The organism is Mesorhizobium humile, from assembly GCF_033977215.1.
GTDB classification, from domain to species: Bacteria; Pseudomonadota; Alphaproteobacteria; order Rhizobiales; family Rhizobiaceae; genus Mesorhizobium; species Mesorhizobium humile.
This window is the reverse complement of record NZ_JAVIIV010000013.1, coordinates 112350-169637: the sequence shown is the minus strand read 5'-3', so window position 1 is coordinate 169637 and position 57288 is coordinate 112350. Positions and strand designations below refer to the sequence as shown.

Genomic DNA, 57288 nt, shown 5'->3' with positions numbered 1-57288 from the left:
AGCTGATCATCTCGGGCGAGCAGTATTCGACGGTGTTCAAGGACACCCGCGAGCTGGCCAAGTCGACCGTGGAGTTGGTCGACAAGGTGCTCTCCGGCGGCAAGCCTGAGGGCCTCGACACCAAGACCTACAACAACGACGTCAAGGTCGTTCCCTCGATCCTCCTGACGCCGGTTGAGGTCGACAAGTCGAACTATCAGAAGCTGGTCGTCGACTCCGGCTACATCAAGGCCGACGAGCTGAAGTAATCCAGCCCACAGGAAGGGGTCCTGCGCGACCGCAGGACCCCTTTTCGTTCACAAGCGAGCCCGGTATTGTTTTTGCCGGCTTCTGCAGCGATGCGCCGTCGCGGCGCGAACCAGACTGCAGTATGTTGATTTCGCGCATGGGCCTTTCCACGATCGATGCCGATTTGGGAGCCGTGCGCCAGGGAGCAGATCCTGATGGCCTCGACGATTTTGGAGATGCGCGACATCACCAAGACGTTCCCCGGCGTGAAGGCGTTGTCGAACGTCAATCTCAGCGTCGAGGAAGGTGAGATTCACGCCGTCGTCGGCGAGAACGGCGCCGGCAAGTCGACGCTGATGAAGGTGCTGTCGGGCGTCTATCCATCCGGCACCTATGACGGCCAGATCGTTTTTCGCGGCCAGGAATGCAATTTCAAAGGCATCCACGACAGCGAGCATATCGGCATCGTCATCATCCACCAGGAGCTTGCGCTGGTGCCGATGCTGTCGATCGCGGAAAACATCTTCCTCGGCAATGAGCACGCCACCTACGGCGTCATCGACTGGGACGCCAACGAGACGCGAACGGCTGCCCTGCTCAAGAAGGTCGGGCTCAACGAAGACCCCAAGACGCTGATCACCAATATCGGCGTCGGCAAGCAGCAGCTGGTCGAGATCGCCAAGGCGCTGAGCAAGGAAGTGAAACTCCTGATCCTCGACGAGCCGACGGCTTCACTTAGCGAAAAGGACAGCCAGGCGCTGCTCGACCTCCTGCTCGAGTTCAAGCGCCAGGGCATGACCTCGATCCTGATCTCGCACAAGCTCAACGAGGTGAACCGCGTCGCCGACAAGGTGACGGTGATCCGCGACGGGCGCACCATCGAGACCTTGCCGCGAAAAGACATCTCGGAAGACCGCATCATCACCTCGATGGTCGGCCGTTCGCTCGACGACCGCTACCCGCCGCGCGAGCCGAAGATCGGCGAGGTCGTCTTCGAAGTGAAGAACTGGTCGGTCTACCACCCGATCCATGCCGGGCGGCAGGTGATCAAGAACATCAATCTCAATGTGCGCAAGGGCGAGGTGGTCGGCATTGCCGGACTGATGGGCGCCGGCCGTACCGAATTCGCGATGAGCCTGTTCGGCCGCACCTACGGCCGGCACATCACCGGCGAGGTCTTGCTTGAAGGCAAGCCGATCGACCTCTCATCGGTGAGCAAGGCGGTGGAAAACCGCATCGCCTATGTCACCGAGGACCGCAAGACCTATGGCCTCAACCTGATCGACCACATCAAGCACAATGTGACCCTGGCCAACCTGTCCGGTGTTTCCAGCCGCGGCGTCATCGACGACATGCGCGAGATGAGCGTGGCCAACGACTATCGCAAGAAGACCAACATCCGCGCCTCCAGCGTCTACCAGCTGACCGGCAATCTCTCGGGCGGCAACCAGCAGAAGGTGGTGCTGTCGAAATGGCTGTTCGCCGATCCCGAAGTTCTGATCCTCGACGAGCCGACCCGCGGCATTGACGTCGGCGCCAAATACGAAATCTATACGATCATCGCCCGCCTTGCCGCCGAAGGCAAAGCGGTCATCGTCATCTCGTCGGAAATGCCGGAATTGCTCGGCATCACCGACCGCATCTACGTCATGACCGAAGGGCGCATCGTCGGCGAAATGGCGGCGAGCGACGCCAGCCAGGAGAAGATCATGCGCGCCATCGTTCGGGGAGAAGGAAAAGCATCATGAGCACAGAAACCTCTCCCGCGCCGCAGAGCGGCATCGCCGAAGACGTCAAGCAGCAGGGTCCGCGCGTCGCGGTCTCGGCGCTGACGACGAATTTGCGCGAGTACGGCCTGATCATCGCGCTGATCGTTATCATGCTGTTCTTCCAGTACACGACGTCGGGAACGCTGTTCAAACCGGTCAACCTCTCGAACCTGGTGCAGCAGAACTCGTTCATCATCGTGATGGCGCTCGGCATGCTCCTGGTGATCGTCTCCGGCTATATCGACCTCAGCGTGGGATCGGTCGCCGGCTTCATCGGCGCGCTCGCGGCTATGATGATGGTCATCTGGCCGCTCGGCATATTCTCGAATCCGCTGGTGGTCTCGATCGTCTGCCTGGTCGTCGGCGCGCTTATCGGCGCGGCGCAAGGCTACTGGATCGCCTATCACAAGATACCGAGCTTCATCGTGACGCTGGCCGGCATGCTGATCTTCCGCGGCATCTGCCAGGCATTGCTTGGCGGCGGCTCGTCGGTCGGCCCGCTGCCGGACAGCTTCAAGGCGCTGAGCTCCGGCTTCATCCCGGACGTCATCGGCCCGCTGACGTTGATCCCGCCGACGGTGAACGCGGCCGGCAAGACCATCCTCGGCAGCGGCCTCACCCTGCATATGACGACGGTCGTGCTCGGCCTGGTCGGGGTGCTCGCCTACGCCTATTTCGGCTTCAGGACGCGGCGCAAGCGCGAGCGCCACGGCTATGAGGCGGAGCCCTTCCCGCTGTTCGTCATCAAGACGCTGGTGGGCGGCGCGCTGGCGCTGTTCCTGGTCTTCCAGTTCGCCAGCTACAGGGGCTTCCCGGTGGTGCTGCTGGTGATGGGCGTGCTTATCTCGCTGTTCGTCTTCGTCACCAAGCGCATGACCATCGGCCGCCGCATCTACGCCATGGGCGGCAACGCCAAGGCCGCACAGCTCTCAGGCATCAACACCGAGCGGTTGACGCTGATGGTGTTCATCAACATGGGCGTGCTGTCGGCGCTCGGCGGCCTGATCATCGCGGCGCGCCTCGGCCAGGCCGTGCCGGCGGCGGGTCTCGGCTCAGAGCTCGACGTCATCGCGGCCGTCTTCATCGGCGGCGCCTCGGCAATGGGCGGCGTCGGCCAGGTGATCGGCGCGGTGGTCGGCGGCTTCATCATGGGCGTGATGAACAACGGCATGTCGATCATGGGCGTCAATGTCGACTGGCAGCAGGTGGTCAAGGGCCTGGTGCTGCTCGGCGCCGTGATCTTCGACGTCTACAACAAGAACAAGGCTTAGTGCATGTCGCCCAAAAGCGCTTAGCGGTTTTGGGGAAACGACATGCATCAAAACAGGGCTTAAGGGCCGGAACAAAGTTCAGGAGGCATACGGGTTCCAGATCGCGGGGCTGCCGGCAAACCCGCCGGCGCCGGGAAGTCCAGGCAAGGACCGTGCTCGCGAGCGCAATCCGGACGAAGAATTTCAACCGTGGCGGGGATTTCTCCATGCCGCGCAGGGTAAGGCTTGCCCACAGGCGGCCGACAAAATGAGAGAGGATTCAAACATGCTGATCTCCCAGATCCTCGACGACGCCGAGACGATCCGCGTCGTCGCCCGCAACGGCGGCGGCAAAACCAGGGTCATCAACGGCGCGCGCAGCGTCTATTCGCTGGCGATGGAGGCCGCCCGCACCGGCACAGGCCTCGAGGCGCTGATCGAACGCAAGGGCTATGGCGAGACGGTTGATCTCGATGCCGCCTACAAGAGGGGCAGGCTGGTCTCGCCGATCAACCATCCAGATCCCGCGCATCTGCATCTCACCGGCACGGGGCTGACGCATCTCGGCTCGGCGGCGACGCGGGATTCCATGCACAAGAAGCTCAATGACGGCGAGGAGCACCTCACCGATTCCATGAAGATGTTCCGCATGGGGCTCGAAGGCGGCAAGCCGGCCAAGGGCCAGGTCGGCGTGCAGCCGGAATGGTTCTACAAGGGCAACGGCACGATGGCGGTGGCCCCCGGCGCGCCTTTGGTGTCGCCCGCCTTCGCGCAGGATGGCGGCGAGGAGCCGGAGATCGCCGGCATCTATGTGATCGGCGACGACGGCGCGCCGTTCCGCGTCGGCTTCACGCTGTCGAACGAGTTCTCCGACCATGTGACGGAGCGGGTGAACTATCTGTTCCTCGCCCATTCCAAGCTCCGCAACGCCTCGTTCGGCCCCGAAATCCTGATCGGCGACCTGCCGGCCGACATCCGCGGCGCATCGCGCATCTGGCGTGACGGCAAGCTTCTGTGGGAAAAGCCGTTCCTGTCGGGCGAAGCGAACATGTCGCACACCATCGCCAATCTCGAGCACCACCATTTCAAATATTCGGCCTTCCGCCAGCCGGGCGACGTGCATGTGCACATGTTCGGCACCGCGACGCTCTCCTTCGCCGACGGCGTCCAGACGGAGGCCGGCGATACGTTCGAGATCGAGGCGCCGGATTTCGGCCTGCCGCTGCGCAATCCACTGGAGATCGAAAAGCCGGTGAAGGTGGCGGTGAAGGCGTTATGATTGGGTGATCTCCCCCCTTGTGGGGGAGATCGGCAGCTTCAGCGGGCTGCTTTGAAATGCTTGGAGAGCTTCAGGCCCTGCGCCTGATAGTTCGAGCCGAGATCGGTGCCGTAAAGCGCCTGCGGCCGCTTCAGCATATGCTCGTAGACGAGACGGCCGACGATCTGGCCGTGGTCGAGGATGAAAGGCACCTCGTGGCTGCGCACTTCGAGCACGGCGCGGCTGCCGCTGCCGCCGGCGGCGGAGTGGCCAAAGCCCGGATCGAAGAAGCCGGCATAGTGGACGCGGAACTCGCCGACCAGCGGATCGAAAGGCGTCATCTCGGCGGCGTAGAGCGGCGGCACATGCACGGCTTCGCGCGAGACCAGGATGTAGAATTCGTCCGGATCGAGCACCAGTTCGCCAGCGCCGCTCTTGTAGATCGGCTCCCAGAAATCGACGACATCCTGCGCGGCGCGCTTGTCGACATCGACAAGCCCGGTGTGATGCTTGCCGCGGTAGCCGACGAGGCCGTCCTTGTCGCCGTCGAGGTCGATGGAAAGCGCAATGCCGCCGCCCGAAATATTGGGCGGCTCGGTGGCGACCAGCATCTCTGCGCGATGAAGGTCGCGCAACTCGTTCTCCGAGAGCACCGCGTTGCCGGTGCGGAAGCGGATCTGCGACAGCCGCGAGCCGGCCCGCACGACGATCGGGAAGGTGCGCGGACTGACTTCGAGATAGAGCGGGCCGTGATAGCCGGCGGCAATCTTGTCGAACTCGTGGCCGCGATCGGTCATCACCCGGGTGAAGATGTCGAGGCGCCCGGTCGAGCTCTTCGGATTGGCGGAAGCAGACACATTCGAGGGCAACGCCAGGCCTTCGATCAGCGGCACGATGTAGACGCAGCCCGTCTCCAGCACCGCGCCCCCGGTGAGGTCGATCTCGTGCAGCTTCAGCCGTTCGAGCTTGTCGGCGACCAGATGATCAGGCCCCGGCAGGAAGGAGGCGCGCACGCGATAGGCCTTGTCGCCGAGCCTGAGATCGAGGCTGGCCGGCTGGATCTGATCGGCATCCAGCGCGCGCGGCGACTTCAGCGCCTTGGCGTCGAACAGCGCCGCGATGTCCTGATCCGGAAGAATGCCTGTCTGCCGCAAAGGCTGGCTCCGTTCACAAGGCCGGGCGAGGACCTGAGCAGGCTCTTGCCGCCCGGCTGGTACAAACCTCTTAATGAAGCCGGCAATTGACGCAAGCGCGGCGCGGGTCTAAAGGGTCGTTATCCCGTGGTGATTTGGCCGGTCGGCTTGCAGCCACGTTAAACAAGTCGCTAAAGGACCGTCGAGCCGCAAGGCTATATGGACCGGTTGCGACTTCGCGGCCGGTTTTTTTGTGTCTGGAAGCAGGGCTATGAGCACCAAGAAGCGTAACTGGAAACCTCAGACGGCACTCGTGCATGGCGGGACATTGCGTTCCCAATTCGGCGAGACCGCCGAGGCGATGTATCTCACGCAGGGCTATGTCTACGAGACGGCCCAGGCCGCGGAGGCCCGCTTCAAGGGCGAGGAGCCGGGCTTCATCTATTCACGCTACGCCAACCCGACCGTCGACATGTTCGAAAAGCGCATGTGCGCGTTGGAAGGCGCCGAGGATGCCCGCGCCACGGCCTCCGGCATGGCGGCGGTAACGGCGGCGTTGCTTTGCAGCGCCAAGGCTGGCGACCATATCGTCGCGGCGCGCGCGCTGTTCGGTTCCTGTCGCTGGGTGGTCGAGACGCTGGCGCCGCGCTACGGCATCCAGGCAACGCTGGTCGACGGCACCGACATCGCCAATTGGGAAAAGGCGGTAAGGCCGAACACCAAGCTGTTCTTCCTCGAGAGCCCGACCAATCCGACGCTGGAAGTGGTCGACATCGCCGCGGTCGCCAAGCTCGCCAATTCGATCGGCGCCAGGCTGATCGTCGACAATGTCTTTGCCACGCCGCTGCAGCAGAAGCCGCTGCAGCTCGGCGCTCATATCGTCGTCTATTCGGCGACCAAGCACATAGACGGCCAGGGCCGCTGCCTCGGCGGCGTCATCCTGTCGGACAAGAAATGGATCGACGAGAACCTGCACGACTATTTCCGCCACACCGGCCCGAGCCTGTCGCCCTTCAACGCCTGGACGCTGCTGAAAGGGCTGGAGACGCTGCCGCTGCGCGTGCGCCAGCAGACCGAGAGCGCCGGCAAGATCGCGGATTGCCTCGCAAGCCGATCGGAGATCGCCCGCGTCATCTATCCGGGCCGCGCCGATCATCCGCAGGCCGACATCGTCAAGAAGCAGATGTCGGGCGGCTCGACGCTGATCTGCCTTGACGTCAAGGGCGGCAAGCAGGCGGCCTTCGCCTTCCAGAACGCGCTCGATATCGTGCTGATCTCGAACAATCTCGGCGACGCCAAGAGCCTGATCACCCACCCGGCGACGACCACGCACAAGAACCTGAGCGACGAGGCGCGGGCAGAGCTAGGCATCGGGCCAGGCACGCTCAGGCTTTCGGTTGGCCTGGAGGACGCCGACGATCTGCTGGAGGACATCGCGCAGGCACTGAAGGCGGCGAAGTAACAGCCCACCTGGCGCCAGATTAAGCGCGCCTAAGCCGCAATCGGCTCAGGCGAGCTCTTCCAGTTCGGTCGCCGCCTTGGTGCGGATGGTCATGGCGTTGCCGCGCCATTCGACGGCGCCGCCGAACCAGGCGCGCGCCCAGATGGCGGGCAGCACCGCGTCGCGCACGATCATCGCGGTGACAGTGCGCGGCGACAGGTACCAGCCCTTGGCCGAAGCCAGCAGGCATTCCGGCAGGTAGGCGATCGCCAGCACGCACAAGGCTGTTGAAGGCAGGCTGACGCCGGCGCTTGCAGCGGCAATCAGCGCCAGCAGCAGCGCCATCGCGGCGCCGGTGAGAATCTCGGGCGCGAAGAACAGCGGGAACGTGACCCGGCGCAGCCGCGCCCAGCGCGTCTGGCGCGACCAGATCTCCGCGAACCGGCGCTGGCCGAGCGGCTGCTCGAAAGGCGAAGTGACGAGATTGACGTTGAGCCCCAGGCTGTTGACCAGCTTGGTGGCTGCCGCATCCTCGGCGATCTCGGCGGCCAAAGCCTGGATGCCGCCATTGGCGTCCAGCATCGGCTTGTTCCACAGCATGCTCTTGCCCTGGGCGAAGCCGAGGCCGAGCGCCTCGCCGGCATACTGCCAGCGCGCTTGCAGCGTGTTGAGGAAGGCGCATTCGACCTCGGCCCAAAACCCGTCCGGCCGCGAGCCGATCGGCGTCGAGCAGACGAGGCCGGTGTCCGCGCGCCATGCCGCCATCAGCTGCTGGACGTAGTCCCTCGGCATCAGCACGTTGGAATCGGCAAGGATGACCCAATCGTGCCTGGCCGCCCGCCAGCCCTTGACGCAGTTGTTGAGCTTGGGATTGGCGCTGATGCGGTCGTCGCCGATCAGCAGCCGCGCCGGAACCTCCGGGTAGCGCGCCATCGCCGCATCGATCAGCCTGACCACCGGGTCTTCGGCATGCGCGACGCAGAAGATCAGCTCATAGCGCGGCCAGTCGAGCGAGAAGGCGCGCTGCAAGGTCTCCTGCGTGAACGGCTCGACGCCGCGCGCCGGCACGATGATCGAGACCGGCTGCGCGCCAGCGGGCGGCGCTATGACACGCCGCCGTTCGAGCCGCGAGGAGGCGAGCACGATGCTGGCGAGATTGGAAAGGAGAAGGGCTGACGAAGCCAGGCCGGCTGCGATAGTCAGTTCCATCGAGATCTGGTCACTCCCGAAAGGCCGCATGCGGCCGTTTCATCAGTCGACAGAGCGCCCGAGTCGCCCGGCGCGGTTTGTGCACACCAACATTGTCGTATGTCACTTAAATGACATTGTTTTTCGGCACCTGCGCTTACAAGGCTGGCAGGATGGTCGGCGCTACGTCTACTAAGAGCGGAGCGTGACATATATTCCGCGGCGGCAACCGGAGTGGCCCATGTATCGCGCAGTGACGCGCAACATCGAAGTGCTGGTCAGGCCCTTCTACCTGGAGGACCGATCCGATCCGTCCGAGAACCGCTATGTCTGGGGCTACCAGGTGACGATCGACAACCGCTCCGACGATTTCGTGCAGCTTCTGTCGCGCTACTGGCATATCACCGACGGTCGGGGCCGGGTCGAGGAGGTGCGCGGCGCCGGCGTCGTCGGCGACCAGCCGGAGCTCAATCCCGGCGACAGCTATCAGTATACCTCGGGCTGCCCGCTCTCGACGCCGTCGGGCATCATGGTCGGCCATTACACGATGCGCAACGGCCGCGGCGAGACGTTCGATATCGCCATTCCGGCGTTCTCGCTCGATATGCCGGGGACAAGGCGGACGGTGAATTAGCCTCTTTCTCCCCGTTTACGAGGAGAAATGCCCGGCAGGGCAATGAGGAACAGCGCCGGGCTTTGAGATTTCTTTCAGGCAGATGACAGCGACGCCACGGCGGGTGGCCTCTTTACCGACGTCAGCGCCACCCCTCATCCGCCCTTCGGGCACCTTCTCCCCGTGAAACGGGGAGAAGGAAGAGCTTACTTCGCGAACTCGGCCGGGTCGAAGTCGTATTGCGTCGAGCAGAACTCGCAGGCGACGTGGATGCCGCCGTCCTCGGTCGAGTCCTTGATCTCCTGCGCCGAAAAGCCTTCAAGGATGCCGTGGATCTTCTCGCGCGAGCAGGAGCACTGGTCGGCGACCGGCACGCCGCGGAAGACGCGCACGCCATGTTCGTGGAACAGCCGGTAGAGCAGCCGCTCGGCGCCCACCGTCGGGTCGATCAGCTCGGTCGGCTCGATGGTGCCGAGCAGCGCCAGCAATTCCTGCCAGGAATTGTCGGCCGGGTGGTCCGCGACGTCGCGCGGATCACCGTCGCCGCCGGAAATATCGGGAACGCGCATGCGCTCCGGCGATTGCGGCAGGAACTGCGCCAGGATGCCGCCGGCGCGCCACTGCTCGCGCGCGCCGCCCGGGCCGGGCGTGACCAGCTTGGCGACCGACATCTTGATCTCGGTCGGGATCTGCTCCGATTGCCGGAAGTAGGTGCGCGCGGCATCCTCGAGCGAGGTGCCGTCGAGCTGGACGATGCCCTGGTAGCGCTGCGTATGCGCGCCCTGGTCGATGGTCAGCGCCAGGACGCCGTTGCCGAGCAGCGTCTGCTGCGAGGTCTCGCCGGCGGCGATCAGCGCCTGCAGCCGGTCGGCGTCGAAGCGCGCATAGGCGCGCAGCGCATGCGGGGTCGAGAAATCAGCCACCAGCATGTCCACCGGACCGTCGGTACGGGTCTGCAGGATAAACTTGCCTTCGAACTTCAGCGAGGTGCCGAGCAGCACGGTGAGCACACAGGCTTCCGCTAAAAGGCGGGCGACCGGCTCGGGATAATCGTGGCGGCTCAAGATAGCGTCGAGCATCGGCCCGAGCTGCACGGTGCGGCCGCGCACATCGAGCGGCGCGACCTCGTAAGGTACGACGTGATCGTCGCCGGCGAAGCCGAATTCACCGAGTTGGGGTCTATGCTCAGCCAAGGTATGGGTTTCCAACATGACAAAACTCCGGGGCGCAGCCATGCAACCCGATGAGCCGCATGCGTCGAAGCGCGTTCAATTTACGTGATGGCCCGCAAATAGGCATCACATATCCCCAGATCAAGTTGACCCCGATCAGGCCAGAAGCGGTCAGGTCGGCCCTTCTCAAACGCCCAGGCACCAGGCCAGCACCGCCTTCTGGGCGTGCAGCCGGTTCTCGGCCTCGTCGAAGACCACCGAATGCGGCCCGTCGATCACCTCGTCGGTGACCTCCTCGCCGCGATGCGCCGGCAGGCAATGCATGAACAACGCATCGGGCTTGGCCTTCGCCATCAGCGCAGCATTCACCTGATAGGGCAGGAAGACGTTGTGGCCGCGGGCGCGATGCTCCTGGCCCATCGAGACCCAGCTGTCGGTGACGACGCAGTCGGCATGGTCGACGGCCTCCTCGGCGGACCGGGAAAACCGGACCTTGCCGCCATTGGCTTTCGACCAGTCGACATATTTCTCGAAAGGCTCGCTGCCCTCCGGCACCGCGACATTGAGATTGAAGCGGAACCGTGCCGAGGCTTCGAGCAGCGAATGCAGCACATTGTTGCCGTCGCCGGTCCAGGCGAAGGTCTTGCCGGCCACCGGACCGCGATGCTCCTCATAGGTCATGATGTCGGCCATGAGCTGGCAGGGATGCGTGTCGTCGGTCAGCCCGTTGATGACCGGAACGGTGGCATTCTCGGTGAGCTCCAGCAGCCGGTCATGCGAGGTGGTGCGGATCATGATGGCGTCGACGTAGCGCGACAGCACCTTTGCCGTGTCGGCGATGGTCTCCGAACGGCCGAGCTGCATCTCGGTGCCGGTCAGCATGATCGTCTCGCCGCCGAGCTGGCGCATGCCGACATCGAACGACACGCGCGTGCGCGTCGACGGCTTGTCGAAGATCATGGCCAGCACCTTGCCATCAAGCGGTTTTGAACGCTCGCCAGCCTTGAGCCTGGTCTTTCGCGCCACCGCGTCGTCGAGCATGACGCGCAGGTCGCCCGCGGAAACGGCGGATAGATCGGTGAAGTGGCGAACACTCATCGGCAGGTTCCAGAAGTTATTTCGCGGCTTCGGCCGCAATCGCATCGGTCAGGCCCTTGGCGCCGCCGCGAATGCGCTTCAGCGCCTCGCCGATCTCCTCGTCGGTGACGGTGAGCGGCGGCAGGAGGCGAATGACGTTGTCGCCCGCCGGCACGGCAAGCAGGTGCTGATCGCGCAGCGCCATGTTCACCTTGGTGTTGGGCATGGCGCATTTCAGGCCGAGCATCAGGCCGATTCCCCTGATGCCCTCGACGACATCGGGAAATTCGTCCGCGACCGCGGCCAGACCCTGTTTCAAAAGCAACGCCTTGCGCTGCACGTCCTCGAGGAAGCCGTCGGCCAGCACGACGTCGAGCACGGCGTTGCCGACCGCCATCGCCAGCGGATTGCCGCCGAAGGTGGTGCCGTGCACGCCGGCCGTCATGCCGGTCGCCGCCTCGTCCGTGGCAAGGCAGGCGCCCATCGGAAAGCCGCCGCCTATGCCCTTGGCGATCGCCATCAAATCGGGCGTGACGCCCGTCCACTCATGCGCGAACAGCTTGCCGGTGCGGCCGATGCCGCACTGGACCTCATCGAAGATCAACAGCAGGCCATGCTTGTCGCAGAGTTGCCGCAGCCGCTTCAGCGATTGCGTCGGCACCGGACGGATACCGCCCTCGCCCTGGACCGGCTCAATCAGGATCGCCGCCGTCTCCGGCGTTATCGCCTTTTCAGCGGCGTCGATGTCGTCGAAAGCCACCTGGTCGAAGCCTTCGACCTTCGGGCCGAAGCCTTCGAGATATTTGTACTGGCCGCCGGCGGCGATCGTCGCCAGCGTGCGGCCGTGGAAGGCGCCCTCGAAGGTGATGATGCGGAAACGCTCAGGCTGGCCCTTGACGAAATGATAGCGCCTGGCCGTCTTGATGGCGCATTCCAGCGCCTCGGCACCGGAATTGGTGAAGAACACCTTGTCGGCAAAGGTCGCTTCGGTCAGCCGCTCGCCCAGCCGGCGCTGTTCCGGGATCTCATAGAGGTTGGAGACGTGCCACAGCTTGGCGGCCTGCTCGGTGAGCGCCGCGACCAGATGCGGATGGCTGTGGCCCAACGAATTCACGGCGATGCCGCCCGCGAAGTCGAGATATCGCTCGCCCTTGTCGGTGACCAGCCAGGTCCCCTCCCCGCGGTCGAAAGCCAGGGGTGCGCGAGCAAAGGTCTCGTAAAGCGCCGAACCGCTCATTATATGCGTCTCCGGAACCGGAAATCAAAAAAGCCGCCAATGCGGCGGCCTTTGCGGCTTATCATGTTTTTCGGCCATGAAGTCAACGAAAACGTCACGCACAAGCGCGTGGCAACTCCTGGCGACATGCCGGCCCATCAGTGGTCAGGCAAGTTGGGGAAAACCGTAAAAACCGAATCGGTGTTGCCCTGGGGACTCTTGTCACCGAGTCAGCGCATAAGGTAATTGTAGTCGAGAAATAACTATATTTCGTGCGGCGGACCTAAATCACCCGGTACATGTGGTGTCGTTTGCCCGGCGAGAGCCGGCTCGGGAAAGGATTCTGGCTGCCGCACGCTTCAGCAGGAGCGCGGTCTCATGAACTGGACTGACGAGCGGGTAGAACTTCTCAGGAAATTGTGGTCGGAGGGTCTGAGCGCCAGCCAGATTGCCGCACAGCTTGGCGGAGTGAGCCGCAATGCCGTCATCGGCAAGGTGCATCGCCTGAAGCTGTCGGGCCGCGGCCGCGCGACGGCCGCCCCGGCGCGCCAGAAAAAGGCGACGCAAGGCGCCTCGATGCAGAAATCGGTGACCCGCGCCGCAAGCGCCACGCGTCATGTGACGGCCACCATCGGCGCCACCGCGCTGCAGGTGCAGTTCGACGCCGAGCCGGTCGCGCGCCACTATATCCGCCCGGTCGAGAACGTGGTCGTGCCGATCTCGCGGCATCTGCAGCTCGTCGAGCTGACCGAACGCACCTGCAAATGGCCGAACGGCGATCCGCTCTCGGAAGACTTCAACTTCTGCGGCAACGACGCCGCCGAAACGGGACCGTACTGCAAGTACCACTCCCGTGTTGCGTTCCAGCCGGCGGGGGAGCGCCGTAGGGCGCGCTGAGCGAATAGCGAATAGCGAATAGCGAATAGCGAATAGCGAATAGAACGGCTTGGCTTCTGTGACTGGGAGCAAGCCGTTTTTTCGTTGTTCCCTATTCGCTACTCCCTATTCGCTGCCGCTCACAGCCACCCGTTCTTCTTGAACCGCCAGTACAGGAATGAGCAGATCGAGGCCATCACCAGCAGGATGATGGGATAGCCATATTCCATCTTCAATTCCGGCATGTCGGAGAAGTTCATGCCGTAGATGCCGGCGAAAGCCGTGGGAACCGCCAGGATGGCGGCCCATGAGGCGAGCTTCTTGGAGATAGCGGTTTCCTGGCTCTGCCCGACGAGCAGGCTGGCTTCGAAAGCGAAGGCCAGGACCTCGCGCAGGCTATCGATCTTTTCCTGCACGGTGCGGATGTGGTCGGTCACGTCGCGAAACAACGGATGCATGGCGGCATGGATCTGCGGCAGCTCGGCGCTGGTCAGCCGACGGCAGACCTCGACCAGCGGCAGCGCCGCATTGCGCAGGCGCAAGAGATCGCGGCGCAGCATGTAGAGCCGCTCGATATCGGTGCCGGTCATCGGCTTCAAAAGCACCTTGTCCTCGATCGCCTCGACCTCGTCCTCGATCTGCTCCAACACCGGCATATAATTGTCGACGATGAAATCGAGGATGGCGTAGAGGACGAAATCCTCGCCTTTGGCGAGCGAATGCGGGCAGCTCTCCCAGTGCTGGCGCACGGCGGCGTAAGAGGTCGACGGGCCGTGCCGGACGCTGACAATGTAGCCGGTGCCGACGAACAGATGCGTCTCGCCGAACGTGACGCGGCCGTCGATCAATTGCGCGGTGCGGGCGACGATGAAGAGGGCGTCGCCATATTGCTCGATCTTCGGGCGCGCATGCGGATGCTCGGCGTCCTCGATCGCCAGGTCATGCAGGTGGAACTGCGCCTGCACCCTGAGCAGCAGGTTGCGGTCGGGCTCGAGCAGGCCGATCCAGACGACATGGCCGGGTCTTGCCGCCCATTCCCCGGCCTGCTCGACGGCGATATCGGCGACGCGCTTGCCGCCCGAATAGACGCTGGATGCAATGATGCCCGACGTTGGGGCCGGGGTCAGGTTCCGAACTTGTTCCATCGCAAACCTCCCGAGACTGCGACTGACAAATCGCTGTGCCCGGAGAAGCTTAGCCTAAATCAGGAAGCCGTTCGAGAGGCACCCGTTCACTTAGCCGGCACCGCGCCGGGAAGTACGACCTTGTCGGTCTTGTCGCCTTTCGGCCGGTCGGCCGGCATCTGGTCGCCGGTGACGATGTAATAGATCGTCTCGGCGATGTTGGTGGCATGGTCGCCGATACGCTCGATGTTCTTGGCGCAGAACAGAAGATGCGTGCAGGGCGTGATGTTGCGCGGATCTTCCATCATGTAGGTCAAAAGCTCGCGGAACAGCGAGGTGTACATGGCGTCGATCTGGTCGTCGCGGTCGCGCACCAAGCCGATCCTCTCGACCGAGCGCGAGGCATAGACGTCGAGCACTTCCTTGAGCTGCGTCAGCGCAAGGTTGGCAAGCGCCTCCAGGCCGCGAAAAAGGCTGTTCGGCTGGCGGCCGTCGACCGAAGCGACGCGCTTGGCGACGTTCTTACCCAAGTCGCCGACGCGCTCGATGTCGGCCGAGATGCGGATCGCGCCGACGATCTCGCGAAGGTCGGTCGCCATCGGCTGGCGCCTGGCGATGATGATGATGGCCTTGTCGTCGATCTCGCGCTGGCCCTCGTCGAGGACGAAATCGTCCTGGATGACCTTCTGGGCGAGGCCATGGTCGACATTCACCAACGCCGCGACCGCCTGTTCGACCATGCGCTCGGCATGCCCGCCCATCGCGGCGATGCGCTTCGACAGGAACTTCAGCTCTTCATCATAGGCACTGACGATATGGACGGACTGCATGGATATGCCTTCCCGGTTTTTACCGGCTGGTGCGTTCCCTCAATCCGTCGCTGATACGCGAACCGCATGACAGAAAGAAGAAAATCCCGGTTGGCAACCTGTACACGATCAGCGAGCCGGCAAATGAACCGTGAACGCCGCGCCCTTGCCGACTTCCGACTTGATGGACAATCTTGCGTTATGACGGGTCAATATATGCTTGACGATCGAAAGGCCAAGCCCGGTGCCTTTCTGGGTGCGGCTGTTTTCGACATCGACGCGGTAGAAGCGCTCGGTGATGCGCGGGATGTGTTCTTCGGCAATGCCTGGACCATAGTCCCTTATCGTGACGTCGAAGCCCGGCTGCTCCTCGTCCTCAGCGCCGGCAATCGATACGGTGACGTGCCCGCCTGACTGGCCGTATTTGCAGGCGTTCTCGAGGAGATTCTCGAAAACCTGGAACAGTTCGTCGCGGTCGCCGGGAACGACGAGCGGCCCATCGGCGAACTCCCGCTCGATGACGATGCCGTTCTCGCGGGCCAGCGGCGCGAGGGAATCGATGACGCTGTCGATCGTCTGGCGAAGATCGACCTCCGTGCCCGGCCTCAGATAGGGTTTCATCTCCAACCGCGACAGCGAAAGCAGATCGTCGATCAGGCGGGCCATGCGGCCGGTCTGGTTCTGCATGATCTGCAGGAACTGGTCGCGCGCCGCCGGATCGTTGCGGGCCGGCCCGCGCAGCGTCTCGATGAAGCCGGCGATCGAGGCGAGCGGCGTGCGCAGCTCATGGCTGGCATTGGCGATGAAATCGGCCCGCATGCGATCGATGCGCCGCGTCTCGCTCTGGTCCTTGAACACCAGCACGTAAAGGCCGGTGGCATGGCCGACCGTGGACGCGCTGACCCGATATGTCCGTTCCACAGGCAGCTTCTCGGTATAGTCGACCGCATCGGCGGCGACCTGCCCTGACAGGATGCCGTCGAGCAGCGCCTGCATTTCCGGCGCGCGAAACTTCAAAGCCAGCGACATCCCGGGCGCCAGCCCGCCGAAGGCGGCGAAGGCGGCGGCATTGGCGTGAACCATGGCCGCTGAATGATCGAAGATGATGAGCGGATCGGCGACCGCGGCCGCCAGATACTCGCCGGAGAGCCGCTGCAGCCCGCTTGCCTCGATCGCTGCTCCCGTATCGGCCGGCTGGCGTTCGGCATCCGCGGGCAACATCGCCGCGGTCGCCAGCGCGGCCAGGGCCAGCACCAGCACATAGAAGGAGGCGCCGGCGAAGAAATAAACGGCAAGGACCGCGAGAACACCCGCGCCAAGCAGCCAGCGGTTGCGTGACAGCCGCGCCGCCAAGGCTTGCCTCTTGTTGTCTTGTCCCGCGCCCGTCTCTGCCATAGGCCCGCGCCACCCCGCATCCCGTTCGAACGGCCAGCAACTCGCTGGACCGGCCTGACGCATGGGACCCTGAAAATCAGGATCGATTTTCGCGAAGGTTCATGCGCAAAATCAAAATGCTACAGCGTTTTTGCGTCCGAATGCGCGTTGCGCTGCACAGGCTCCATAGCATGAGTCCGCAAACTGGGAAGGTTCGTCTGGATGAAAAAGGCCAAGGAAACGGCTGAAGCGGTGCCGGCCACGGCACCGATCAAGATCAAGATCGGCGGCAAGGAGCGCGAGTTCGACATCGACGATCCGGTGCTGCCGGACTGGATCGAGGACAACAAGCTCACCGCCGGCGGCTATCCTTACGACAAGAAGATGAAAGGCGAGGAGTACGAAAAGGAGCTCGAGGGGCTGCAGATCGAACTGGTCAAGGCGCAGGCCTGGCTGCAGGCCACAGGCAAGCGGGTGATGGCGCTTTTCGAGGGCAGAGACGCGGCCGGCAAGGGCGGTACGATCTTCGTGCTGCGGCAATATATGAACCCGCGCACGGCGCGCAACGTCGCCCTGACCAAGCCGACGCCGACCGAGGCGGGGCAATGGTATTACCAGCGCTATGTCGACCATTTCCCGACTTCGGGCGAGTTCGTCACCTTCGACCGCTCCTGGTACAACCGTGCCGGCGTCGAGCCGGTCATGGGGTTCTGCACCCCGGAGCAGCACGAGAAATTCCTCGACGAGACACCGCATTTCGAACGGATGATCTGTAACGAGAACATCCATTTCTTCAAATTCTGGCTGAACATCGGCCGCGAGACGCAGCTCGAACGGTTCCACGACCGCCGCTGGTCACCGTTGAAGAATTGGAAGTTCTCGCCGATCGACATCGCCGGCGTCGGCAAGTGGGACGACTACACCAAGGCACGCGACCAGATGATCGAGCGCACGCACAAGGAGTTCTCGCCCTGGATCGTCGTGCGGGCCAACGACAAGCGCCGCGCCCGGCTCGCGGTGATCCAGCGTATCCTGCTCTCCCTGCCCTATGACGGCCGCGACCTCGACGCTGTCGGCAAGCCCGACAAGAAGATCATCGGCGAGGGACCGGAATTCCTGAAGGACTAGTGCGTTTCACCGTTTCACGGGACCGGTGAAACGCCCTATCTCTTTGTTTTTACGCAATTCCGGACGGAAAACCGCTCACACTTTTCCTGGAATTGCTCTTGTGTTGCCCTGCACCAGGAAGCGCTGGCCTGCGCAACCTGTGCCGTAATGCAGTTCCGGATCAATTACAGCGCCGCGCGCCTTTCGGCTTGCGCGGCGCTGAGGTTTAAGCCAGGCGCTCAGGCGGCCAGGCGAGCGATGCGCTGCAGCCGCTTCAGCGTGGTGTCATCCTGAAGCGCCTGCTGGAACAGCGTGATCTCGTGGTCGATGCGGTCGCACAAGACGTCCGTATCGCCCTTGAGCAGGCTGCGCGTCTGCAGCAGTGCCGCCACAGGCTTCTTGGCCAGCTGTTTCGCCCTGGCCAGCGTTGCCTCCTCGGCGCTGCCTTGCGTCACGATCTCGCCGACAAGGCCGAGCGCCTTGGCGTCCTCGACGCCCAGCGTATCGCCCAGGCAGAAGAAGCGGAAGGCGCCGGCGTAGCCGAGCTTCTGGGGCGCCAGAATGCTGGTCGCCGCGTCCGGCACCAGGCCGAAATCCACAAACGGCACCCTGAAGGTGCTGCCCCGTGACGCGATCACCATGTCGCAGTGGAACAGGATGGTGCAGCCGACACCGACGGCATCGCCGTCGACACAGGCAAGGACCGGCTTCGGGAAGGTCGCCAACATGCGGAACATGTCAGTGACGGCGTCGATCAGCTCTCGGTGCTTGGTGGCGTCGAGGAACTCCGAGAAGTCGCCGCCAAGGCAGAAGCATCCGGCAAGACCGCGCAGCATGACGACGCGGACCTCGTCATCGACCGCCGCCTCGTGCAAGGTCCTGGCAAGGCTCGCATAGGCATGCCTGTCGAGCACCGGCCGGCCGTCATGCGAGGACACGGTGACGACCAGCGTATGGCCGCGCAGTTCCGGTTCGGGATGGAAACTCATGACCGCCTCCATCACGAAGCCTGCTTGAGGCCCAGCAGACCAGGATAGCCCCGGTTCAGCACCGGCAGGTGGTGGTTGCGGCGCGCCCGCACGACATCGAGCGTATGCTCGGTGAAGGTAAGCAGCGTCGCCACGACCTGCTGGTTGCCATAGGTGCGCTGATAGCCGAGCGGCTTGGCCAGGAAGTGCAGCTGCAGCGCTCTGAGCACCCACATCGGCTCGAACTCGATGATGACCTGGTTGACGTTGCGCTTGAGGCCCCATTCGACGAAGCCGGCGATCAATTCGGTACCGACCGTCGAGACGCCGCGTTTGCCGTCGCGAAAGCCCGGAGCCACCGCGTAGCGGGTCAGTTCCCAGACATTCGGTCCCGAGGGGGACGCCCCCTCGCAGAGGTCCGACAGCACGTCGGTCAGAAGATGCGGCCGTGTGGTCGGCAGCATTCGCTGGTAGCCAGCCAGTTCGCCATTGCGGATGACGAGGTGGTGCTCGGCCTCGTCATGATCGAACTGGTCGATCTCGAGGTGGTCCGGGCGATCAAGATCGGTCCATCCCATCTCCTCGACGAAGATCTTGTAGCGCAAGCGATGGACCGCCTCCCACAGGTCGGGACGTTCCATCAGTTCCTGAGTGGTAAGGGCAAAAAGCATTAGCCGTCTCCTGGGCTTAGAGGAAGATACGGCCGTGATGTCCCTTAAAATATTGCGCGATCGCGCAGGCAAGAATTTCCAGGTCGGCACGGCCGACCTAGCTAATATAGCCGCGCCTAATCGCCTCCGCGACTGCCTGCACCCGGTTGGCTGCGCCCAGTTTGCTCTTGGCGTTAAGAAGATGTTTCTCGGAAGTGTGTTCCGAGATGCCTAAAATTTGAGATATCTCCCATTCGGACTTGCCGACAGCGGCCCATTGCAGGCACTCCCGCTCACGCGGCGTCAATTCTATGTGATCGATGATGCTTTCGGCCTTGGTGTGCAGCTGCATGGCGCGGCCGATCGCATAGGTCGACGCGAGCGAGACCATTCCGAATTCCGCATCCGACAGTTCGACGGATTCGCCGCCCAGCGAGACCATGACGATCTGGCCGTCGAGAGTGACCAGCGGAAACGCCAGGCCATCGCGCAGCTTGAACTCGCGGGCATCGCCCATGACTTCGTCGCTGCTCTTGTCGATCACGGCGTTCTTGGAAGCGTCGCGCCATTGGAACGGCGCCTGAAGCTGCTTCATGTGACTGACGACCGGATCGTGGTCGACATAGTTGCGCGCCACATAGCGCTCCAGCCAATCGCCGGGCCAATCGCAAAGCATCACATGCTGTTTCTGCTGGCCGCGCGGCGTGCCAGGCTGCGGCACGGTTCCCGCCATCAATGCGGTCAGGCCGAAGTTCGAGGTGACGCCGAGCAGCCTCTCGCAAACCGCGGCCGCGGTGCCAGCTTGCTGCAACTGGTCTATGTATTCCAGAGTTCTGTCGAACAGGCCCATCGCAACATCTACCCCATGTTGCTTCCGCTTTTTCTTTACCGACGATAGATGGACGAACACCCCTTCGCCATCAACCCCCCACTTTGCAATCTCCTCAGCTATGCCGGCAGCTTCCCCCCTTCCGGCGCGCAGGTCATTTGCAAACGCTCTAAACCATACGCTTAATTTGGCCGCTTGAAATCAAAAACCGTTGTGCCTGCCGCATTTTCATACGAAAAGCCAAGGAACGCGGACAGGCGCGGAGCCATATCGTGATCTTGCGGTGGATATTTCTGGCCCTGATGGCGGTGGTGGGCGGCGCGCTGCCGCCTGCCAGCGCGACTCAAGCGGCGGAGCCGCAGGTGCCGGTGCTGTGGGATGCCAAGGAGCGGCTACCGAAGCCCGACCTCTCGGCGCTGCCGCGACTCAGATTCCTCACCACCACCGATTTTCCGCCCTTCAACTTCCTTGACGGCGCGGGCCGCCTGTCGGGTTTCCACATCGATCTGGCGCGGGCGATCTGCGCGGAACTGGGCGTCGTCGAGAAATGCCAGGTCCAGGCATTGCCGTGGAACGAGCTGGAGGACGCGCTCCAGAAGGGCGAAGGCGAGGCGATCATCGCCGGCATCGCCGCGACGCCGGAAAGCCGGGAGAAATACACCTTCTCGCGCTCCTATATGCAGTTTCCGGCGCGCTTCATCATGCCGAAGGCAAAGGCCTTCGCCGAGCCGATTCTCGACAAATTGCGCAGCAAGCGGGTCGGCGTCGTCGCCGGCTCGGCGCATGAGAAAATGCTGCGCGATTATTTCAAGGCCGTGCAGGTGGTGACCTTCGACACACCGGAAGGCCTCTATGCCGACCTCAAGGCCGGCAAGGTCGACGCCGCCTTCGGCGACGGCATGCGCTTTTCCTTCTGGCTGGGCGGCTCGGACGCCGCCGGCTGCTGCCGCTTCGCCGGCGGTCCGTATCTGGCGCCGGAATATCTGGGCTCGGGCATGGCGATCGCCACCCGCAAGAGCGACACCGCGCTTGCCGCCGCCTTCGACTACGCGCTGCAGGAGATCTCGATCAAGGGCACCTTCGCCGAGTTCTATCTGCGCTATTTTCCCGTCAGCTTCTTCTGAGGCTATTGAGATTCAGGTGATGCCGGCCTGACCTGAATCTCAGCGGCCTCGGTCCGTCCAATGTCAGGTGAGCGTGCGCAGGCGCGCCTTCGCCGCGCGGGCAATCGCGGCGACGGTCAGCGTGTCGAGGTCGAGCTTGAGGCGGATGAGTTGCAGCACGCGCACTTCCTCCATGCGCATTTCGAGATCGACGGCGGCAACCTCGAAGGCAGCGGCATAGGCAGTGTCGCGCAACCGCTCCGGCAGCGCTTCGGCGACACGCGCCAGCACCCCTTCCAGCCCGTCCTTGTCATGCAGCGCCTTCTGGCAGGCCTGCGCCACCGCAACCAGCCTGTCCTGGTTGAAATCGACGAACACCGGCCAGGAGCGGACGACGTCGCCGATCCGCGCCAGCTCGACATCGGTCATGTCGCGGTCGGAGGCCGATGTGATGACCATCAAGTGGATCAGCGCTTCGTGCGGGCTCAGCAAAGGCATTCAAAACTCCTAGTAGCGTGCATGTCATTTCCCCAAAACCGCGACACGCTTTGGGGTGACATGCACTTGAAAGTGAGGCTCGAACGTAGGAGCGCCATTATGGCGCCGCAAGGAAAACCACCGCAAATCGTTGACGCTCAGGTCTCTCCCGCCTAGAGACCGGTTGAAACTCTATCCGCCGCAAAGCCGGCGTCTGACCTGGAAGACAATAACATGACGGGATCAAACATCATCGATCTCACGCCCGAGATGCTTGCCGCGGCCGCCGAGAGCAAGGCCTGGCCGTTCGAGGAAGCCAAGAAAATCATCGCCCGCTACAAGGGCAAGGACTTTCCCGAGACCGTCCTGTTCGAGACCGGCTACGGCCCCTCGGGCCTGCCGCATATCGGCACCTTCGGTGAGGTGGCGCGCACGACCATGGTGCGGCATGCCTTCCGGGTGCTGACGCAAGACAAGGTCAAGACAAAGCTTTTGTGCTTCTCCGACGACATGGACGGCATGCGCAAGATCCCGGAGAACGTGCCGGACCGCGCGGCACTGGAACCCTATTTGCATATGCCGCTGACGGCGGTGCCCAATCCGTTCGGCGGCGACTATGCGAGCTTCGCCGACCACAACAACGCGATGCTGTGCCGTTTCCTCGACACGTTCGGCTTCGACTACGAATTCGCCAGCGCGACGCGGTATTACAAGGCCGGTCGCTTCGACGAGGTGCTGCTGCGCGCCGCGGAGCGCTATGACGAGATCATGGCGGTGATGCTGCCGACGCTGGGGCCGGAGCGCCAGGCGACCTACAGCCCGTTCCTGCCGATCTCGCCGAAGAGCGGCCGCGTGCTCTACGTGCCGATGAAGCAGGTCGACGCCAAGGCCGGCACCATCACCTTCGACGACGAAGGCACCGAGACGACGCTGCCTGTCACCGGCGGCCATGTGAAGCTGCAGTGGAAGCCGGATTTCGGCATGCGCTGGGCAGCGCTCGGTGTCGATTTCGAGATGTTCGGCAAGGACCACCAGACCAATGCCGGGATCTATGATCGCATCTGCAACATCCTCGGCGGCCGCGCGCCGGAGCATTTCGTCTACGAACTGTTCCTCGACGAGGAAGGCCAGAAGATCTCGAAGTCGAAGGGCAATGGCCTGACCATCGACGAATGGCTGACCTATGCGCCGACGGAGAGCCTCGGCCTCTACATGTACCAGCGGCCACGGCAGGCGAAGAAGCTCTATTTCGACGTCATCCCGAAGGCGGTGGACGAGTATTACGCTTTCCTTGGCGCCTATCCGCGCCAGGACTGGAAGGAACGGCTCGGCAACCCGGTCTGGCATATGCATGACGGCAACCCGCCGGCCATCGACCTGCCGGTGCCGTTCGCGCTGCTGCTCAACCTGGTCAGCGCCTCCAACGCGCATGACAAGGCGGTGCTGTGGGGCTTCATCTCGCGGCATGCGCCGGGCGTGACGCCGAAGACGCATCCGGAGCTCGACCGGCTGACCGGCTATGCGATCCGCTATTTCGACGACTTCGTGAAGCCGACCAAGGTCTACCGCGCCGCCGACGAGGTGGAGCGCGAGGCGCTGGCGAAGCTCTCCGACGCGCTCGGCGCGCTGCCGCCGGGCGCCGACGGCGAGGCGATCCAGAATGCCGCGCTCAACGTGGCGCGCAAGATCGAGCGCTATCAGGACCATTCCAAGCAGAGCCCGGAAGGGGGGCCCGGCGTGTCGGTGGCCTTCTTCCAGATGATCTACCAGGTGCTGATCGGCCAGGAGCGCGGCCCGCGCTTCGGGTCGTTCGCAGCACTCTATGGCATTGCCGAGACGCGCGCGCTTATTGAGCGGGCGCTGGCTGGTCAGTTGGCGGCGTAACGTCGCCGCCTTCCGCCGGCAGGATGGAATCCGGGGCCTCCGGCGCCGGTCCTGACGCGGCCGGCAGCGCCGGCAGGCCGTCAAGCTTCGGCGCCGGGCCGAAAATACCCTTCCTGGCGGCGCGGGCCTTGTTCTCGGCCTCGACATAGGGACCGCCTTGCGCGGCGCGCGCCCAGCCATTTTCCACCAGCCACTGGCCGATATCCTGATTGCCGATATGGCATTCGGCGGAAATGGTGTCGCGATCGCCCTCCGGCGGAACCGTGCAGGCGACCGCCCGGCCGCGCAGGAAAGCGCGGAAGGCCGTCCTGGCGCGGGCGCCGCAGGCCCAGCTCTTGCCCTCGTCGCCGCAGGTTTCGTCCGCCTTGACGACATCCACGCCGGAGACGGCGACGGCATAGCCCTTCGACTCGATCAGCCCGGCCGCGGCGGCGACCGGCTGGAACAATTTCGTGCCGTTCCAGTCGCCTGGCATCTTCGTCTTGGGCGGCTTGGGCGGCCCGGCCAGCGCCAGATCGCTGAGCGGCGCACGCGGTTCCACCCGTTCGAGTTCCTGGTCCGACAGTTCCGGCGGCGCCACGGTTTCGGGATCGATGGCCCTCGAATGAACGGCTGGCTGCGGAGCGGCAGGCGCGGGAATGGCCGAGGTCGCCGGCTCTTCCGGCGGCGTCTCAGCGCCTGGATCTGCAAGCGCGTCCGGATCGATCCGATCCACCGCGATCGTGCTGTCATGGCCTTTGATTGCGCGCCCGCCGGCTACGACAAGCGCCGCCATCACCGGTATTGCCAGAACGGCAAAAGCTGTTTGAAGAAGCCGCACCGGTCCGGACCTACTGGCTCGCCCAGACGATGCGCGCCACCCATTCGATATCGCGCGTCGGGATGTCGCGGTCCGGGTGAGCCGGATTGAGCGAGACCAGCACGATCGATTTCACCGTCTGCCGGTCGAGCACCTTGGCCATCACTTCGCCGGCGGTGGTCTTGACGACGACACGGTCGCCCTTGCGGGTCGGCGCCCCGGGCTCGACGATCAGCACGTCGCCATTGCGGTAAAGCGGCAGCATGGAATCGCCTTGCACCTGCAGCGCGTAGGACGTCTCGGTCGCCCGCGCCGGAAGCTCGACCAGATCCCAGCCCTGCCCCGCCGGATAGCCGGCATCGTCGAAGAAGCCCCCCGCGCCGGCCTGGGCGAAACCGAGCAACGGAACCGCGCTGCGATGCTGGGCAATGACGGCGGCGCCGCGTCCTTCGACCAGTCCGGTGAATTCCTCCAGCGACGCGCCGGTGGCCTCGATGATCTTGGCCAGCGATTCGGTCGAGGGCCAGCGCGGCCGGCCGTCGGACGACAGGCGCTTGGACTTGTTGAAGGCCGTCGAATCGAGGCCCGCGCGCCGGGCAAGGCCGGAAGCCGAAAGCGAATAGCGCTCGGCGAGAGCATCGATTGCAGCCCAGACGCGGTCGTGAGAGAGCAATGCCGCGCTCCTTTGGAACAGGAAAAAATGCCTCTTCCTGTCTAGCCTGCGGCCGCACCATTGTCCACCGGTAGCGGCGGGCCGGGCTAGAAAGTGATCCGCCGGCTCGGTAAATCAGCCTCACTTGCTTCGAAGCGCGATCGGGCCGCCTTGGCCTGTTCGCGCAAATTCCGGTGCGAAAGCATGAAGGCCCGCTCGGCTTCGGTCGGCGGGCGTGGGCTGGCGGCGTGGCCGAGCGCCGCGACGACCTCGTCTATGTCGAGGAAGCGGCGGCCGCTGCGATCATAGACGCCGCCGGTGGTCAGGATCAGCACCGCCGTGTCACCGCCATCGAGCACGAAACGATGCCGGCCGATGACGGACGTGCCCTCCCAGGTCTCGATCGACGAGACCACCTCGAAGCGGCGCCACAGCTTGATCTCACGCACATAGGCCACCTGCAACCCGCCGATCATCGGCGCCCAGCCATTCTTGCGCGCGAGCGCGATGAGGCCGACGCGCAGGAAGATGTCGATGCGCCTACAGCGCCGCGCGTCCTATTGGACGCGCAAAGGACGCTGTAGCACTTTGAGTGGCGCATGATCCTTTCCGAAATCGATTCCGATTTCGGGGTCATGCGCAAGATCGGCCAACATCATGTAGCGGGCGTTGTTGAGATGCAGGTTGAAGTCGATGTCGATCGGCAGGCAGCGAAAGGCCAGCCGGCTTCCATCGCCGACCCGATATGGGCCACGGCTCGACGCCGTGGCCATGGTGCGGGCCATACGCACCCAGACATACATGCTGGTTCGTCAGGCCGCCTCTCTGACCTCGCCCTTCTGGTAGGGGTCGAAGCGCTGGTAGAAGGTCTCGCCCTTCTCGGCCATGTCGAGCAGAAGCTTCGGCGCCTTGAACTCGGCGCCATACTTCTTCTGCAGGCCCTTGGCGATCTTGACGAAACGCTTGGCGCCGATGCCGTCGATGTAGGACAGCGCGCCGCCGGTGAAAGGCGCGAAGCCGAAGGCGAGGATCGAGCCGACATCGGCCTCGCGCGGATCGGTGACGATGCCCTCCTCCATCACCCGCGCCGCTTCCAGCGCGATGGTGACCAAGAGGCGCTGCTTCAGCTCCTCATAGTCGACCTTGTCGGGGTTGAGCTGCGGATAAAGGTCCTTCAGGCCCGGCCACAGCTTCTTTTTCGCCGGCTTGGCCGGATAGTCGTAGAAACCCTTGCCGTTCTTGCGGCCGAAGCGGCCATGCGTGTCGACCATGGTGTTGATCAGCGCCATCTGCCTGGGATCGACGGCCTTCTCGCCGAGATCCCTGATGGTCTGCTTCATGATCTTCTGGGCAAGGTCGACGGCCGTCTCGTCGGTCAGCGCCAGCGGGCCGACGGGCATGCCGGCGGCCTTGGCGGCATTCTCGATCATCGCCGCAGGCACACCCTCGATCAGCATCTTGTAGGCTTCCGACATGTAGCGCAGCACACAGCGGTTGACGTAGAAGCCGCGCGTGTCGTTGACGACGATCGGCGTCTTCTTGATGGCGCGCACGAAGTCGAAGGCGACGGCTAAGGCCTTGTCGCCGGTCTTCTTGCCGAGAATGATCTCGACCAGCATCATCTTGTCGACCGGCGAGAAGAAATGGATGCCAATGAAGTTCTTCGGCCGCGACGAGTTCTTCGCCAGAGCGGTGATCGGAATCGTCGAGGTGTTGGAAGCGAAGATCGCCGACGATTTCAGCACCGCTTCCGCCTTCTCGGTGGCTTCCTTCTTGACGTTCGAATCCTCAAAGACCGCCTCGACGACGAGATCGCAGCCGGCAAGGTCGGCATAGTCCGCCGTCGGCGTGATCAGCGACAGGAGCTTGTCCTTGTCTTCAGGTTTGGCGCGGCCCTTCTTGACCTGGTCGGCCATCAGGCTGTCGGAATGCGCCTTCCCCTTCTCGGCCGAGGGCAGATCGCGGTCGAGCAGCACCACCGGAATCCCGGCTCGCGCGGTGACATAGGCGATACCCGCGCCCATGAAGCCGGCGCCGAGGATGCCGATCTTCTTGAACTTGGTGTCCGGCACGCCGGCGGGACGGCGCGCGCCCTTGTTCAACTCCTGCAGCGACAGGAACAGCGAGCGGATCATCGCCGCCGCTTCCTTCGACTGCATGATCTCGGTGAAATAGCGCTGCTCGATCCTGAGCGCGGTATCGAACGGCACCAGCAGGCCTTCATAGACGCATTTCAGGATCGCGGCCGCGGCCGGATAATTGCCGTAGGTTTCGCGGCGCAGGATGGCGATCGCCGGCGGCCAGAGATTGGCGCCGGCCGCCGAATAGATCGGACCGCCCGGCAGCTTGAAACCCTTCTCGTCCCAGGGCGCCACCGGCTTCAGGCCGTTCCTGATCATCGCCTTGGCGGTCTCGACGAGTTTCGAAGGCTCGGCGATCTCGTGGATCAGGCCCATCGCCTTCGCCTTCTGCGGCGTCAGATTCTGTCCGGTGGTCAGCATCTGCAGCGCCTGCTGCTGGTCGGTCAGCCGCGGCACGCGCTGTGTGCCGCCGGCGCCGGGGAAGATGCCAATCTTCACTTCGGGAAGCGCCATTTTCACCTTGTCAGAATCAGCGGCGACGCGGCCGTGGCAGGCGAGCGACATCTCGAAGGCGCCACCCATGCAGGTGCCGTTGATCGCCGACACAAACGGCTTGCCGCAGGTCTCGATCTTGCGGAAAAGGCCGGTCATGTAGCCGGCATTCTCGAACAGCGCCTTGGTCGCCTTCTCGAGGTCTTTCTCCTTGTCGACGGCAAAGGTGGCCAGCATCTTCTGCAGCATCGTGATGTCGGCGCCGCCGGAGAAAGAGTCCTTGCCCGACGTGATGACCGCGCCCTTGATGGCGGCATCGCCGGCCACATGATCGACGATGGCGTTCAACTCGCGCATCACCTCCTCGGTGAACACGTTCATCGAGCGGTCCGGCATGTTCCAGGTGATCAGCGCGATGCCGCCGGCGTCGATGTCGAGGGTGAAATTGGTGTAGCTCATCTCTTCTCTCCCCGTCAGACGCGTTCGATGATGGTGGCGGTGCCCATGCCGGCGCCGATGCAGAGCGTGACCAGCGCGGTGTTCAGGTCGCGGCGCTCCAGCTCGTCCAGCACCGTGCCCAGGATCATGGCGCCGGTAGCGCCGAGCGGATGGCCCATGGCGATCGCGCCGCCATTGACGTTGATCTTGTCGTGCGGGATCTCGAAAGCCTGCATGTAGCGCAGCACGACGGAAGCGAAGGCCTCGTTGAGCTCGAACAGGTCGATGTCCGACAGCTTCATCTTGGCGCGCTTCAACAGCTTCTCGGTGACGTCGACCGGACCGGTCAGCATCAGCACCGGTTCCGAGCCGATATTGGCGAAGGCGCGGATGCGCGCGCGGGGTTTGATACCCATGGTTTTCCCGGCCTTCTTCGAGCCGAGCAGCACGGCGGCGGCGCCATCGACGATACCGGAGGAATTGCCGGCGTGGTGGACGTGGTTGACCTCCTCGACCTCCGGATGCTTCTGCACGGCGACCGCGTCGAAGCCGCCCATCTCGCCGGGCATGACGAAGGACGGGTTGAGCGAAGCCAGCGACTGCATGTCGGTCGAGGGCCGCATGTGCTCATCATGGTCGAGAATGGTGAGCCCGTTCTGGTCCTTGATCGGGATAACCGAATTCTTGAAGCGGCCATCGGCCCAGGATTTCGCGGCGCGCTTCTGGCTCTCGACCGCATAGGCGTCGACATCGTCGCGGGAAAAGCCGTATTTGGTGGCGATCAGGTCGGCCGAGATGCCCTGCGGCACGAACCAGCCGGGCAGGCCGACGGAGGGGTCCATGAACCAGGCGCCGCCGGACATACCCATGCCGACGCGCGACATGGATTCGACGCCGCCGGCAATGACGATCTCGTCCGCCCCTTGCGCGATCTTGGCGGCGCCGAAATTGATGGCGTCGAGACCCGAGGCGCAGAAGCGCGAGATCTGCATGCCGGGCGCCGAGGTCGCGTAGCCGGCCTCGAAGGCCGCGGCGCGCGGAATGACGGAGCCCGCCTCGCCGACCGGATCGACGCAGCCGAAGATGATGTCGTCGACAGTGCCGGTGTCGAGCCCGTTGCGATCGCGCAGTGCCTCGAGCGTCCTGGCGGCGAGCCTGACCGCCGGCACCTCGTGCAGCGAGCCATCCTTCTTGCCCTTGCCGCGCGGCGTGCGCACGGCGTCATAGACGTAAGCCTCAGTCATTTTCGTGCTCCTTGGCTTTGCCGGCCGCCGCGCTTAGAGAGAGCGCCCGATCAGCAATTTCATGATTTCGTTGGTGCCGCCGTAGATGCGCTGGACGCGGGCGTCGCGGTACATGCGGGCGATCGGATATTCATTCATGTAGCCATAGCCACCGTGCAGTTGAAGGCATTCGTCGACGACTTTGCCCTGCAGGTCGGAAAGCCAGTATTTGGCCATCGAGGCGGTGACCGGATCGAGGCCGCCATCGATATGGCGGGCGACGCAGTCATTGTAGAAGACGCGGCCGATCGTGGCCTCGGTCTTCAATTCGGCCAGCTTGAACTGGGTGTTCTGGAAATCGATGACGGCCTTGCCGAAGGCCTTGCGTTCCTTGACGTAGTCGATCGTGAGCGCCAGCGCCCGCTCGATCATGGCGATCGCCCCGGTACCGATCTGCAACCGCTCCTGCGGCAGTTGCTGCATCAGCTGGACGAAGCCCTTGCCTTCCTCGTGGCCGAGCAGGTTCGAGGTCGGCACGCGCACATCGTTGAAGAACAGCTCGGACGTGTCGTTCGACTTCAGCCCTATCTTGTCGAGGTTGCGGCCGCGCTCGAAGCCCTCGACCTCGTCGGTCTCGACGACGATCAGCGAGGTGCCCTTGGCGCCCTTTTCCGGATCGGTCTTGGTGACGACGATGATCAGGTTGGCGAGCTGGCCGTTGGTGATGAAGGTTTTCGAGCCGCTGATCTTGTAATGATTGCCGTCCTTCTCGGCGCGGGTCTTGACGCCCTGCAGGTCGGAGCCGGCGCCGGGCTCCGTCATGGCGATGGCGCCGATCAGCTCGCCCGTCGCGAGCTTGGGCAGCCATCTCTCTTTCTGCTCCTCGGAGCCGTAGTGCAGGATGTAGGGTGCTACGATCGAATTGTGCAGGCCGATGCCGAAGCCGTCGACGCCGACATGGCCGATCGCCTCGATGATGGCGCTCTCATGCGCGAAAGTGCCGCCCGAGCCGCCGTATTTCTCCGGCATCGAGGCGCAGAGCAGACCGGCGGCTCCGGCCTTCAGCCAGCTCTCGCGATCAAACATCTCGTTCTTCTCGAACTCGTCGTAGCGCGGCGCGATCTCCTCCGCCATGAAGCGGGACGCCATGTCGTAGAGCATGCCGACCTCGTCCGCCGCCCATGCGGGCTTCGGCAGGCCAAGAATTTCGGCTGGATTTGTCGCCACGATTTCCTCCGCGTTCCGACAATTGTGGGCCGGCGGTGCCGGCCCGCCAAACCTAGAACGCTTCCGCCGGCAGCGCCATTAGCGTGTCCGCGCCACTGGAAATGCGGGCAAGCCGCGTTGCCGTTTCCGGCATGACGCGCTCCATGAAGAAGCGCGCGGTCACCAGCTTGGTGTCGTAGAAGGGCGAGCCCCCGTTGGCCCCATCCGCCAACTTCGCCTGTGCGGATTTCGCCATCTGCGCCCACATGTAGCCCAGCGCCACCAGGCCGAAGAGATGCATGTAGTCGGTGGAGGCGGCACCGGCATTGTCGGGCTTGGCCATCGCGTTCTGCACCAGCCACATGGTGGCCGCCTGCAGGTCGTTGAGGCCCTTCTTCAGCGACTTGGTGAAGGGCGCCATCTTCTCGTCGGCGCGGTTTTCCTCGCAGAACTCGCCGACTTCCTTGAAGAAGGCCTGCACCGCGCGGCCGCCATTCTGCGCCAGCTTGCGGCCGACGAGGTCGAGCGCCTGGATGCCGTTGGCGCCTTCATAGATCATGGCGATGCGGGCATCGCGCACGAACTGGCTCATGCCGTGCTCTTCGATGTAGCCGTGGCCGCCGAACACCTGCTGCGCCATCACCGCGTGATCGAAACCCTTGTCGGTGAGCACGCCCTTGACCACCGGCGTCATGAGGCCGGTGTAATCGTCGGCCGCCTGGCGGTCCTTGTCGTCACCGGAGCGATGCGCGACGTCGGACTTGATAGCCGTCCACAGCGCCAGCGCGCGGCCGGCCTCGTTGAAGGCCTTCATGGTCATCAGCGAGCGGCGGATGTCGGGATGGACGATGATCGGGTCGGCTTTCTTGTCCGGCGCCTTGGCACCCGACAGCGAACGGCCCTGCAGGCGGTCCCTGGCGTAGGAAACGGCATTCTGATAGGCGATCTCGGAGACCGAAAGCCCCTGCAGGCCGACACCGAGGCGGGCCTCGTTCATCATCGTGAACATGGCCTTCAGGCCGCCATTCAATTCGCCGAGCAGCGTGCCCTCGGCCTCGTCATAGTTCATGACGCAGGTCGAGTTGCCGTGAATGCCCATCTTCTCCTCGATCGAACCGCAGGAGAGCGTGTTGCGCTCGCCGGGATTTCCCGAGGCATCGAGCTTGAACTTCGGCACGATGAACAGCGAAATGCCCTTCACGCCTTCCGGCGCGCCCTCGGCGCGGGCCAGCACCAGGTGGACGATGTTGTCCGACATGTCGTGCTCGCCGGCGGAGATGAAGATCTTCTGGCCGGAAATCCTGTAGGTGCCGTCACCATTGGGAGCGGCCTTGGTGCGCAACAGGCCGAGATCGGTGCCGCAATGCGGCTCGGTCAGGTTCATGGTGCCGGTCCAGGCGCCCCCGATCAGCCTGGGCAGCCATGTGGCCTTCTGTTCGTCCGTGCCGTGGGTGACGATGGCCGCGATCGCGCCTTGCGTCAGGCCGGGATACATCATCAGCGCCATGTTGGCGGAGATCATGTATTCGGACACGGCGGTGTGGACGGCATAAGGCAGGCCCTGGCCGCCGAACTCGGCAGGTGCCGCAAGCCCCATCCAGCCGCCTTCGCGATACTGGTCGTAAGCGTCCTTGAAGCCCTTGGGAGTCGTCACCGAGCCGTCGTCATGGCGCACGCAGCCTTCCATGTCGCCGACGCGGTTCAGCGGATGCATGACGTTCTCGGCAAGCTTGGCGCCCTCCGCGAGGATCGCCTCGAGCACGTCGGGCGTCGCGTCCGAGAAGCCCGGAAGGTTGGAATAGCGCTGAAAGCCCAGCACGTCGTTGAGAACGAACAGCGTATCCTGGATCGGCGCCCTGTAGATCGTCATGCCTTCCTCCACCCTATAGTGCCGGCCGGCAAGTTGCCTGTCCTGGACAGGAGACCGGGCCAATGTCGATGCCCCGATAGCAAATATTGACGTTTGCGTAAACGTCAACTTCGTCGCAGCCAAAAATTTATGTGAGCGGTCAGGCATTGTGGCGACAAAAAAGCCGCGCGGCTATGGCCACGCGGCTTCTACGTCCGGGGTGTTTCCGGAGAGCGGGCGATCAGCCGGCGGCGCTGGCCTGCGCCGGCGCGGCGCGCTCGACGAGCATCTGACGCACGACCGACATCGAGTTGCTCAGCTCGCCGATAGCATCGTCGATCAGCGCCCGCTGCTTCTGCAGGCGGGCGAGCTGCTTCTCCGACTTGTCGAGCGCCAGCCGCAACTGCTTGGTGTTGGTGCCGCTCGGATCGTAAAGGTCCATCATCTGCTTGACGTCGCGCAGCGAGAACCCGACCTTGCGGCCGAGCAGGATCAGCTTCAGCCGGGCCTTGTCGCGGCGCGTATAGAGACGGGTCGAGCCGTCGCGATGCGGATTGAGCAGGCCCTTGTCTTCATAGAAGCGCAGCGTGCGCAACGTCACGCCGTATTTCTTGGCCATCTCGCCGATGCGGACGAATTCCTCGCCGGCTTCGACCGGTATGTCATTGGTATTGGCCGCGGCCTCGCCGGGCGAAACAAGTTTCATGGTCACTGGCTTTCCCCTGGTGGCGTCGCGGTCGCGGACCAAGCGTCGCCTGAATGGAAGCGGGGGCGTGCTTCCAATCGTGGTTGCAACAAGTCAATCGCAAGAGGCACGGCTTCGCACCTTTTACGTTTACGTCAATTCTATATCGACAGCCGCAAGGTGACGCAAGGGCGTTGTCGAAACGGACCTTTATGCCGCACCCGGATACCAGCTTGTCGGGCGGCTCACGATTTATGCGCGACTTCTTAAGCTTGGTTAACGCCTTGTTTACCACGTTGGGCGAAATGTGCGCATGTCGGTCACCCGTGTTTATCCTGTAGCGAATTTTTCACGGTTTTTCGAAGCGTGGGTGAAACCCGGGAAGCCCGTCTTCCTCCGCAGCAAAACCGCTCGGCTCGCTTCGTTCCCGGCAGGACTTTGGGAAACCGGCTTTGGCCGGCCATTCTGAACACGGGCGCATCGATGAACAGCAAGCGGTCCTATCTCGATACACTCAACGCCGGCAGGCAACGCCGGCCGCAGCCCTCGCTCGAAGAACTGAACCGCTCGCTCGAAACGCTGGAGCAGCGGCTGGACCGGACGCGGGCCGACATGCCCGATCGCCCCGACCTGCGGCGGCCGGCCGAGCCGCGTTATCCAAGCACGCAGCCTTACGGCCAGCCGCGCTGGTACGAGGATCCCTATTCCGCGCAAAGGCCCTTGGAGCGGGTGCCACAAAGCCCGGCGCCGCAGAATCCGCGGCCGCAAGATCGCGCCCCGCAAAATCCCGCGCCGGCCTATCAGGCGATCGCGCGCGACATCGACCGGGTGCGCGGCCAGGAAGACAGCGTCGCCATGGTCGGCAAGATCGCCGTCGAACTGCGAGGCCTGCGCGAGGAATTGCGCCACCAGATGACCGTCGGCCTGCAGCGCGAATTCGAGGCGTTCCGCCAGGACATCGACCGCGCCATGCAGGCCAACAGCCAGCGCGGCGCTCCGTCGGGCGGCATGCCGGACAAGAGCAGCGCCGAACTCGGCCTCGAATTCGAACGGCTTTCGGGCGCCATCCAGTCGCTCGCCGAAAAGAGCGACGACCGCAGCATCAACCTGCTGCGGCTGGAACTGGAACAGGTGAAGGGCGCGCTGGACACGCTGGCGCGCGAGGAAAGCCTGCAGAAGGTCGACCGCCGCTGGGACGATTTCGACCGCCGCTGGAGCGCCTTCGAGGACCGCGTCGATGCCGACCAGCGCAAGCGCGCGGAAGGCCCGGGCCTTTCGGTGCTGACCGACCGGCTCGAACAGATCAGCAGCGCCGTCAACAGCCTGCCGGAATCGCTTTCGCTGCGCTCGCTGGAGGAAAAGGTGCGCACGCTTGCCGGCGCGGTCGATCGGTTCGCCGGCCAGCAGACCGCGCGCGGCGGCGAAACGCTCGCCATGATCGACGAGCGGCTGGACGAGATCTCCCGCGCCATCGTCGCCTCGACCGTGGCTGCGCAGGCCAATGCCTTCGACCCCGAAACCTTCGGCCGGATCGAGAAGCGCATGGCATCGCTGGCGGTTCAGATCGAAGAGGTCGCGCAGTCGCGGCCTGGAGCGGAAGTTCTCGATCACCTCAACCTCCTGTCCAGCCGCGTAGACCAGTTGGCTGGCCGCGCCGACCTGCCCAAGCAGGCCATGGAGCGGCTCGGCCAGCAGATCGCCTTGATAACCGACAAGATGGACCGCGCGCCGGCCATGCCCGATGCCGAACATATCTTCCAGGGCCTGGAGCGCCGCTTCGACGCGCTGTCGATGCTGCTCGAGCGCCGCCAGGGCGACGCGATGGAACAGGGCAACATCCTGTTTCGCGATCTCGAGCGGCGGCTGGACGAGGTGGCGGACAGGCTCGACCAGCGCACGCGCCAGGACGACAGCGCCGGCATCATGGAAGCGATCGACGCCCGCTTCACCGCTTTGGCCAAGCGCATCGAGACGCGCATCCCGGATCCCGCCAACGACATGGCGATCCGCGGGCTGGAAAGTCGGCTCGAGGACATTTCCAGCCGGCTGGAATCGTCCGCGCAGCAGGTCGCGGGCATCGATCCTGCCCTGATCCGCAGCCTGGAAGCGCAGGTCGCCGGCCTGTCGGCACATCTCTCCAAGCCCGGCACGCCGCTGCCCGAATTCGAAGATATCAGCCCGCGCCTCAACGAGATCGAGAAGTCACTGGCCGGCACGCGCGATTCCATCTTGAGCGTGGCGCGCGAGGCGGCCGAGAGCGCCGTCAAATCGCTTGCCGATTCGACGTCCAGCACGGCCCAGACCAACGCGACCGCCGTTGCCGGCCTCGCCCAGGACCTGAAGACGCTCGAAGCGCTCACCCGCCGCTCCGACGAACGCAACTCGCGGACATTCGAGGCGATCCACGACACGCTGCTCAAGATCGTCGACCGGTTGGGTTCGCTGGAAACGAGCGAGACCAGCGAAGCGGTCAGCGAACTGGTCGATCCGCAACCGGCCGGCAAGCGCGGCGGCCGGGGCGGCAAGATCGCGGTGCAGGACGCACCGTCGATGGACATCGACCAGCCGCTTCCGCTCACCGGAGACATGGCCGGCCTGGAAGGCCGCGCAGCGGCCATCATGCGCGATGAGACAAGCGAGCAGCGCACGCCCGCCGAGGCAGCGGCTGAAGCGGCCTTGGCAGCCCTGGGGCCGGACGCGATCGGCGACAAGAGCGAGACGGCCGGCCGCAGGAAATCGATGTTCAGCGGCCTGGCGCGCGCCTTCAAGGGCAAGAAGGAAGCGGACACGCAGCCGCTTGCCGGCTCGGCGCCGGTCGGCGACGTGCCGAGCGTCGACATCGACGAGCCGCTCGACCCCAGGGCCGCGAACCGGCCCTTGGAACCCGGCTCCGGCGCGCCGGACCTCAACGCCATCATGAAGCGCGTGCGCGACGAACGCGGCGGCCAGCCGACCCGGCGCACCGAGGGCGACGCCGCCAAGTCCGATTTCATCGCCGCGGCCCGCCGCGCGGCCCAGGCCGCCGCAGCGGAGGCGGACACGCTGAAGCGGCAATCGACCATGACCGGCCCGGTGAAGGCGCTGAGGATAGGCGACCTGCTCAAGGCGCGGCGCAAGCCGATCCTGATGGCGGCCGCGGCGATCATGATGGCGCTGGCCGGCCTGCAGCTGGGCAAGGCTTTCTTGTCCGATCCCGTCGAAACGGCCAACAACCAGCCCGCCCCGATCGTCTCCACGCAGAGGGTCGACACGGCTTCTCTCGATGCCACAGCCGCGCCGAAGGCCGACACGCAAAAGACCGACGCGGACACCACGCAGGCCAAAAGCGCCCCTGCCCACCCCGTCAGGCAGGCGGAGCCCGTCATTGACGCGGCACCGGCCGCTTCCATCCCTGCAAGTCCTGAGGCGGCCGCAGCCATGCCGGCCGAACCGGCGCCCGCGCCGATGGCTTCGGCGACGCCGTCCGAGCCTGCCGCAGCCGCCACCGCGACGGACACGGATGGCGATACGCAGCCGATGGCCAACGCCCCGGAGACGACCGGTCCCGCAGCCGAGAGCACCCCGGCGGGCGCGCCGACGACTACCTCCGCCGACACGACAGGCGCGGTGCCGTCCGCAGCAAGCCAGACGGCCGCGGCCAAATTCGACATTCCCTCCGAAATCGGTCCGGTGGCGCTGCGCGACGCGGCCGCCGGCGGCGACGCCAAGGCGCTGTTCGAGGTCGGCTCGCGCTATGCGGAATCGCGCGGCGTGAAGGAAGACATGAAGGCGGCCGCCAAATGGTATGAGCAGTCGGCCGAGCTAGGCTTCGCGCCGGCCGAATACCGGATCGGCAATTTCTACGAAAAAGGCATCGGCGTCGCGCGCGACATCAAGAAGGCCAAGACCTACTACCAGCTTGCCGCCGAACAGGGCAACGCCAGCGCCATGCACAATCTGGCGGTGCTGTTCGCCATGGCGGCGGACGGCGTGACCGACAATGAATCGGCCACGCACTGGTTCCAGGAAGCCGCCGACCTCGGTGTCAAGGACAGCCAGTTCAACCTCGGCATCCTGGCCGCCAAGGGCGTCGGCATGAAGCAGAACCTGGAAGAATCCTACAAGTGGTTCGCGATCGTCGCCAAGACCGGCGACAAGGACGCCGCTGCCAAGCGCGACGAGATCGCCAATGCGCTGCGGCCCGAGCAGCTTGAGCGGGCGCGTGCCGCGACGGAATTGTGGAAGGCCAAGCCGCTCAACGCGGCCGCCAACTCTGCCGACGTTCCGGAATCCTGGCAGGACAGCGCGCCGCAGACCACCGCCGGCATCGACATGAAGAAGGCGGTGAAGAACATCCAGCTGATCCTCAACAAGAACGGCTACGATGCCGGCGGTGCCGACGGCGTGATGGGCGGCAAGACCAAGAACGCCATCATGGCCTTCCAGACCGACAACAAGATGAAGCCGACCGGCGAGGTCGACGCGCCGCTCGTCAAGGCGCTCCTGGCGCACAAATAACGGCAGGCGCGTCGCATACGCGACGCCTTGCCACACATTTGCCTGTTAACTGATTGAGATGGTTTTTGTTTCGATGCGGCGGCGGGGTTTGAAACCCGCCGCCGCATCGGCGCAATAAAAAATTGGCTTTTCGGTGCTTTAGTGTCCGGGGACGGCACTATGCGCCGATAGACAAACTGATCGAGACAGCCGGGTGGGCATCTATCTCCCGATCGCGGAAATTTCCGTCAACGTCTTCGTGCTGCTGGCGATGGGCGCGGCGGTGGGCTTCCTGTCGGGCATGTTCGGGGTCGGCGGCGGCTTCCTGATCACGCCGCTCCTGATCTTCTACAACATCCCACCGGCGATTGCGGTGGCCACCGGCGCCAACCAGGTCATCGCCTCCTCCTTCTCCGGCGCGCTCTCGCACTTCAAACGCGGCACGCTCGATTTCAAGCTGGGCGGCGTGCTTCTGGCCGGGGGCATCGTCGGCTCGACGGCAGGCATCTTCGTCTTTGCACTGTTGCGCCGTCTTGGGCAGTTGGACCTGTTCATCTCGCTGCTCTACGTCGTGCTGCTCGGCACCGTCGGCGGGCTGATGCTGGTCGAGAGCGTCAACGCGCTGCGCGCCAGCCGCAGCGGCGCCGCGCCCGTCTTGAAGAAATCCGGACAGCACAACTGGATCCACCGGCTGCCGTTCAAGATGCGCTTCCGCGCCTCGAAGCTGTTCGTCAGCGTCATCCCGGTGCTCGGCCTCGGCGCCGGGATCGGCTTCCTTTCGTCGATCATGGGCGTCGGCGGCGGCTTCATCATGGTGCCGGCGCTTATCTACCTGCTCAAGGTGCCGACCAACGTCGTTATCGGCACCTCGCTGTTCCAGATCATCTTCACCTCGGCCTATACGACCCTGGTGCATGCCACGACCAACCAGACGGTCGACGTGATCCTGGCCTTCCTGCTCATGGCCGGCGGCGTTGCAGGCGCGCAATATGGCGCCAAGGCCGGCCAGAGGCTGCGCGGCGAGCAATTGCGGGCGCTGCTGGCGATGCTGGTTCTGGCCGTCGCCATACGCCTTGCCGTCGATCTCTTCGTGACGCCGCCCAATCTCTATTCGCTTACCGCCGCGGGCCTCAACTGATGGCGGCACGACAAGCATTTGCAGCCGCCGTCTTGTTGTCGATGCTCTTTGCCCTTTCCCCGGCGACGGCGCAGACGCCGCCCGCCGAAAGCATCCAGATCGGCCTGTCGACCGACGCCATTTCCATCACGGCAGGCTTCTCCGGCGCCGACCTCACCATCTTCGGATCGCTGGAAAATCCCGATCCGTTGGTCGCGCGCCAAGGACGCTACGACGTGATCGTCGTGCTCGAAGGGCCGCCGAGGCCCGTCGTGGTGCGGCGCAAGGACCGGGTGCTCGGCGTCTGGATCAACCTGGACTCCGAGACGTTCGAGAACGTGCCGGTCTCCTATTCCGTTGCGACGACGCGGCCGCTGCAGGACATCGCCGAGCCTGCCAAGTACAAGCAACTCTCGCTTGGCGCGCAGAACCTCTACATGAAGCCCGCCGACGAGACCGACAGCCCGGCAACCATCGAGGAATTCACCGCCGCACTACGCGACCGCAAGGCGGCGACCGGCCTCTACAGCGAGAATGTCGGCGGCGTGCAGTTCCTGTCGCAGAACCTGTTTCGCGCCACCGTGCGCCTGGCGCCCAATGTTCCGGTCGGCACGCACAAGGCGCGCGCGTTCCTGTTCAAGAGCGGCATGTTCGTCAAGGAAAGCTCGGCCCAGCTCGAAATCCGCAAATCCGGCTTCGAGCAGTCGATCTTCCGTGTCGCGCACGACTATTCCTTCCTCTACGGCGTGTTCGCCATATCGCTCGCCATGCTGACCGGTTGGCTCGGGCGCCTCATCTTCCGCAAGGATTGATCTTCCGGGAAAATGGAAGGACCCGTTTCCCGTCAAAAGAGGGTTTCCCTTTTCCCGGTTTTGCGATACATCGCCGCCTCCCAGCCCTAGGGACAAGCAACACATTCAATTTCGATAGAGCGGTCCGGCCTTCCGGATGACGGCGCGCAATGCGTCGGCTTGCCGCTATGAAACAACGACAGGAGGCTGCGATGCGATCGGCATTCGGCGGCATCGATTTCGGCACGTCCAATTCCACGGTGGGCGTGATCCGCGACGGCCGCGCGCGACTGGTGGCGCTGGAAGGCGAGCAACCGACCTTGCCCAGCGCCGTGTTCTTCAACTTCGAGGACGGCTACACCTATTTCGGCCGCCGTGCGATCGGTGACTACACCGACAGCATCGAGGGCCGTCTGATGCGCTCGCTGAAGAGCGTGCTCGGCAGTTCGCTGGCCAACGAGAAGACACGCATCAAGGCGCGCCAGATCGGTTTCGTCGACATCATCGGCCTGTTCATCGATCATCTGAAGAAGCGTCTGGAAGAAGATGCGGGCGGTCCGGTCGATAACGTGGTGCTCGGCCGGCCCGTGCAGTTCGTCGACGACGACGCGGCCGCCGATATGAAGGCGCAAGGCGAGCTTGAAAAAGCAGCCCGCGCGCAGGGCTTCAGGCACATCGCCTTCCAGTTCGAGCCGATCGCGGCGGCGCTCGACTACGAGCAGACGGTCACCGGCGAGGAGCTGGCGCTGATCGTCGACATGGGCGGCGGCACCTCCGATTTCTCGATCGTGCGGGTCTCGCCGGAGCGCGCGCGCTCGACCGACCGCAAGGCCGACATCCTCGCCAATCGCGGCATCCATATCGGCGGCACCGACTTCGACCGGCTGCTGAGCATCGCCCATGTGATGCCCGAGCTCGGCTATCTGACCCGGACCAAGGACCACAAGCGCAACCTGCCCGCGGCCTATTTCATCGATCTGGCGACCTGGCAGCGCATCAACCTCGTCTACACGGCCAAGGCGATGAACGACCTGCGGCATATCCGCTACGAGGCAGAGCGTGCCGACCTCGTCGACCGCTTCATCCACGTCGTCGAGCATCGCTACGGTCATGCGATGGCGGGCCTGGTCGAAAGGGCGAAGATCGCGCTGACCGACCAGCCCTCGGCGCAGGTGAAAGTGTCGCTGCCCGGCGCGCGCTTCGCGGCCGAGATCACGCGCGCGGGCCTCGAAGAGACGATCGGTGGCGACATCGAACGCGTGACCGAGACGGTCCAACAGACGATCGCCGATGCCGGCGTTGCCGCCTCCGCCATCACCGCCGTGTTCCTCACTGGCGGCTCGACCGCCATCCCGCTGGCGAAGCGGCGGATCCTGTCGCTGGTGCCGCAGGCCTCGGTCATCGAAGGCGACATGTTCGGCTCGGTCGGGCTTGGCCTGGCGCTCGATGCGCAGCGCAAATACGCTTGAGCGTTGTTTGTCGCAATTAGCTGGGGTAGTGCATCCAGTGGCGGGCGGCATGCCTAGGAGATTGGCCAAAACGCCCGTCTCTTCGTCATCCACGGGCGGAGCGGGAGCGAAGCGGACGCGCAGACCCGAGGATCCATTCCGTGACATCCGAGTGCCGCAACCGTGCAGAATTCTGCCCCGTTGCATTCCCGGGCGGATGTAACGGAATGGACTCTAGGGTCGCTACGCGACTGCTTTGCCCCAGAATGACGAAGTTCGGAGGTGCCAGCCAATCGCGAGCGTTTTGCGACAATCCTCATCCTGGGACGCGGCTTGGCGTCAGCCGACCTTCCCGCCGAGATGCGCCTTCAGCGCCATCTGGGCGCGGCCTTGACTGCCGGGTCGATAGCGTTGCCTGCCTGAAATCCGGGCCAATCGCTACAAAGACGAAGATCGCACTTAACCGGTGATCGTGATGGGGATCGCGCCATAGCGATCAGCCGTGCTTTTCAGCATCGTTTTCACCTTCAAGTTTTTGCCGCAGCGCCAGCATGACGCGGTGCGTGGTTTTGATGTCTTGAACCGAGAGCCCTTCTGCGAGCGCGTTGGCGCGCGGGTCGTAAGCCCTAATCGCAGCGTCGTAGGTTCGCTGCCCTTTGTCGGTCAGCACGACGAGGTGCGCCCGACGATGGTGCGGATTGGGCTGGAACTCGACCAAGCCCTCCTTCGCGAGATCGTTGACGATGCGCTGGACGTTTTGCCGGTTTGCGCCGAGATCGCGGGCAAGCCACGCCACCGGCTGCAAACGGTCGGCCAAGGCAATTGCGCCGAGAATTTGCCACCGAGCACTGGTCAGCCCGAGCGGAGCGACGAGCCGGTCGCCCCATGTCAGCGTCAGGTTGTTCACCCGGAACACGGTGAGGATCAGATCGGTCAAGGCTTCGCCTTCCGGGGTGCGAATGGCGTCGTTCATTTGTCATCACCTATCTTTATTGACATCATTATGTCAAGATATTATGTGTCCATTGCTACGAATTGACACCATAGAGACAATTTGGACGGAGAGCCACTATGTCCCTTCTCAGTGCTCGGCGTGTGGGCGGTCAGCCGTTAAGGGGGGCAGCGATGCTCAAGATCGTCCATCCCGTTGCGGGCCTGATTGCCGTCCTCACCATCGCGACCTTCTGGCTCTCAACTGCGCTTTCCGAACTCTTCGGCTCCGAAGCGGCCGTAGTCGCGGTGAAGACGGCTGTCCCATGGGGTCTCTTCATCCTGATCCCGGCTCTTGCCGCCACCGGAGGTTCGGGCTTCGCCTGGTCGAAGGGGCAGCGCCAAGGGCTTGTCGGCACGAAGCTGAAGCGTATGCCGTTCATAGCGGTGAACGGCATTGTCGTCCTCATCCCGGCGGCACTGTTTCTCGCCTCGAAGGCACGGGTGGGCGAGTTCGACACGACGTTCTACATCGTGCAGGCGCTCGAACTGATCGCCGGCGCAACAAACATCACGCTCCTCGGTCTGGCGATACGGGACGGTATGAAGCTGACGAAGTGGCGGCGTGGCAGCTTCCTCAAGCGGGGCGTCGCCTATACGACCAGCCTCATCGGCAAGGAAAACGTCGCTCGCGGCACGCTTGCGATCCACCTGAAGAAGCCGGAGGGCTTTGCCTTCAAAGCCGGTCAAGCCGTCTATGTGACTTTGCCTGGATTGAAGGAAGCGGACGGCAAGGGCCGCGTGCGGACCTTTTCCATCGCAAGCGCGCCGGACGACGCCGATCTGGTGATTGCGACCAGGCTCACCGACTCCGCCTTAAAGCGCGGTCTTGCAAGCCTGCCTGTCGGATCGGCTGTCGAGATAGAAGGCCCCTACGGTGATTTGACGCTGCATGGCGATGCCGCGCGGCCGGCGGTGTTCCTTGCGGGCGGAATGGGCATCACACCGTTTCGCAGCATGATCCGTGACGCCGCCACGCACGCGCGCGCCCGTAACCTCATTCTCTTCTACAGCAATCGAAGCGCAGAAGACGCCGCGTTCCTCTCCGAACTAGAGCAGACTGCGCGGGAGAACCCCGGCTTCAAGCTGGTGGCGACAATGACCGATGCGGGGGACTGGCAAGGCGAGCGCGGTTTCATCACGCGCGAAATGATCGAACGGCATCTCGGCGACATCGCCAGCCCGGTCTTTTGTCTCGCCGGTCCCCCGGCAATGGTTGCGGCGATGGAAACTCTGCTCAAAGCGGCAGGGGTGAAGGCCGAAAACGTCCGCGTGGAGGTGTTTGCCGGATACTGATGATCACGCTGTCGCAAAAACGGCGGATCCTCTCGCGGGTGCCGCAGTCCTCCGTCATCGAAGGCGACATGTTCGGCTCGGTCGGGCTTGGCCTGGCGCTGGATGCGCGGCGGAAGTTCGCGTGAGCGTTGTTTGTCGCAATTAGCTGGGGCAGTGCATCCAGTGGCGGGCGGCATGCCTAGGAGATTGGCCAAAACGCCCGTCTCTTCGTCATCCACGGGCGGAGCAAGGAGCGCAGCGACGCGGCGCAGACCCGAGGATGACGAAGTTCGCAGGCTTCGGCCCAATCGCGAACGTCCGCGATGATCTGCAACCCAACAACGCAATCCGGCTGCGCCCTGGGCTCAGCCGACCTTTCCACCCAGATGCGCCTTCAGCGCCATCTGGGCAAGGCTCGCTTGGCGGTCGCGGTGCGTGATCATGGCGAAGTCGCGTTTCGGCAGTTCGACCGGCACGGCTCTGAGGCTGCCCTCCGCCAGGGAGCGCGCGACGACGAGCTCCGAGATGATCGTGGCTCCGGCGCCGGCCTCGACCGCCTGACGCACGGCCTCGTTGCTGGGCAGGACGAGGAATATCTGCAGCTCCGCCGGCGGAACCCCCTGGCTGTGCGCGAAATCCTCCAGCGCCTCACGCGTGCCCGACCCGCCTTCCCTAATGATCCAGCGCAACGCCCTGATGTCGAGATTTCCCGCCCGCGTCATCGGAATTTCGGGATGCAAGCGCGCCACCACCAGCATCGGGTGGTCCTCGTCGACGGTGGCGCGGCGCAGGATGTCGGACTCGGTGCGGCCCTCGACCAGGCCGAAATCGGCACGGCCGTCCAGCACATTGGTCTCGACCTGCCTGGTGTTGCCGATCGTCACGCTCAGCTTCACGGCCGGATAGGCTTCATGGAAGGAAGCGAGGCGACGCGGCAGCCAGTAGCTGGCGATGGTCTGGCTGGCCGCGATCGACAGGCTGCCGGCGACGGTCTGGGAGACATCCTCCAGCACGCCGCGGGCAGCCGCGGCGCGATCCAGGACCGCCTTCGCTTCAGGCAGGAAGCGGTGGCCGGTCTGGGCCAATTCGATGTTGCGGCCAACCCGGTTGAACAGGCGCACGCCATGCTGGCTTTCGAGCGCGCGGATAGCGGCCGACGCCGCCGACTGCGAGATGCCGAGCCGCTCGGCGGCCTTGGTCATATGGCCGTGCTCGGCGACGGCGACGAAGATGCGCAACTGGTCGAGAGTCATGGGCCCAACTAAGAAGCAAAATCGATCGGAATTACAAGAGCTGCTTGTTAGACGCATTAATGGGTTTGTTCTAAGTTTTCATCGGAAGTTGGAAAAAATTGGCTGCGTTGCCGCCAAGGTTTGAAATGATCGGGCGCTTCAAATCCCTGTTCGCGCATTGGAACCGCCGTCTGAAGCGGCAGTTGGCCGGCGAGCGCTATCATCCCGAGCTCCACTACATGCGCGGCCCGGGACCCAATACAAAGGCCAAGATGGCGAGCGGCAAGAGCATTCGCGGATCATGAGCAAAGCCGCGCCGCGCGGCGCCAATTCCGCACCCTCGCAACGGCCGCTGGCCGACAGCCGAGCGCCGGATGAGGGCGATGGCGTAGAGACCTCGCCAAGCGTCTCCGACCGCATCGCCAAGACCACCTGCTACATGTGCGCCTGCCGCTGCGGCATCGATGTCCACATCAAGGACGGCAAGGTCCGCTACATCAACGGCAACAAGGACCATCCGGTGAACCGCGGCGTGATCTGCGGCAAGGGCAGCTCCGGCATCATGCAGCATTACAGCCCGGCGCGGCTGAAGAAGCCGCTGCTGAGGACAGGCCCGCGCGGCTCGGGCGAGTTCCGCGAGATCGAATGGGACGAAGCGCTGACCATCGCCACCGAGCGCCTCTCGGCGATCCGCCGCACCGACCCGAAAAAACTCGCCTTCTTTACCGGGCGCGACCAGTCGCAATCGCTGACCGGCTGGTGGGCGTCGAAGTTCGGCACACCCAATTTCGCCGCGCATGGGGGCTTCTGCTCCGTCAATATGGCGGCCGGCGGGCTTTACACGATCGGCGGCTCGTTCTGGGAGTTCGGCGAGCCCGACTGGGACAACACCAGATACTTCATGCTGTTTGGTGTCGCCGAGGACCATGATTCCAATCCGATCAAGATCGGCCTCGGCAAGCTCAAGGCGCGCGGCGCCAAGGTGGTTTCGATCAACCCCTGCCGGACCGGCTACAATGCGATCGCCGACGACTGGATCGGCATCCGGCCCGGCACCGACGGCCTGTTCGTGCTGGCGCTGGTCCATGAACTGCTCAAGGCCGGACGCATCGATCTCGACTATCTGCTGCGCTACACCAATGCGCCGGTGCTGGTCGTGCAGGCGCCGGGGGCCGCCGATGACGGACTGTTCGTGCGCGATGTGGACGGCCATCCGCTTGCCTGGGACAGGCTGGCGAAGACCCCGGTCAACGCAGCCGACCCCGAAGCAAAGCCGGCGCTGACCGGTAGCTATGAGATCGGTGGGCGGCGCTGCGTGCCGGTGTTCCAACTCATTGCCGAGCGCTATCTAGACGAGACCTACGCGCCGGACGCGGTGGCGGAGCGCTGCGGTGTTGCCGCCGAGACGATCCGCCGGATCGCAGCCGAATTGGCGCATGTCGCCTTCGAACAGACGATCGAGCTGCCGATCGCCTGGACCGACTGGGCGGGCCGGCGGCACGAGACGATCAAGGGCCGGCCGGTGTCGATGCACGCCATGCGCGGCATCTCCGCCCATTCCAACGGCTTCCACACCTGCCGCGCCATCCATCTCTTGCAGGTGCTGCTCGGCACCGTCGATGTCCCCGGAGGCTTCCGATTCAAGCCGCCCTACCCGCGTCCGGCGCCGCCGGGGCCGAAGCCATGCGGAAAAAACGTCCGGCCGATGACGCCGCTCGACGGCATGCCGCTCGGCTTCGTCTGCGGACCGGACGATCTTCTCGTCGACGAAGACGGCCGGCCCGCCCGCATCGACAAGGCCTATTCCTGGGAAGCGCCTTTGGCCGCGCATGGGCTGATGCATTCGGTCATCCGCAATGCCTGGGCCGGCGATCCTTATCCGATCGACACGCTGATGATGTACATGTCGAACATGGCTTGGAACTCGTCGATGAACACCGTCGAGACGATTGCCATGCTGACCGACAAGGACGGGGCCGGCGCCTACAAGATCCCGTTCATCATCTATTCCGACGCCTATTATTCGGAGACGGTGGCTTTCGCCGACCTGGTGCTGCCCGACACCACCTATCTCGAGCGGCACGACTGCATCAGCCTGCTCGACCGGCCGATCAGCCATGCGGACGGCCCGGGCGACGCCATCCGCCATCCGGTGGTGCAGCCGGATCGCGACGTGCGGCCGTTCCAGTCGGTGCTGATCGAGCTCGGCGCGCGGCTCGGTCTGCCTTGCTTCGTCGAGGAGGACGGTTCGGCGAAATACCGCGACTATGCCGATTACATCGTCAACCACGAGCGCACGCCAGGCCTCGGCCCTTTAGCCGGCTGGCGCGGCAAGGATGGCGGCTCGATCGGCAGAGGCGACGTCAATCCTGACCAGCTGCAGCGCTACATCGACAATGGCGGCTTCTGGCACCAAGATTTTTCCGACGACCAGCGCTATTACAAAATGGGCAACCGCGCCTATCTCGATTTCGCCGTCGAGATGGGTTTCATCCCCAAGGCCGAGCCTATCGTCTTCCAGCTTTACTCGGAGCCGATCCAGCGCTTTCGCCTCGCCGCGCGCGGCCATGGCACGGTGCAGCCACCCGATGCCGAGCGCAACCGCATCGAGACCTACATGGACCCGCTGCCGTTCTGGTACGCGCCTGTCGAGGAAGACGCCGTCGATCTCGAAAGATATCCGCTGCATGCGCTGACGCAGCGGCCGATGCACATGTACCATTCCTGGGGCTCGCAAAATGCCTGGCTGAGGCAGATCACCAGCCAGAACCGGCTGTTTGTGCATGCAGACACCGCCACCACCCTTGGCCTTGCCGACGACGACTGGGTGTGGATCGAGAGCCTCAACGGAAGAGTGAAGGGCCAGATCAAGCTGATCGACGGCGTGAACCCGGACACGGTGTGGACCTGGAACGCGATCGGCAAGCGGCGCGGCAGCTGGGGCCTGAAGGACGATGCGGCAGAGAGCAATCGCGGCTTCCTGCTCAACCACATCATCGGCGACCAGACGTCCGCCGACGCCAACGGCAAGCGCTATTCGAATTCAGACCCGATCACCGGACAGGCGGCATGGTTCGACGTGCGCGTGCGGATCGCAAAATGCGCGGCTGAGGAAGCCGGCTTCACCGAGCCGCAATTCGAGCGTTTCGCCCGGCCGCCACATTTCGAGCCTTCACCGGATGTGCTCCGCTTCGGCGCCGCGTTTCGCATGAAGAGGGAAGCCGCCGAATGACCTGCCTTCCCGCCCGGACCGAGAAGAAACTCGGCCTCGTCATCGACCTCGACACCTGCGTCGGCTGCCAGGCCTGCGTCACCGCCTGCAAGGAGTGGAACACCGGCGGCCACATGGCGCCGCTGACCGACATCGATCCCTATGGCGGGCATGTCGACGGCGTCTGGTTCAACCGGGTGCACACTTACGAGCACATGACGGAGTTGGGCGGCCGCACGGTGAACTTCCCGCGCTCCTGCCTGCATTGCGAGACACCGGCCTGCGTCACCGTTTGCCCGACCGGCGCCTCCTACAAGCGCGCCTCGGACGGCATCGTGCTGGTCGATGAGGATAAATGCATCGGCTGCAAGCTGTGCAGCTGGGCCTGCCCTTACGGCGCGCGCGAGTTCGACACCGATGTCGGCGTGATGAAGAAATGCACGCTCTGCGTCGACCGCATCTACAACGACAATTTGGCGGAAGAGGACCGCGTGCCGGCCTGCGTCGCCGCCTGTCCGACCAGCGCCCGGCATTTCGGCGATCTCGGCGATCCGGCTTCGGCGATCTCGCAACTTGTCGAGGAGCGTGGCGGCGTGGCGCTGATGCCGGAGCTTGGCTACAAGCCGACCAACAGATACCTGCCGCCGCGCGCGCGCAGCCAGCGCGCAGCGAAGGTGGATGCGCCGGCGCTGGAGCCGATCAAGGTCGAGGGCGGGTTCCTTGGCTGGATCGACCGCATGCTTTCGAACTGATCATGCATCCTGCTTTCTCGGTCGTCTTCTTCACCACCGCCACCGGGGCAGGCTACGGCCTGCTGGCGCTGCTCGGCCTGCTTGGCGGGCTGGGGTTCATTCCCGCCGATTTCTGGCTCGGCCTTGTCGGCATGGCGCTGGCGTTCGGCTTGATCGTCGCCGGCCTGTTGTCGTCCACGGGCCATCTCGGCCGGCCCGAGCGCGCCTGGCGCGCCTTCTCGCAATGGCGCAGCGCCTGGCTGTCGCGCGAAGGCGTGGCGTCGGTCGTGACCTTCATCCCGGCTTGCATCTTCGGCATCGGCTGGGTGTTTCTCGGCAAGAGCGGCGGCTGGGTGGCGGTTGCCGGGCTGCTGGCGGCGGCAGGCGCGGTGACGACCGTTTGCACGACAGGCATGATCTACGCCTCGCTGAAGCCGATTGCGCAGTGGCACAGCCGCTATACTTTGCCGGCTTATCTTATTTTCGCCGGCATGACCGGAAGCGTTCTCACCAACGCCTTGCTTCAGGCGTTCAAGCAGGGCTCAACGGCGATGCTCATCGGCACTCTGCTTGCCACGCTCGCCGGCTGGGGCTGGAAGCTCACGACCTGGCGCTACAATGACCGGTTGGAAATCCCGACGACCGCCAACACGGCGACGGGCCTCGCCGGCGGCACCGTGCGTTCGATCGAGTGGCCGCACACGGAAGAAAACTATCTGCTCAAGGAAATGGGCTTCCGCATCGCCCGCAAGCATAGCGCCAAGCTGCGGCGGATCACACAGGCGATGGCCTTCGCCGCGCCCTCTGTCCTGCTTGCCGTCACGTTCGCCTTACCGTGGCCCTTCGCGGCGATTGTGTCGGTGGCCGCGGCTATCTCCCAGCTCGCCGGCATACTGGTCGAGCGCTGGCTGTTCTTCGCTGAGGCGAAGCATACGGTTATGCTGTACTATGGACGAGAGTAGCCTCTAACCCGGCCTTAACATCGAGCCCGAAATCGCGAAGATACGCTCGGCGCCCAGCATATAGGCCATCAGCGTTTCCAGCCGAAAAAGGCCGGCATAGGCGCGGTCGAGCACGTTGAGCGAGCCGGTATAGGCGCCGAAGGCCGGCATGATCATGCGGCCGCCGTCGCCGGCAAAGCAGCGCCGCCTGACCGAGCGGCCGCGCTGGACGATGCGGGCGCAAGGGTGGAGATGGCCGGCGATCTCACCCTCGACCCGCCGCTTCGATGGTTCATGGCGGAAGAGCAGCGAGCCTATGGCGAGTTCGCGCACCGTCTCGCCGGGCAGATCTGCGGGCGCTTCCGGATCATGGTTGCCGGCGACCCAGAACCAGTCGCGGCCGGCCATCATCGCTTCCAGCTGTTCGCGGAAGCTTTGATGCATCCGCTCGGCGCCGGCGCCGTCATGGAAGGAATCGCCCAGGCTGACGACGATCCGCGGCTGGTAATCTGCGATCACTGCCTGAAGCCGCAGCAAGGTCGCACCCGTATCATAAGGCGGGATCAGCGCGCCGCGCCTGGCGAAGGACGAACCTTTTTCGAGATGCAGGTCGGAGACCGCGAGCAGCCGCAGATCGGGGAAATAGAGGACGCCGCGCCGGTCGCAAACCGCGCGCTCGCCGGCGATGCCGACAAGGTCGACCTCGGCGATCAGCGTTGCGCGCGACAGTGAAAAATTCATCCCCTCTCGACTCTCTCTTTCAGTCCATCATCTCCGGCCCCATGGCCTCTTCGACAAGGGTGGCGGCATCCATCAACAGCGCCTCATCCGCCTCGCCGTTCACCGGCATCTTGCCGATTTCAAGCATGATCGGCACCGCAAGCGGCGATATCTGTTCGAGATTCTTATGCATGATTCGACCGCGGATGCGCGAGAGCATCTCGGCAAGTCTGCTGACATCGAGCAACCCGGTCGCGGCATCCGTACGAGTGGCCTGCAGCAGAATATGGTCGGGCTCATGACTGCGCAGCACGTCATAGATCAGGTCTGTCGAGACGGTAACCTGGCGACCGCTTTTTTCCTTGCCTGGGTGGCGCTTTTCGATCAGGCCCGAAATCAGCGCGCAGTTGCGGAAGGTACGCTTGAGCAGCCAGCTGTCGGCGAACCAGGCTTCGAGATCATCCCCAAGCATGTCCTGATCGAACAGCGTGGCCAGCGACGGTTTCCTGTGCTTGAACATCCAGCCCATGTCGGCCAACGACCAGATAGCCAGCGCATAATCGGTGGCGACAAAGCCGACCGGCTTCGCGCCGGCCCGGTCGAGCCGTCGCGTGAGCAGCATGCCAAGCGTCTGATGCGCCAGCCTGCCTTCGAACGGATAGGCGACGAGGTAATATCGGTTGCCGCGTGGAAAAGTCTCGATCAACAGGTCGTCGCGTTTCGGCAACACAGACTTCTCCGCCTGGAACCGCAGCCAATCCGCGACCTGCTCGGGCAGCTTCTTCCAGCGTTGCGGGTCGTCGAGCATGGCGCGAACCTGCTCGGCGAGATAGGTCGAAAGCGGAAATTTTCCGCCGCCGTAGTAGGGAACTTTCGCATCGCTGCCGGGCGCGTTCGAGACGAAGCACTCGTTCTCGCGGATGCCTTCGAAGCGCAGGATCTTGCCGGCGAACATGAAGGTGTCGCCGTGGGTCAAAGTCTCCAGAAACGCTTCCTCGATCTTTCCCAGCACCCTGCCGCCGCGCGAGGCTGCCCCCCTGCTGCCGGCCTGGACGTAACGAACGTTGAGCGCGGGCACTTCGATGATGGTGCCGACATTGAGCCTGTATTGCTGGGCGACAGCCGGATTTGAAACCCGCCAAAGGCCTTCCTTGTTCAAGCGGATACGGGCGTAGCGTTCGTAATTTCTCAGGGCGTAGCCGCCGGTGGCGACGAAGTCGATAACCCGGTCGAAGGTCGGCCTGTCCAGGGTGGCGTAAGGGGCGGCCGTCCTTACCTCTTCGAACAGCGCGTCGGCACGGAACGGCGCGCCGCAGGCGCAGCCGAGCACATGCTGGGCCAGCACGTCGAGCCCGCCATTGACCAAGGGCGGCGTGTCCTGCGCGCCGAGATAGTTGGCGTCCAGAGCCGCCCGGCATTCCAGCACCTCGAAACGGTTGGCCGGGATCAGGATCGCCTTCGACGGCTCATCCATGCGGTGATTGGCGCGGCCGATGCGCTGCGCCAGACGGCTGGCGCCTTTCGGCGCACCGACATGCACGACCAGGTCCACGTCGCCCCAGTCGATGCCGAGATCCAGCGTCGAGGTGGCGACGATGGCGCGCAACGCGTTTTCGCCCATGGCCTTCTCGACGCGGCGGCGCTGGGCGACGTCCAGCGAGCCGTGGTGGAGCGCAATCGGCAAAGTGTCTTCGTTGACGCGCCAAAGTTCCTGGAAAAGCAGCTCTGCCTGGCTGCGCGTGTTGACGAAGAGCAGCGTGGTCTTGTGCCGCTTGATCTCGCGGTAGATCTCAGGCGTGGCGTAGCGGGCCGAGTGCCCGGCCCAGGGCACCCGCTCTTCCGAATCGAGGATCGATATCTCGGGTTTGGCGCCGCCTGTGACGACAATCAGCTCGGACATCGCGCCGGGAGAGGCCTGACTGACCAGCCAGCGCCGCAATTCATCCGGCTCGGCCACGGTCGCCGACAGGCCTATGGTCTGCAGCCCGGGGACAAAGGCGCGCAAGCGCGCCAGGCCGAGCGCCAGCAGATGCCCGCGCTTCGAGGTGACAAGCGAATGCAGCTCGTCGAGCACGACGTAGCGCAGATCCTCGAAGAAGCGCCTTGCGTCGTTCGAGGCGATCAGCAGCGCGAGCTGCTCTGGCGTGGTGAGCAGGATGTCGGGCGGCGCCAGTTTCTGCCGCTGGCGCTTGTGCGAGGGCGTGTCGCCGGTGCGGGTCTCGATGGTGACAGGCAGGCCGATCTCCTCGACCGGCTTGCCGAGGTTGCGCTCGATGTCCACGGCCAGCGCTTTAAGCGGCGAGATGTAGAGCGTGTGGATGCCGCGATGCGCCTGGCCCGGTTTGCGCTTGGGTCGATTGGCCAGCTCGGTCAGCGATGGCAGGAAGCCGGCCAGCGTCTTGCCGGCGCCGGTCGGCGCGATCAGCAGCACCGATTGGCCGCTTTGAGCCTTGGCCAGCAGCTCGAGCTGATGGACGCGCGGCGACCAGCCCTTCTCGCCGAACCATTTGACGAATGGCTCGGGCAGCAGGACGGCGGCATTCTGTTCGGCAAGGCGCGGCTGCTCGGTCACCCGCAACAGGTAGCGCGGCGGCACGAAATCGCCAAGGAAAATCGGAACAAAAGGGGATCAGCGTTCCTTCTCCCCTTGTGGGGTCCGAAGGACGGGGCGAGACCCGTGGCTCGCCCCCGGGCGGTGGATCGGCGCGCAGCGCCGAGACGGATGAGGGGGTGTTCTAGCTTGGCGCCAAGCTTACCCCTCACCCGGATTGCCAGCCGATTTGCGAAGAGCAAATCGGGGCAATCCGACCTCTCCCACAGGGGGAGAGGTGAAGGCGCTACGGCCTCCTGAACCCCGTCGGGCCGCCATAGAGATAGCCGATGCGGTCGACCGCCTCTTTCAGGCCTTCGCGCGAGACCAGCATGGTGTGGCCGTTGGCGTGGATCATGTCCTTTTCGTCAGTCATAACAGCGACGTGGCCTTTCCAGAACACGAGGTCGCCGCGTTGAAGTCCGGCAAAGTCCGGACCCGGCTCGAACGGCGTGCCGATGCTCGCCTGCATGTCGGAGTCGCGCAGCACTCGCCTGCCGGCCATGCGCATCGCAAGCTGCACCAGCCCGGAGCAGTCGATGCCGAAGCCGGAGGCGCCGCCCCAGAGATAGGGCGTGCCGAGGAAGCTCTCGGCAACGGCGACGTAATCCTTTGCCGGTTCGGCGATCGGCCGCAGATGGCCGGCGACGATCGCCTGGCCGGAGGGCAGCAACGCATAATGCGTGCCGCGCGTTTCGGCCGAGCCGGTCACCGTCACGGTCGAGCCCATCGACAGCTGTCCACTTGTCGGAAAGCGCAGATCCGGTCCGGGATAGAGAAACGTGCGCGGCACGGAGACGATGTGGGTTGGCGCATGTTCGCGCTGACCAAGGAGATTGTCGGCCACATAGCCGACATAACCGTCGCTCTCGGCCTGCACCCAGGCCCAGCCTTCGGCATCCTCGAAGACCAGCACGTCGTCGCCAAACAACGCCTGGGTGTTCACTCCGGCATCGGGGCGCGGCGCCTTGCGCAGGTCGGCGACCGACGCTGTGATCCGGGCCGGGCGGCCGGTGACGAAGCGGTCGGCGGCGACCTCGCCCTTCAGCCTCGCATCGGCAAGGTCGGAGCGGAAGGCATGAAGGCGAGCATCCCTGGCGGTCAAATCGATAATCCAGTCAAATCAGCAATGAACTCAGATGGGGCGCCGAGATCAGATGGGAAGGTCGTGCGCCCTGGCGACGATACCATCGCCGAAGCGCTCGACAAAGAGCGCGCCTTCCACCGTGCGCCGGATCAGCACGTTGCGCTTGTCGAGCTCGTCGCGGTGGCGCGAGACCAGTTTCAGCGCGCCCATCGTATCCAGCGCCCGGGTGATGACCGGCTTGGTGACGTTGAGCTTGGCGGCCAGCCCGCGCACCGTGTGCGGCGGCGGATCGAGATAGATGGTGAACAAGATCGCCGTCTGGCGCATGGTCAGATCCGGCGCGCCGTCGCGCACCTGGGCCAGCATCACCTGCTGCCACAGTCGCAAGGCCTGGCTCGGGCGCATCGAAATCGACATGCGCCAAGCATGCCGGCAAATTGTTTCGGTTCCGTTTCAGTGGAGATTTGTTGGTTGGACCATGATCTTGTCCGAAAAACCGGTCCCCACTTTTTGCTACGCTGACCTGCGGTTCGGGATCATGGTCTAGCCGAAACGGCCGGCGATGACGCGCTCCAGCGCTCGAATGCCTTGCGCCTCGCCGCCGGTCAGGCCGTAGGGGCGGTCGACCGGGTTCCAGGCGAAGATGTCGAAATGCGCCCAGCTGTGCGTCTTCTCGACGAAGCGCTTGAGGAAAAGGGCCGCGGTGATCGATCCGGCAAAGCCGTCCGTCGTCACATTGTTGATGTCGGCGATCTTCGAGGAGAGCTTTGCATCGTAGGGGCGCCACAAAGGCATGCGCCAGAGCGGATCCTCGACCGCGACGGATGCCGCGGCCAGGTCCGCGGCAAGCGTCTCGTCGGCGGTGTAGAAAGGCGGCAAATCCGGCCCCAGCGCGACGCGGGCGGCGCCGGTCAGCGTCGCCATGTCGATCAGCAAAGCGGGCTGTTCCTCATCGGCCAGCGCCAGCGCGTCGGCCAGGACCAGCCTGCCTTCGGCGTCCGTGTTGCCGATCTCGACCGTGATGCCCTTGCGGCTCCTGAGCACGTCGCCGGGCCGGAAGGCATTGCCGGCGATCGAGTTCTCGACGGCGGGGATCAGCACGCGCAGCCGGACATTGAGTTTCGCCGCCATGATCATGGAGGCGAGGCCCAGCACATTGGCGGCGCCGCCCATGTCCTTCTTCATCAGAAGCATGCCCGAGGACGGCTTGATGTCGAGGCCGCCGGTATCGAAGCAGACGCCCTTGCCGACCAGCGTCACCTTCGGCGCATCGCCCGGCCCCCAGCTCATGTCTACCAGCCGCGGCGCGCCGGTCGAGGCCCGGCCAACCGCGTGGATCATCGGGAAATTCCGCGCCAGGAGATCGTCGCCATGGATCACTGAGATATCGGCGCCGTGGGCGGCCGCCAGTTTTCGGGCGGCTTCCTCCAGCTCGACCGGACCCAGGTCGCTGGTCGGCGTGTTGACGAGATCGCGTGCCAGGAACACGCTGTCGGCGACGCGGCGGACATGCGCGGCGTCGGCGCCTTCGGGCAGCGCAAAGCGCAAGGCCTTGCCTGGTTTCTTGCCGTAGCGTGTAAAGACATAGCCGCCCAACGCAAGCGCGAGCGCGGCGAGTTCGGGTTGCGCCAGGCTCGACGCGAAATGCCAGTCGCCTTCCGGCAACGCTCGTGCGAGCGCGCCGAGGCCAAGAACGCTTTCGCCGTCGCCTGTGCCGAACAGCGCGCCGGCAAGGCCGCCGCCCTCGCCCGGCAGGACCAGCGTGCGCCCCGCTTCGCCGGAAAAACCGTTGGCCCTCGCCCAAGCGATGGCGGACGGCGGCAAGGCCGCGGCTTCAAGGGCGCCCTTTGCCACCAGATAGACAGGCAAGGCGGCTTCCGGCTTCTGCTCAACGAGTTCGACAGGCATGCAATGATCTCCGGCCGAACAGCTGAGTCGGCGCTTCTTAACGGTCCGTTAGGGTTAACAGAATATTTCTGCGGGAGGGAAGACGGCCAGCCAATGGCCGCACAGGAATGGAGACCGGGCGCCGATGCCGACCAAAGCGTTGAACCTTACAGCCAAGCGTCTGATCACCACGGCCTTCATTGCGGCGCTGGCGGCCAGCGCGGCGGGTTGCGGCAGCACCAGCAAGTTCACCACCGGCTCCATCTCCCGCTCCGACAGCAGGCCGCTGGAAACGATGTCGTCCGGCGAATTGCGTACCGCCACGTCCAGGCTCGGCCAATCCTACGCCAGCAATCCGAACGACAAGCGCATCGCGATGAATTTCTCGGCGGCGCTGCAGATGGACGGCGATGCCGACCAGTCGCTGGCGGTGATGCGCAAGCTGGCGATCGCCTATCCCAAGGATCGCGAGGTCCTTGCGGCCTACGGCAAGGCGCTTGCCGCCAACGGCCAGTTCGCGCCGGCCCTCGATGCCGTGCGGCGCGCGCAGACGCCCGAATATCCAGACTGGAAGCTTGTCTCGGCGGAAGCCGCCATTCTCGACCAGATGGGACAGAAGGACGAAGCGCGGCAGGATTATCGCAAGGCGCTGGAACTGAAGCCGAACGAACCTTCGGTGCTGTCCAATCTCGGCATGTCCTATGTGCTCGAGGGCGACCTGCGCACGGCGGAAACCTATATGCGCTCGGCCGCGCAGCAGCCCGGCGCCGACAGCCGGGTGCGGCAGAACCTCGCGCTGGTCGTCGGCCTGCAGGGCCGCTTCGACGAGGCCGAGAAGATCGCCTCGCAGGAACTGTCGCCCGAGCAGGCGCAGGCCAACATCGCCTATCTGCGGCAGATGCTCGCCCAGCAGAATGCCTGGAGCCAGTTGAAGGACCAGGACAAGGGCAAGGCGAAAGTCGCCACGAACTGACGGACGCTGCCAAGCGCCGACCGCTTCGACAATGAAAAGCCGCGCGGACCCCGCGCGGCTTTTTTGATTGATGCTTACGGGCTCGCCTACTTGCTCGAGGAGCTGTGCTGGTCGCCGAAGATGCCGCGCTGGCTGACCTGGATGCCGGCCGGACCCAGGATGATGGCGAACAGAACCGGCAGGAAGAACAGGATCATCGGCACGGTGAGCTTCGGCGGAAGTGCCGCGGCCTTCTTCTCGGCGGCGTTCATGCGCATGTCGCGGCTTTCCGAGGCGAGCACGCGCAGCGCGTGCGCCACCGGCGTGCCGTAGCGTTCGGCCTGGACCAGGGCCTGCGACACCGACTTCACCGATTCCAGGCCGGTGCGGCTTGCCAGGTTCTCATAGGCGACCTTGCGTTCCTGCAGATAGGACAGCTCGGCGTTGGTGAGCACGAACTCCTCGGCGAGCGCCACCGACTGCGCGCCGATCTCGTCGGCAACCTTGCGCAGCGCCGCCTCCACCGACATGCCGGATTCGACACAGATCAGCATCAGGTCGAGCGCATCCGGCCACGCCTGCTGGATCGACTGCTTGCGCTTGGTCGCGCGGTTGTTGACGTAGAGGATCGGCGCGTAGAAGCCGCCATAGGCGACAACGACACAGACGAACAGCTTGATGAACGCCGGCTGCTGCGGCAGGCCGCCGAGCACGAACAGATAAACGGCCGCCAGGGCAAAACCGACAAATGGCAGGACGAGGCGGAAGAAGAGGAAGCGCGTCAACGGGTTCTGGCCGCGGAAGCCCGCGACCTTGAGCTTCTGGATCGTGCTTTCATCGGCGAGCGCGCGCCTGAGATCCAGGCGGTC

The 57288-nt window shown here is 64.3% G+C and carries 48 protein-coding genes, 1 pseudogene and 1 riboswitch (2 of these 50 running past the window's edge); of the genes and pseudogenes, 20 read left to right on the top strand and 29 right to left on the bottom strand.

Annotated elements, in window-relative coordinates; all coding sequences use genetic code 11:
* From chvE to araD1, 4 genes are all read left to right on the top strand, one after another.
* Positions 1-248, top strand: partial view of a multiple monosaccharide ABC transporter substrate-binding protein gene (gene chvE, locus RFM52_RS20275; RefSeq protein ID WP_320297664.1) — the final stretch only. 823 nt of this gene lie to the left of the window's left edge; only the last 248 of its 1071 coding nucleotides appear in the window; its start codon lies beyond the left edge, outside the window; its stop codon occupies positions 246-248.
* Between the two features lie 195 nt (positions 249-443).
* Positions 444-1976 (top strand): multiple monosaccharide ABC transporter ATP-binding protein, encoded by a 1533-nt coding sequence (mmsA, locus tag RFM52_RS20270; protein ID WP_320297665.1) that lies wholly within the window; start codon positions 444-446, stop codon positions 1974-1976.
* Positions 1973-3268 (top strand): multiple monosaccharide ABC transporter permease, encoded by a 1296-nt coding sequence (gene mmsB / locus RFM52_RS20265; RefSeq protein ID WP_320297666.1) that lies wholly within the window; start codon positions 1973-1975, stop codon positions 3266-3268. The genes mmsA and mmsB overlap by 4 nt, the downstream gene beginning before the upstream one ends.
* 265 nt (positions 3269-3533) lie before the next feature.
* On the top strand, positions 3534-4526 hold the full coding sequence (araD1, locus tag RFM52_RS20260; RefSeq protein ID WP_320297802.1) for an AraD1 family protein: 993 nt from the start codon (positions 3534-3536) through the stop codon (positions 4524-4526).
* A gap of 38 nt (positions 4527-4564) precedes the next feature.
* Here araD1 and RFM52_RS20255 read toward each other — a convergent pair whose 3' ends face one another.
* On the bottom strand, positions 4565-5659 hold the full coding sequence (locus RFM52_RS20255; RefSeq protein ID WP_320297667.1) for a 2'-deoxycytidine 5'-triphosphate deaminase: 1095 nt from the start codon (positions 5657-5659) through the stop codon (positions 4565-4567).
* Between the two features lie 116 nt (positions 5660-5775).
* Positions 5776-5853, top strand: a riboswitch (SAM riboswitch).
* Between the two features lie 56 nt (positions 5854-5909).
* Between RFM52_RS20255 and RFM52_RS20250 the strand changes: the two genes are divergently transcribed.
* Complete coding sequence (locus RFM52_RS20250) at positions 5910-7100, top strand: O-succinylhomoserine sulfhydrylase (protein ID WP_320297668.1); 1191 nt, start codon at positions 5910-5912, stop codon at positions 7098-7100.
* Positions 7101-7145: 45 nt separating this feature from the next.
* Here the strand turns inward: RFM52_RS20250 and RFM52_RS20245 are convergent, their stop codons facing one another.
* Positions 7146-8288 carry a ceramide glucosyltransferase gene (locus tag RFM52_RS20245; RefSeq protein ID WP_320297669.1) on the bottom strand — a complete coding sequence of 381 codons (1143 nt, stop codon included), beginning with the start codon at positions 8286-8288 and terminating at the stop codon, positions 7146-7148.
* Positions 8289-8508: 220 nt separating this feature from the next.
* Here RFM52_RS20245 and apaG point away from each other — a divergent pair, with 220 nt between their 5' ends.
* Complete coding sequence (apaG, locus tag RFM52_RS20240; protein ID WP_320297670.1) at positions 8509-8901, top strand: Co2+/Mg2+ efflux protein ApaG; 393 nt, start codon at positions 8509-8511, stop codon at positions 8899-8901.
* A gap of 185 nt (positions 8902-9086) precedes the next feature.
* Here the strand turns inward: apaG and RFM52_RS20235 are convergent, their stop codons facing one another.
* The 3 genes from RFM52_RS20235 to RFM52_RS20225 all read right to left on the bottom strand — a co-directional run bounded on the left by RFM52_RS20235 (position 9087) and on the right by RFM52_RS20225 (position 12366).
* On the bottom strand, positions 9087-10115 hold the full coding sequence (locus tag RFM52_RS20235) for an Hsp33 family molecular chaperone (RefSeq protein ID WP_320297671.1): 1029 nt from the start codon (positions 10113-10115) through the stop codon (positions 9087-9089).
* Positions 10116-10238: 123 nt separating this feature from the next.
* Entirely contained in the window at positions 10239-11150 is a 912-nt protein-coding gene (gene argF / locus RFM52_RS20230) for an ornithine carbamoyltransferase (protein ID WP_320297672.1), read from the bottom strand.
* 16 nt (positions 11151-11166) lie between these two features.
* A complete protein-coding gene (locus RFM52_RS20225; RefSeq protein ID WP_320297673.1) occupies positions 11167-12366 on the bottom strand; it encodes an aspartate aminotransferase family protein in 1200 nt (399 codons plus the stop codon).
* 357 nt (positions 12367-12723) lie between these two features.
* Between RFM52_RS20225 and RFM52_RS20220 the strand changes: the two genes are divergently transcribed.
* Positions 12724-13242 carry a GcrA family cell cycle regulator gene (locus RFM52_RS20220; RefSeq protein WP_320297674.1) on the top strand — a complete coding sequence of 173 codons (519 nt, stop codon included), beginning with the start codon at positions 12724-12726 and terminating at the stop codon, positions 13240-13242.
* A gap of 119 nt (positions 13243-13361) precedes the next feature.
* Here RFM52_RS20220 and RFM52_RS20215 read toward each other — a convergent pair whose 3' ends face one another.
* The 3 genes from RFM52_RS20215 to RFM52_RS20205 form a co-directional block, all read right to left on the bottom strand.
* The gene (locus tag RFM52_RS20215) at positions 13362-14366 is read right to left on the bottom strand and encodes a magnesium and cobalt transport protein CorA (RefSeq protein WP_320297675.1); all 1005 of its coding nucleotides are present in this window, start codon (positions 14364-14366) and stop codon (positions 13362-13364) included.
* Positions 14367-14452: 86 nt separating this feature from the next.
* Complete coding sequence (phoU, locus tag RFM52_RS20210; protein WP_320297676.1) at positions 14453-15175, bottom strand: phosphate signaling complex protein PhoU; 723 nt, start codon at positions 15173-15175, stop codon at positions 14453-14455.
* A gap of 108 nt (positions 15176-15283) precedes the next feature.
* Positions 15284-16549: an ATP-binding protein gene (locus RFM52_RS20205; protein WP_320297677.1), complete on the bottom strand. Its 1266-nt coding sequence runs from the start codon at positions 16547-16549 to the stop codon at positions 15284-15286.
* Positions 16550-16750: 201 nt separating this feature from the next.
* Here RFM52_RS20205 and ppk2 point away from each other — a divergent pair, with 201 nt between their 5' ends.
* Positions 16751-17656 carry a polyphosphate kinase 2 gene (ppk2, locus tag RFM52_RS20200; RefSeq protein ID WP_320297678.1) on the top strand — a complete coding sequence of 302 codons (906 nt, stop codon included), beginning with the start codon at positions 16751-16753 and terminating at the stop codon, positions 17654-17656.
* A 218-nt stretch (positions 17657-17874) separates the two neighbouring features.
* Here ppk2 and RFM52_RS20195 read toward each other — a convergent pair whose 3' ends face one another.
* The 3 genes from RFM52_RS20195 to RFM52_RS20185 form a co-directional block, all read right to left on the bottom strand.
* The gene (locus tag RFM52_RS20195; protein ID WP_320297679.1) at positions 17875-18624 is read right to left on the bottom strand and encodes an enoyl-CoA hydratase-related protein; all 750 of its coding nucleotides are present in this window, start codon (positions 18622-18624) and stop codon (positions 17875-17877) included.
* An 11-nt stretch (positions 18625-18635) separates the two neighbouring features.
* The gene (locus RFM52_RS20190; RefSeq protein ID WP_320297680.1) at positions 18636-19274 is read right to left on the bottom strand and encodes an acyl-homoserine-lactone synthase; all 639 of its coding nucleotides are present in this window, start codon (positions 19272-19274) and stop codon (positions 18636-18638) included.
* A gap of 97 nt (positions 19275-19371) precedes the next feature.
* Positions 19372-20103 carry a helix-turn-helix transcriptional regulator gene (locus RFM52_RS20185; RefSeq protein WP_320297803.1) on the bottom strand — a complete coding sequence of 244 codons (732 nt, stop codon included), beginning with the start codon at positions 20101-20103 and terminating at the stop codon, positions 19372-19374.
* Between the two features lie 281 nt (positions 20104-20384).
* On the opposite strand from RFM52_RS20185, the gene RFM52_RS20180 reads away from it, so the two are divergent.
* Positions 20385-21206 carry an ABC transporter substrate-binding protein gene (locus RFM52_RS20180; RefSeq protein WP_320297804.1) on the top strand — a complete coding sequence of 274 codons (822 nt, stop codon included), beginning with the start codon at positions 20385-20387 and terminating at the stop codon, positions 21204-21206.
* A gap of 63 nt (positions 21207-21269) precedes the next feature.
* Here RFM52_RS20180 and RFM52_RS20175 read toward each other — a convergent pair whose 3' ends face one another.
* Positions 21270-21683, bottom strand: coding sequence for a tellurite resistance TerB family protein (locus RFM52_RS20175; RefSeq protein WP_320297681.1), 414 nt, complete (start codon positions 21681-21683; stop codon positions 21270-21272).
* 213 nt (positions 21684-21896) lie between these two features.
* Between RFM52_RS20175 and RFM52_RS20170 the strand changes: the two genes are divergently transcribed.
* Positions 21897-23546 carry a lysine--tRNA ligase gene (locus RFM52_RS20170; protein ID WP_320297682.1) on the top strand — a complete coding sequence of 550 codons (1650 nt, stop codon included), beginning with the start codon at positions 21897-21899 and terminating at the stop codon, positions 23544-23546.
* Here RFM52_RS20170 and RFM52_RS20165 read toward each other — a convergent pair.
* From RFM52_RS20165 to RFM52_RS20125, 8 genes and pseudogenes are all read right to left on the bottom strand, one after another.
* Positions 23509-24366, bottom strand: coding sequence for a thermonuclease family protein (locus RFM52_RS20165; protein WP_430699284.1), 858 nt, complete (start codon positions 24364-24366; stop codon positions 23509-23511). The two genes, RFM52_RS20170 and RFM52_RS20165, sit on opposite strands and share 38 nt — an antisense overlap.
* A gap of 10 nt (positions 24367-24376) precedes the next feature.
* Positions 24377-25018, bottom strand: coding sequence for a S24 family peptidase (locus RFM52_RS20160; protein ID WP_320297684.1), 642 nt, complete (start codon positions 25016-25018; stop codon positions 24377-24379).
* Between the two features lie 86 nt (positions 25019-25104).
* Positions 25105-25800, bottom strand: a pseudogene (locus tag RFM52_RS32810) (thioesterase family protein).
* Positions 25801-25809: 9 nt separating this feature from the next.
* Entirely contained in the window at positions 25810-28029 is a 2220-nt protein-coding gene (locus RFM52_RS20145; protein ID WP_320297685.1) for a 3-hydroxyacyl-CoA dehydrogenase NAD-binding domain-containing protein, read from the bottom strand.
* Positions 28030-28043: 14 nt separating this feature from the next.
* Positions 28044-29252, bottom strand: coding sequence for an acetyl-CoA C-acetyltransferase (locus RFM52_RS20140; RefSeq protein ID WP_320297686.1), 1209 nt, complete (start codon positions 29250-29252; stop codon positions 28044-28046).
* A 33-nt stretch (positions 29253-29285) separates the two neighbouring features.
* On the bottom strand, positions 29286-30458 hold the full coding sequence (locus RFM52_RS20135) for an acyl-CoA dehydrogenase family protein (protein ID WP_320297687.1): 1173 nt from the start codon (positions 30456-30458) through the stop codon (positions 29286-29288).
* Positions 30459-30510: 52 nt separating this feature from the next.
* Complete coding sequence (locus RFM52_RS20130; protein WP_320297688.1) at positions 30511-32307, bottom strand: acyl-CoA dehydrogenase; 1797 nt, start codon at positions 32305-32307, stop codon at positions 30511-30513.
* Between the two features lie 220 nt (positions 32308-32527).
* On the bottom strand, positions 32528-32992 hold the full coding sequence (locus tag RFM52_RS20125; protein WP_320297805.1) for a MerR family transcriptional regulator: 465 nt from the start codon (positions 32990-32992) through the stop codon (positions 32528-32530).
* Between the two features lie 462 nt (positions 32993-33454).
* On the opposite strand from RFM52_RS20125, the gene RFM52_RS20120 reads away from it, so the two are divergent.
* The 4 genes from RFM52_RS20120 (at position 33455) to RFM52_RS20105 (ending at position 40824) form a co-directional block, all read left to right on the top strand.
* On the top strand, positions 33455-37468 hold the full coding sequence (locus tag RFM52_RS20120) for a peptidoglycan-binding protein (RefSeq protein WP_320297689.1): 4014 nt from the start codon (positions 33455-33457) through the stop codon (positions 37466-37468).
* Positions 37469-37661: 193 nt separating this feature from the next.
* A complete protein-coding gene (locus RFM52_RS20115) occupies positions 37662-38585 on the top strand; it encodes a sulfite exporter TauE/SafE family protein (RefSeq protein ID WP_140629510.1) in 924 nt (307 codons plus the stop codon).
* A complete protein-coding gene (locus RFM52_RS20110; RefSeq protein WP_320297690.1) occupies positions 38585-39376 on the top strand; it encodes a TIGR02186 family protein in 792 nt (263 codons plus the stop codon). Before RFM52_RS20115 ends, RFM52_RS20110 begins: the two co-directional genes overlap by 1 nt.
* Before the next feature lie 191 nt (positions 39377-39567).
* Complete coding sequence (locus tag RFM52_RS20105; protein ID WP_320297691.1) at positions 39568-40824, top strand: Hsp70 family protein; 1257 nt, start codon at positions 39568-39570, stop codon at positions 40822-40824.
* Between the two features lie 475 nt (positions 40825-41299).
* Here the strand turns inward: RFM52_RS20105 and RFM52_RS20100 are convergent, their stop codons facing one another.
* Positions 41300-41776 (bottom strand): MarR family winged helix-turn-helix transcriptional regulator, encoded by a 477-nt coding sequence (locus RFM52_RS20100; protein ID WP_320297692.1) that lies wholly within the window; start codon positions 41774-41776, stop codon positions 41300-41302.
* A 152-nt stretch (positions 41777-41928) separates the two neighbouring features.
* Between RFM52_RS20100 and RFM52_RS20095 the strand changes: the two genes are divergently transcribed.
* On the top strand, positions 41929-43089 hold the full coding sequence (locus tag RFM52_RS20095; RefSeq protein WP_320297693.1) for a ferredoxin--NADP reductase: 1161 nt from the start codon (positions 41929-41931) through the stop codon (positions 43087-43089).
* On the top strand, positions 43089-43214 hold the full coding sequence (locus RFM52_RS20090; protein ID WP_320297694.1) for a hypothetical protein: 126 nt from the start codon (positions 43089-43091) through the stop codon (positions 43212-43214). The genes RFM52_RS20095 and RFM52_RS20090 overlap by 1 nt, the downstream gene beginning before the upstream one ends.
* 219 nt (positions 43215-43433) lie before the next feature.
* On the opposite strand, the gene RFM52_RS20085 is transcribed toward RFM52_RS20090, so the two are convergent.
* Positions 43434-44321, bottom strand: a complete 888-nt coding sequence (locus RFM52_RS20085; protein WP_320297695.1) for a LysR substrate-binding domain-containing protein — start codon at positions 44319-44321, stop codon at positions 43434-43436.
* 56 nt (positions 44322-44377) lie between these two features.
* Entirely contained in the window at positions 44378-44524 is a 147-nt protein-coding gene (locus RFM52_RS20080) for a hypothetical protein (RefSeq protein ID WP_320297696.1), read from the bottom strand.
* Positions 44525-44601: 77 nt separating this feature from the next.
* On the opposite strand from RFM52_RS20080, the gene RFM52_RS20075 reads away from it, so the two are divergent.
* From RFM52_RS20075 to RFM52_RS20065, 3 genes are read left to right on the top strand one after another with little or no spacing between them, the layout of a single operon-like run.
* Positions 44602-47532 carry a molybdopterin oxidoreductase family protein gene (locus tag RFM52_RS20075; RefSeq protein WP_320297697.1) on the top strand — a complete coding sequence of 977 codons (2931 nt, stop codon included), beginning with the start codon at positions 44602-44604 and terminating at the stop codon, positions 47530-47532.
* Entirely contained in the window at positions 47529-48263 is a 735-nt protein-coding gene (locus tag RFM52_RS20070) for a 4Fe-4S dicluster domain-containing protein (protein ID WP_320297698.1), read from the top strand. The genes RFM52_RS20075 and RFM52_RS20070 overlap by 4 nt, the downstream gene beginning before the upstream one ends.
* 2 nt (positions 48264-48265) lie before the next feature.
* Complete coding sequence (locus RFM52_RS20065; protein ID WP_320297699.1) at positions 48266-49204, top strand: dimethyl sulfoxide reductase anchor subunit family protein; 939 nt, start codon at positions 48266-48268, stop codon at positions 49202-49204.
* Between the two features lie 3 nt (positions 49205-49207).
* Here the strand turns inward: RFM52_RS20065 and pdeM are convergent, their stop codons facing one another.
* The 5 genes from pdeM to RFM52_RS20040 all read right to left on the bottom strand — a co-directional run bounded on the left by pdeM (position 49208) and on the right by RFM52_RS20040 (position 55488).
* Complete coding sequence (gene pdeM / locus RFM52_RS20060; protein WP_320297700.1) at positions 49208-49924, bottom strand: ligase-associated DNA damage response endonuclease PdeM; 717 nt, start codon at positions 49922-49924, stop codon at positions 49208-49210.
* 19 nt (positions 49925-49943) lie between these two features.
* The gene (locus RFM52_RS20055; protein ID WP_320297806.1) at positions 49944-52475 is read right to left on the bottom strand and encodes a ligase-associated DNA damage response DEXH box helicase; all 2532 of its coding nucleotides are present in this window, start codon (positions 52473-52475) and stop codon (positions 49944-49946) included.
* Between the two features lie 265 nt (positions 52476-52740).
* The gene (locus tag RFM52_RS20050; RefSeq protein WP_320297701.1) at positions 52741-53598 is read right to left on the bottom strand and encodes a C40 family peptidase; all 858 of its coding nucleotides are present in this window, start codon (positions 53596-53598) and stop codon (positions 52741-52743) included.
* Between the two features lie 48 nt (positions 53599-53646).
* The gene (locus tag RFM52_RS20045; RefSeq protein WP_320297702.1) at positions 53647-53997 is read right to left on the bottom strand and encodes a MarR family winged helix-turn-helix transcriptional regulator; all 351 of its coding nucleotides are present in this window, start codon (positions 53995-53997) and stop codon (positions 53647-53649) included.
* Between the two features lie 126 nt (positions 53998-54123).
* Positions 54124-55488 carry a leucyl aminopeptidase family protein gene (locus RFM52_RS20040; protein WP_320297703.1) on the bottom strand — a complete coding sequence of 455 codons (1365 nt, stop codon included), beginning with the start codon at positions 55486-55488 and terminating at the stop codon, positions 54124-54126.
* A 124-nt stretch (positions 55489-55612) separates the two neighbouring features.
* Here RFM52_RS20040 and RFM52_RS20035 point away from each other — a divergent pair, with 124 nt between their 5' ends.
* Positions 55613-56440 (top strand): tetratricopeptide repeat protein, encoded by an 828-nt coding sequence (locus RFM52_RS20035; RefSeq protein ID WP_320297704.1) that lies wholly within the window; start codon positions 55613-55615, stop codon positions 56438-56440.
* An 86-nt stretch (positions 56441-56526) separates the two neighbouring features.
* Here RFM52_RS20035 and RFM52_RS20030 read toward each other — a convergent pair whose 3' ends face one another.
* Positions 56527-57288 carry the 3' portion of a type II secretion system F family protein gene (locus RFM52_RS20030; protein ID WP_320297705.1) on the bottom strand. Its footprint extends 255 nt past the window's final position, so the window shows 762 of its 1017 coding nt (coding positions 256-1017); the start codon falls outside the window, past its right edge; the stop codon is at positions 56527-56529.

Bases quoted from the DNA above. Each gene is read 5' to 3' on its own strand.
- RFM52_RS20035 (WP_320297704.1), top strand. From the start codon at position 55,613: ATGCCGACCAAAGCGTTGAACCTTACAGCCAAGCGTCTGATCACCACG.
- RFM52_RS20110 (WP_320297690.1), top strand. From the start codon at position 38,585: ATGGCGGCACGACAAGCATTTGCAGCCGCCGTCTTGTTGTCGATGCTC.
- RFM52_RS20235 (WP_320297671.1), bottom strand. From the start codon at position 10,115: ATGGCTGCGCCCCGGAGTTTTGTCATGTTGGAAACCCATACCTTGGCT.
- RFM52_RS20075 (WP_320297697.1), top strand. From the start codon at position 44,602: ATGAGCAAAGCCGCGCCGCGCGGCGCCAATTCCGCACCCTCGCAACGG.
- RFM52_RS20205 (WP_320297677.1), bottom strand. From the start codon at position 16,549: ATGGCAGAGACGGGCGCGGGACAAGACAACAAGAGGCAAGCCTTGGCG.
- RFM52_RS20090 (WP_320297694.1), top strand. From the start codon at position 43,089: ATGATCACGCTGTCGCAAAAACGGCGGATCCTCTCGCGGGTGCCGCAG.
- RFM52_RS20180 (WP_320297804.1), top strand. From the start codon at position 20,385: ATGGCGGTGGTGGGCGGCGCGCTGCCGCCTGCCAGCGCGACTCAAGCG.
- RFM52_RS20215 (WP_320297675.1), bottom strand. From the start codon at position 14,366: ATGGAACAAGTTCGGAACCTGACCCCGGCCCCAACGTCGGGCATCATT.
- argF (WP_320297672.1), bottom strand. From the start codon at position 11,150: ATGAGTGTTCGCCACTTCACCGATCTATCCGCCGTTTCCGCGGGCGAC.
- mmsB (WP_320297666.1), top strand. From the start codon at position 1,973: ATGAGCACAGAAACCTCTCCCGCGCCGCAGAGCGGCATCGCCGAAGAC.
- RFM52_RS20220 (WP_320297674.1), top strand. From the start codon at position 12,724: ATGAACTGGACTGACGAGCGGGTAGAACTTCTCAGGAAATTGTGGTCG.
- RFM52_RS20120 (WP_320297689.1), top strand. From the start codon at position 33,455: ATGAACAGCAAGCGGTCCTATCTCGATACACTCAACGCCGGCAGGCAA.
- RFM52_RS20085 (WP_320297695.1), bottom strand. From the start codon at position 44,321: ATGACTCTCGACCAGTTGCGCATCTTCGTCGCCGTCGCCGAGCACGGC.
- phoU (WP_320297676.1), bottom strand. From the start codon at position 15,175: ATGCAGTCCGTCCATATCGTCAGTGCCTATGATGAAGAGCTGAAGTTC.
- RFM52_RS20065 (WP_320297699.1), top strand. From the start codon at position 48,266: ATGCATCCTGCTTTCTCGGTCGTCTTCTTCACCACCGCCACCGGGGCA.
- RFM52_RS20125 (WP_320297805.1), bottom strand. From the start codon at position 32,992: ATGAAACTTGTTTCGCCCGGCGAGGCCGCGGCCAATACCAATGACATA.
- RFM52_RS20095 (WP_320297693.1), top strand. From the start codon at position 41,929: ATGCTCAAGATCGTCCATCCCGTTGCGGGCCTGATTGCCGTCCTCACC.
- RFM52_RS20080 (WP_320297696.1), bottom strand. From the start codon at position 44,524: ATGATAGCGCTCGCCGGCCAACTGCCGCTTCAGACGGCGGTTCCAATG.
- RFM52_RS20070 (WP_320297698.1), top strand. From the start codon at position 47,529: ATGACCTGCCTTCCCGCCCGGACCGAGAAGAAACTCGGCCTCGTCATC.
- RFM52_RS20040 (WP_320297703.1), bottom strand. From the start codon at position 55,488: ATGCCTGTCGAACTCGTTGAGCAGAAGCCGGAAGCCGCCTTGCCTGTC.
- apaG (WP_320297670.1), top strand. From the start codon at position 8,509: ATGTATCGCGCAGTGACGCGCAACATCGAAGTGCTGGTCAGGCCCTTC.
- RFM52_RS20140 (WP_320297686.1), bottom strand. From the start codon at position 29,252: ATGACTGAGGCTTACGTCTATGACGCCGTGCGCACGCCGCGCGGCAAG.
- RFM52_RS20170 (WP_320297682.1), top strand. From the start codon at position 21,897: ATGACGGGATCAAACATCATCGATCTCACGCCCGAGATGCTTGCCGCG.
- RFM52_RS20100 (WP_320297692.1), bottom strand. From the start codon at position 41,776: ATGAACGACGCCATTCGCACCCCGGAAGGCGAAGCCTTGACCGATCTG.
- RFM52_RS20130 (WP_320297688.1), bottom strand. From the start codon at position 32,307: ATGACGATCTACAGGGCGCCGATCCAGGATACGCTGTTCGTTCTCAAC.
- RFM52_RS20175 (WP_320297681.1), bottom strand. From the start codon at position 21,683: ATGCCTTTGCTGAGCCCGCACGAAGCGCTGATCCACTTGATGGTCATC.
- RFM52_RS20105 (WP_320297691.1), top strand. From the start codon at position 39,568: ATGCGATCGGCATTCGGCGGCATCGATTTCGGCACGTCCAATTCCACG.
- mmsA (WP_320297665.1), top strand. From the start codon at position 444: ATGGCCTCGACGATTTTGGAGATGCGCGACATCACCAAGACGTTCCCC.
- RFM52_RS20225 (WP_320297673.1), bottom strand. From the start codon at position 12,366: ATGAGCGGTTCGGCGCTTTACGAGACCTTTGCTCGCGCACCCCTGGCT.
- RFM52_RS20145 (WP_320297685.1), bottom strand. From the start codon at position 28,029: ATGAGCTACACCAATTTCACCCTCGACATCGACGCCGGCGGCATCGCG.
- RFM52_RS20190 (WP_320297680.1), bottom strand. From the start codon at position 19,274: ATGCTTTTTGCCCTTACCACTCAGGAACTGATGGAACGTCCCGACCTG.
- RFM52_RS20045 (WP_320297702.1), bottom strand. From the start codon at position 53,997: ATGTCGATTTCGATGCGCCCGAGCCAGGCCTTGCGACTGTGGCAGCAG.
- ppk2 (WP_320297678.1), top strand. From the start codon at position 16,751: ATGAAAAAGGCCAAGGAAACGGCTGAAGCGGTGCCGGCCACGGCACCG.
- RFM52_RS20195 (WP_320297679.1), bottom strand. From the start codon at position 18,624: ATGAGTTTCCATCCCGAACCGGAACTGCGCGGCCATACGCTGGTCGTC.
- araD1 (WP_320297802.1), top strand. From the start codon at position 3,534: ATGCTGATCTCCCAGATCCTCGACGACGCCGAGACGATCCGCGTCGTC.
- RFM52_RS20245 (WP_320297669.1), bottom strand. From the start codon at position 8,288: ATGGAACTGACTATCGCAGCCGGCCTGGCTTCGTCAGCCCTTCTCCTT.
- pdeM (WP_320297700.1), bottom strand. From the start codon at position 49,924: ATGAATTTTTCACTGTCGCGCGCAACGCTGATCGCCGAGGTCGACCTT.
- RFM52_RS20185 (WP_320297803.1), bottom strand. From the start codon at position 20,103: ATGGGCCTGTTCGACAGAACTCTGGAATACATAGACCAGTTGCAGCAA.
- RFM52_RS20250 (WP_320297668.1), top strand. From the start codon at position 5,910: ATGAGCACCAAGAAGCGTAACTGGAAACCTCAGACGGCACTCGTGCAT.